A 57,671-nucleotide genomic window follows, 5' to 3' on the forward strand; every position below is an offset into this window, starting at 1 on the left:
GGCAAGCCCCGTGGAGGAGACCGTCAGCGTGTAGCCCGTGCCCGCCTTGCGGAGGGACAGGGTGCTGAAGCGGGCCATGCCGGCCACCGCGTTGGTGGTGAGGGTGCCCTGAAGCGTGTCGTTCGTGGGGTTGGCCGCGAGCGCCACCGCCACCGGGCCGGTGAAGCCCGTCGCCACGTTGCCCTTTGCATCGAGCGCCGTCACCTCCACCTCAGGGGCGATGTTGCTGCCGGCCGTGGTGCTCGCCGGCTGCACGCGGAAGGCAAGCTGCGTGGCCACGCCCGCGACGACGTCGAAGGTGTCGGAGGTGGCGTCCGCCAGCCCGTTGCCAGTGGCGGTCAGCCTGTACGTGCCCACCTTGTCCACGGAGAGACCCGGGAAGGTGGCCACGCCCGCCACGGCCGCCACGGTGACAGTGCCGGACAGCGTGCCGCCGGTGCCGTTGGCGCCGAGCGCGACGGTGATGCTGTCGGTGGCACCGGTGGAGGTGTTGCCGAACGCGTCCACCAGCCGCACCTGCACCGCCGGGGTGATGGCGCTGCCGGCCGCCACGTTCGAGGGCTGTACGCCGAAGGCGAGCCGCGTGGCCGCGCCCGGCACGATGTTGAAGGCGCCGGAGGTGGCGGAGAGGCCCGACGCGGAGACGGACAGCGTGTAGCCAGTCCCCACCCGGTCCACCGCGATACCCGTGAAGGTGGCCACGCCATTGACGGCACTCGCCGTCACCGTGCCGATGAGTGAGGCGCCCGTGGGGTTGTTGGCCAGCGCTAGCTGGAGCGTCGCCGTGCTGGACGTCACCGTGTTGCCGAAGGCATCACGCACCGACACCGCCACCGCCGGGGTGAAGGCGGCGCCCGCCACCGTCTGGGAGGGCTGGGTTTCGAAGGCGAGCGCTTGGGGCTCGCCCGGCGTCACGTCGAAGGACTGCGACGTGGTGGAGGCCAGCCCCGCGGACGAGGCCGTCAGGGTGTAGCCCGTGCCCACCTTGTGGAGCGACAGGTCACTGAAGCGGGCCACCCCGGCCACCGCGTTGGCGGTGAGCGTGCCCTGGAGCGTGTCATTCGTGGGGTTGGCCGCGAGCGCCACGGCCACCGCGCCCGTGAAGCCCGTCGCCACGTTGCCCTTCGCATCGAGCGCCGTCACCTCCACCTCGGGGGTGAGGTTGATGCCCGCCGCCGTGCTCGCGGGCTGCACGCGGAAGGCGAGCTGCGTGGCCGGACCGCCGACGATGTCGAAGGTGCTGGAGGTGGCGCCCTCCAGCGTGTTGCCGGACGCGGTGAGCGTGTACGTGCCCACCTTGTCCACGGAGAGGTCCGAGAAGGTGGCCACACCCGCCACGGCCGCCACGGTGACGGTGCCGGACAACGTGGCGCCGGTTCCGTTGGTGCCGAGCGCCAGGGTGATGCTGTCGGTGGCGCCGATGGCGGCGTTGCCGTGCGCGTCCACCAGCCGCACCTGCACCGCCGGGGCGAGCGTCGCGTCCACGGCCGCCGAGGCGGGCTGCGTGACGAAGGCCAGCGACTTCGCCTTGCCCGGCTTCACGCGGAAGGCGGCGCTGGTGACGGGCCCCACGCCCGGCGCGCTGGCGACGAGGGTGTAGCCCTCACCGGCCTTGTCGAGGGACAGCTCGGAGAAGAGCGCCACGCCGTCCGTGGTGTTGGCGGTGAGCGTGCCGGAGAGGGTGCCGCCCGCGGGGTTGGCGCCCAGCGCCAGCGTGACGGGCACGCTCATGGGCACCGGGTTGCCGGCCGCGTCCCGCACCGTCACGCGCACGCTCGGGGAGAAGGTGCCTCCGGCCTCCAGCTCGCCGGGCTCCTGTGTGAAGGCCAGGTCATGCGCCACCACGGGGGCGGCGGTGACGGTGAAGGGCTGGCTCGTCGCCGACTCCAGGCCCTGGGCCCGCGCGACGAGCGTGTAGCCCTGGCCCGTCTTGTCCAACGCGAGCGTGGAGAAGGTGGCCACGCCCTGGGCCGTCGCTGCCGGCGTGGCGCCGGAGAGGGTGGCGCCCGAGGGGTTGGCCTCCAGCGACAGCGACACCGTCACTTGCGCGCCGGGGACGACAGCCCCCTCCGCGGTGAGGACGGACACCTTCACCGCCGGGGCGATGGAAGCGCCCGCTACGGCCTGCGAGGGCTGCACCGTGAAGGCCAGCTTCTTCGCCACCGGCTGCTCGGGCGGCTTGGAGCCGCCGCAGCCGGTCAGGATGAGGGCGCCGGTGAACAGCACGAGCGCCAGGTTCTTCAGGCTCAAGGGAGACATCTCCAGGAAGGGGGAGTGGGAGGCGCGGCTCACGGGCGGCCTCCGATGCGGTTGAGCAGCTCGGTGAGGTCTTCGGAGTCGGTGCCGTTCACCGTGCCGGTCAGGTCCGTGTTCCAGTCGTAGTAGGGCTGGGCCAGGGTGGACGGGTCCGTGCCCAGGCGGCTGGCGGCGGCCGCGAGGTCCACGAAGTCCAACTGCTGGTCCCGGTTCCAGTCACCGTTGCCGTTGACGCCCTTCTCGGCGGTGGCGGACGGGTAGATTTCCCACAGGCCGCGCCCGAAGGTGGACACGCGCATCATCGAGCCGGTGCGGCTGATGAACATGTCCGTCACCTTCGCGAGCGGGAAGCCCCTGCCGAAGCGCTGCCACGTCTGGCCGGCGTCGGTGGAGCGGTACACGCCCAGCTCGGTGCCCACGTAGAGCGTGTTGTTGGTCAGGTCCGACGGGTCGTACCGCACCACGTCGATGCCCACGTTGGGCAAGTCGAAGCCGGTGCCGTTGCCGTGCAGCGGCGCCCACGTGGTGCCGCGGTCCTGGGTGATGAAGAGGTGGCCCAGGGCGTCCGGCACCACGGAGAGGTTGTCGTTGGTGACGGGCGCCGCGCTCGCCGCCACGTACACGTCGCCCGCGGTCTTCCCCGCCGGTGTGGTGGGCGGGAAGGCCACCTGCGTCGTGTAGATGACCTGCTCGTTGGGGGCGATGGTGCCGTTGCCGTTGACGTCGAAGCCCAGCACGCTGCTCTGCGTCCAGGTGCAGCTGGTGGTGGTGCCCTGGCAGTTGCTGGTGACGTAGAAGCGGCCGCCGCTCACGGACACGCCGTACAGGCCGTCCTGGTTGGCGGACGCGGAGAGCAGGCGGGTGTAGCCGCCGAGGCAGGGGCTGATGGCCTGCCACGCGCCCGTGCCACTCACCCGGTGGACCGCGGTGTCGGTGGCGGTGAGCACCGTGTTGGCGTTGGGGCTGGCCGGCGCGAGCGCGTAGCGCATGATGAACGGCTGGCCATCGGTGAGGGCACAGCCGGAACGGGGAGTGGCGTCCTTCGTGAGCCACGCCGAGCCGGAGTTGCAGTTGCTGTTGGCGGCGGAGGGGATGCAGTACTCGCGCTCGCCGTTGACGCTCGCCCAGTAGATGGTGGCGCCCGTCGCCGCGTCCTTCGAGGCCGCCGCGCCGAAGCCATCACCGCCGATGACCTGGTTGAAGGTGGTGGAGGAGGCACCCGCGGCCGGGTCCCGGAAGCGCGTGCCGTTGTCCTGCAGGCCCGTGTAGGCCACGTACGGGTTGCCCGTGGCCGGGTCACCCGAGGCCACCGAGTAGCTCAGGTGCGTGACGATGCCGCGGTTCTGCCCGTCCCACACCACCAGCGGCGGCGTGGCGTTGAAGAGGTTGCGCGACACGAAGAGGCCACCGTCCGTGCCGGCCATGGCCACGTAGCCCGTGCCGGTGCGGACGATGAGCGCCCGATGCCAGTCCGCGTGCACGTAGTCCAGCGCGCCGCCCGTCACGTTGCCGTAGCCGCTGCTGGGCAGCCAGTGGGACACGTTCTCCCAGGTGGGCGTGGCGGCCAGGCCGTTGGTGGTGCGCAGGCCGCACAGCATGCCGCCCACGAGGACGTTGTTGTCGTTCCCCGGGTCCACCGCCAGCGCGGCGTTGTACCAGGACTGCGCGTCATTCACGTTGACGGTGCCGCAGTCGCGCACGCCGCCCACGGCGTTGGTCCGGTTGGAAATCGTGCCGGTGGCGGCCGTCCAGTTGTCGCCCGAGTTGATGGAGCGCCAGTACCCGACGCCCGCGGGGCCGTTGTACTCGTCCTGGTTGCCGAGCTGCGCGTACACCACCGTCACCGGCGGCGTGGCGCTGGACGGCGTGCCCGCGGCCAGGGTGATGCGGCCCACGGCGGTGGTGGGAATGGTGCCCGCGGCCTTGCGCGAGGCCCACGTCGCGCCCGCGTTGGTGCTCGTCCAGATGTCGCCCGGGTTGCCCGCGGTGCAGTCCACGTTCGTCAGCTGGCCGTAGCCCGCCTCTGGCGGCAGCGAGGCGGCGTCACACGCGTACGTGCCGCTCAGGGCCCAGCGGCTCACGCCGTTGACTGCGCCCGTATAGACAATCGTCCACACGCTCTCCGCGCGCTGGACGGAGCCCGAGTTGGGCAGGTCCACCAGGCTGAAGCTCGCGCCCGCGTCGGTGGAGCGGAACAGGCCCACCTCCGTGCCCACCAGCACGACGTTGGGGTTGGCGGGGTCCACCTTCAGCGCGCGGATGCGCAGCGCCTTGACGGACAGGCCGCCGGAGCCCGCGGGGTACTGGCCGGACAGGCGCACCGGCGCGCTCCACGTGGCGCCACCGTCCTGCGTCTTCACCACGTGGCCGCCCGGCGTGTCCACGAAGTCACCCGCGCCCACGTAGAGCGTCTCGGGGTTCGTCGGGTCCAGGTCCATGGCGCCGATGGCCAGGTTGCCCAGCGTCTCGCTCACCGGGTACCAGGACGGGGTGGCCGCGCCGAAGTTGAACGTCTTCCACAGGCCGCCGCCGCTCGTGGCCAGGTACACCACCTGCGCGTCCACCGGGTGGACGACGATGCCGGAGATGCGGCCCGAGTCGACCTCGTTGTAGTTGGAGCCGTTGTATTCGAAGTTGGCGTTGGTGGGCCCCAGGTTCACCCACGACTGGCCGGACACCACGGCCTTGTCGGCACCCGACGGCGCCGAGAACCAGTCCCACGGTGCGGGCGGGCGGGGCAGCAGCGCGTCCCAGCGCCGCGCCTCCGCATGGGCAACGCGCGCGCGGTGCTCCATCACCTCCGCGGTGGGCACGCCCCACATCATCCGCGCGGCAATCTGGCGGCGCATCGGGTCGTCGCCGTCGGCCTCGCGCTCCTCCGTCTCCGGCTCGCCGCGCGTCGCCGCCAGTTCGCGCAGCACTTCCGGCGTGGCCTCACCCGCGCTCGGGTCGTGGAGGAAGTTGGCGAACGTCGTACGCGCGTTGCGATTCTTCCAGCGCTTGTACGCGCTGGCGCCGGAAGGCACGGCCACGACCGCGACCACCGCGGCCGTGGAGGTCGCGATGAGCCACCGATAACGCTTGAGCAATGAAGGCCTCGTATGGGGAGAACGAGGCCGTACTCTCCGTTGCAGGGGGCCAAAACGTCAACTGGACGGCATTAGTGTGACGTGGCTGTACGAGTTTCCTTGACTCCAGGTGTGTGGGACAGGCCCTGGACGCGCGGAATCCACCCGGCGGAGGCCAGCCGCGGCTGCCGGCCGAGCGTCGCCAGCCGGTCATGGGCGATGACGAGCAGCAGCGCGTAGAAGCCGCACGAGACGAGCACGTGCCACCACGCGTGGAACTGCGGGTTGGGGAAGCCGTGCGCGGGCAGCGTCTCGTTGAGCGTGGGGCAGAACTGGATGTCGCTCAGCCAGAGGACGATGGCGAGCGCATACGCGGCGATGCCGAGCCGGAACAGGCGCTTCACCTTCGCGTCCGGGCTGCGGCGCTGGAGGAAGTACGTGCGGCCGAGCGCGTAGAACTCGAGCGACGCGAAGCTCACCTGGAACAGGAAGAACTGCGCCGTGCCGCGCGTGAAGGCCGTCAGGTACGTCACCAGCACGGCATGCCCCACGAGCAGCAGCGGGAGCCAGTTGCCGAAGCGCCGCTGGGGCCGGTTCTCCAGCAGGATGTAGACGATGACGATGGCCAGGTAGAGCATCGGCAGTTCGTCGAGCATCTGGAACTCGCGCAGCAGCGTCGCGTGGAAGGCGGTGCTGCCCACGCCGACGACGGAGAGCAGCGCGAACGCGAGAAGGAAGCGGCGCTCCAGCACGTGGCGGTGGAGCACGATTCCGAGCAGGCCCACGAGTACGAGCACCAGGCTGGAGGCGGAGTTGAACAGCTCGCCGACGTGGAAGAGGTGCTGGTAGTTCGTCTCGCACCAGTCCACCGTCGAGGTGCTCGGGCCCCAGAAGCCCACCGTGGATGACGACATAGGGCGCGGGACGGTACCTGGGGGCGGTGGGGGCGTCCAGGCTACTCGGGCGGCCGCCGGGGCAGCTCGACGATGAACGTCGCGCCCTCATCCGGCTCGCTCTCCACGCGAATCGTCCCGCCGTGGGCCTCCACGAGCTGCCGGGTGATAAAGAGCCCCAGCCCCAGCCCTCCGTAGTTGCGGGAGGCGGCGCGCTCGAAGCGCTCGAAGATGCGCGCCTGGGACTCGCGCGGAATGCCCACGCCCTGGTCCGCGACGAGCAGCCGCGCCCGTTCTCCCTCGCGCGTCACCTCCACGCGGACGGGCCTGCCCGCGCCGTACCTCATCGCGTTCGTCAGGAGGTTCAGCAGCACCTGCTCCAGCCGGAGCCGGTCCCACCGCCCCACCACCGGCCCACTGGCCACCAGCGTGAGCGCGCAGTCCGTCCGCTGCAGTTGCTCGCGCAGGTGGGCCACCACGCCGCGCGCCAGCTCCCCCAGGTCCAGCTCCTCCAGGCGCAGGGCGATCCGGCTGTCGTCGATGCGGGACACGTCGAGCAGGTGCTCCACCAGGTGCGTCAGCCGCTTCAGCTGCTCGTCGAAGACCTCCAGCATGCCGGAGACCTTGAGGGCCAGCTGCGGGCCGTCATGGGGGCGCGAGAGCGTCCGCTCCATCTGCTGGGCCCGCAGCTTCATGGAGGTCAGCGGCGTCTTCAGCTCGTGCGAGGCGATGGAGAGGAACTCGTCGCGCGTGCGGATGGACTCCTGCGCCTTGGTGTAGAGCTGGGCATTGTCGATGGAGAAGGCCGCCCGGCGTCCCAGCTCCTCCACCAGCGACAGGTCCGGCAGTGCATCCGCGAGGTCCGACTGCGCGGAGACCAGCGACAGCACGCCCAGGATGCGGCCTCGCGCCCGGAGCGGCACGCTGATGGACGGCCGGTCCTGGAGCGGCCGCAGCGCCAGCCAGCGGGGCGCCTCCAGCGCTTCCGGCGACAGCATGCCCCGCGACTCGCGCGACGCCTCCGAGCGGCCGGTGGTCATCACCCACGAGGGGCCACGGGCGGCGGTGGGGTCCGGAGGGTGGAGCTCCAGGAACTCACGCACCTGGAGGGCCAGCTCGGGCGAGCTGTCGGCGATGGCCACGGGCCGCAGCGCCGCGTCCTCGCCGGGCATGAAGACGACACAGAGGTCCGCGAGCGTGGGCACCGCCAGCTCGGCGACGCGCTGGAGCGTGGCGGACACGTCGAGCGACGTCACCAGCTCGCGGCTGGCCTCGGCGAGGAAGCGCTGCGCCACCTCCGCCTGCTTGCGCTCGGTGATGTCGGTGGAGATGCCGCACAGCGCGTACAGGTGTCCCGACGAGTCGATGAGGGGGAACTTCTGCGTGAGGAAGGTGTGGAGCCCATCGTCCTGGGGGATGCGCTCCTCGCGGACCAGCGACTCGCCGGTCTGGATGACGGACTGGTTCGTCTGGTGCAACGGGTCGGCGAGCTCCTTCGGTAGGATGTCGTACGCGCACTTGCCGGCGACCTCCTGCCGCGTGCGGTGGAAGAGGCGCTCCCACTGGCGGTTCACGAAGATGTAGCGCTCGTGAGGGTCGAGGAGGAAGAAGACGGTGGGCGCGTTGTCGAGGATGGCGCGCAGCCGCTTCTCGCTCTCCAGCAGGGCCTCCTCGGCCCGCTTGCGCTCCGTCACGTCGATGAGCACCGCGAGGGAGCGGGTGACATTCCCCTCGGTGTCGCGCTCCGCGATGGCGGACAGGAGGACGTCGACGGGCTCACCGCCCTTCTTCACCATCCGGTACGGGACGTCCTTGCACGCGCCCGTCTTGAAGTACTCGGGCAGGACGACGTCGCGCGCGTACCGGCGGGACTCGGGCGTCATGAACTCCACCGAGGAGCGGCCGATGACCTCCTCCCGCTTGTAGCCGAGCGTGGACAGCCAGTAGTCGCTCACGCTGATGAGCCGGCCCTCGCGGTCGATGGAGTGCATCATCACCGGCGTGCTGCTGTAGAGAGAGCGGTATTGCTCCTCGCCCTTTCGCAGCCGGTCCAGGGCCCGCTTGAAGCGGGTGATGTCGTTGAAGACGGAGACGCCACCCCGGAGCATGCCGGCCCCGTCCCGGACGGGCCGGGCGCTGACGAGCAGCCAGGCACCCGCGGGCCTGGCCGGGCTGCGCATGTAGATTTCCGCCTGGTTGACGTCCTCGCCCCGGATGGCGCGGGCCATGGGCAGCTGGTCGGCGGGGTAGGGCGTCTTCATGTCGGGAAGGTGGAAGCCGTAGATTTCCGGCCAGCGGGGAAGGGGCGCATCCGTCATTCCCGTGCCCAGGATGCTCTCCGCCATCGGATTGAAGAGCTGGAAGTAGCCGCGCTCGTCCGCCACCACCACCCCTTCGCTGATGCTGGCGAAGACGGATTCGAGGACCCGTGCCTGCTTCCGGAAGTCCGCGTCGATGGAGGCCGGGTCCTCGGGAATGTCACGCAGGCGGGCCATGGAGCGGTTGGAGCGGGAGGTCGCCTCCCAGCGTCTACGGTGCGGACGGCCGGGCCCTCCGCCAACCCGGGACGTGCACGCCGCGCGGGGCTCGTTCGGCTGGCGTGTGGGTGGCTTGACATGCAACCCGAAGGTTGCATATTGAAGAGGTGTGGATGAGCAACGACCTGGACCCGGTGTTCAAGGCGCTCGCGGACCCGAGCCGTCGGCGGCTGCTGGATGCGCTGTTCGAGCGCAACGGACAGACGCTGGGGGAGCTGTGCGGGCAGCTGGACATGACGCGGCAGGCGGTGACGAAGCACCTGGTGCTGCTGGAGGAAGCGCAGCTCGTCGCCGTCGTGTGGCGGGGGCGGGAGAAGCTGCACTACCTGAACCCGGTGCCCATCCATGCCATCGCCGAGCGGTGGATTGGCAAGTTCGAGCGCCAGCGCCTCACCGCGCTCGGTGACCTCAAGAAGGCCCTGGAGGAGGACCACGATGCGTAGGCCCAGCTTTGTCTATGTGCTGTACATCGCCACGACGCCGGAGAAGCTCTGGAGCGCCCTCACCGACGGAACGCTCACCCGCGAGTACTGGGGCGGCCGTCAGGTGGAGTCCGACTGGAAGCCCGGCTCTCCGGTGTTGTGGCGCAAGCAGAACGGCCAGCACGACGCGGGGCGGGCCCGGGTGGTGGAGGCGACGCCGCCCCAGACGCTGGTGCTGGACTGGACGACGCAGCCGGAGGCGGGCGCGCCCGTGCCGCCGGCCACGCGCGTCACCTTCAGCATCCAGCCCGCGGGGCCGAAGAACGTGAAGCTCACCGTCATCCATGACGAATACGAGCCGGGGAGCGTCGTCGGGGAGGACGCCCGCCAGGGGTGGTCCGCCATCCTCTCAAGTCTCAAGACGTACCTGGAGACGGGCGAGGCGCTCGACATCTCCAAGCGCTTCGCCGCGGAAGGGCACTGACGCGCTGGCTCTCGTTGGGTTCGTCGGAGTCATGAGGTACACGGAGGCCATGACCTCCAGACTCTCCCGCTTCTTCGCCGTGTCCGTGGGGCTTCCCGCCCTGCTCAGCTGTGGGGCCCCTCCTTCCGGTGGTGAGCCCACCGCCTCCTCGCTGGTGTCGTCCCAGGCGCAGGCGCTGGCCGACAGCACGCCCGCCGCGACGGGCGTGCTGGCGTTCCTCAATGACAACTCCACCACGCTCAGCGTGCTGGACAACGATGTGCCGCTGAACGCGCTCGCCGCGCAGGGGCTGATTGCCTGGCGCGCGGGCCCCGACGGCATCGAGCACACCGGGGATGACCGCCGCTTCATCTCCATCGCCCAGGTGGACGCGGTGCCAAACGTGGGCCCGGCCGCGCTCGCGGACCTGGAGTGGTACGCCAAGGGCACCGGCCGCGTGACGGGATTGCCGCTGGATGCGCTGGTGGGCAACTTCGACGGCCATGACTTCACCGTGGCCGAGGCCCGCCGCGCGCTGAAGGCGGCCAACACCGAGAGCGGCCCCACCCTGGCCACCTACGGCATTCCGGCGCTCGCGGTGCAGGACATCCTGGCCGCGCGTCCGCTCTTCAATATGGTGAAGCTGTCGCGGTTGACTCACGTGGACTTCACCGCGCTCCAGCAGCTCAAGGCGGCGACGGCGCTGGCCCCCGAGGGAGACCCCTGCACCGGCGCGGGCACCTGCCAGCCCGGGCTCGTCTGCGAGGGCCGGCCGAATGACGGCTCCAGCAACTTCGGCCGCTGCATCAACACCGCGCCCATCCCCGGGGACGGTGACACCTGCTCCGTCTTCGCGCCGTGCCAGGCAAAGCTCGCCTGCCATGCCGTCCCGTCCGGCTATCCCGAAGGCTGGTGCCGGCCTGCATGGATGACGGGGGAGTTCACCCGCTACGCGGACGTGTCGCTGCCGTCCACCACCACGCCGGTGGAGTCCACCGTCGCCGTGGTGGGGCTGGCCACGGTGCCCGAGGACATCCTCGTGGAGCTGGACCTGGTGCACACCGCGCCCCACCGGCTGGTGCTGACGCTGGTGGACCCGGGCGGTGACTCCGCGCTGCTGTGGAACGGGCCGGCCGAGGGCACGCCCCCGTCGCTCATCTCCGTGACGCGGGGCATCTCTCGCGACGCCTCCATCAATGGGCGCTGGCTGCTGCGCGTCACCAACCCCTCGGGCGTGGGCAGCGGCACGCTGCGCTCGTGGAAGGTGAAGCTCAACAGCCGCTGGGACTGATTCGCGTCTCGGGAAGACACGGCACGGTGCCCCGCGTCGGGCGGCGGGCTCGTGGAATGAACATTCCTTCCACGCCCGTCCCCGCTGGGCGGGGCGGCCCGTCGCTTCCGTGCAGGGGCATCCACATCCTGGATGAGGTGGGTTCGCCGGTCCGGCTCCTGTGTGGGCCGGACCGGCGGCTCATGCAGGGAACAGCCTCCGGCCGAGCAAGAAGAAGAAGGCGATCCCGACGAGGACGATGGGGACGACGGTGAGAAGGGCTCTGCCGAGGCGGGCCCAGGTGAGCACCTGCTCGCGGAATGCGCGGCGCAACAGGGTGGCCGTCACCGGCAGGATGCAGAGCAGCGCGGTACCGAGCCCCGGCGCGTAACGTCCGAGCGCCAGCGTGGCGAGAAGGTGGGGGAAGACGACGTTGAGGAGCATCACCGCCGAGGCGGCGAAGAACGCGTCCAGCCAGCGTCCTCCGCGCCGGAGCGCCCTCCCCGTCAGCCAGTAGCCCGCGGCGGTGAGGACGACGAGGGTGAGGCGGAACTCCGCGGCTCCCACGGGAGGATGGAAGCCGCCCGCGTTCGCGGACCATCCGGGCAGCCAGATTGCCTCCTCCAGGTTGTGGAGGGTCAGGGCGACCGGGAAGAGCCAGAGGGCGCGGGAGGTGGAACTGCGTGGGGCGCTCTTCATGGGAACCCGTGGGCGACGTGAGGAAGGCAGTGTAGGGCCTCCCGCATCCCGGACCTGAATGCAGTCCACTTCACCGGCAACCCCGCCGTCATTTCGCCAGGCGAACCGGGCGGAGGTCGACCGGGTGTCGTTTCCCATATCTCGCCGGCCCGGCCCGGGTATCGCGCTGTAGATTGCGCTGGCAACCGGTTCAGGAGGACGCGATGGGCTGCTGCCACTACCACCCCGTTGGCGAGGGCTGCGACGGCGCCTTCACCGTGGACACGTCCCGGGTCACCTTCGGGCGCGGCTGTCTCGCGGAGCTCGGCGACCGAGCCCGGGCGCTGGGGATGAAGCGCGTGGCGCTGTTCTCCGACGCGCGCGTGGCGCGGCTGCCCTTCTTCGAGAAGGCCCGCCAGTCGCTGCTCGCCGCCGGGCTGGACGTGGTTGTCTTCACCGACGTGCACGTCGAGCCCACGGACAAGTCCTTCCTGGACGCGGCGCGCTTCGCGGCGGAGGTGAAGCCGGACGGCTACGTGTCGCTGGGCGGCGGCTCGGTCATCGACACGTGCAAGGCCGCCAACCTCTACGCCACGCACCCGGCGGATCTGCTCACGTACGTCAACGCGCCCGTGGGTGCGGGCAAGCCGGTGCCCGGCCCGCTCAAGCCGCACATCGCGTGCCCCACCACGTCGGGCACGGGCAGCGAGGTGACGGGCATCACCATCTTCGATCTGCTCTCCCTGGCCGCGAAGACGGGCATCGCGTCGCCCGCGCTGCGGCCCACGGAGGCGCTCATCGACCCGGACTGCACCGCGAGCCTGCCCGGTGAAGTCGTCGCCGCCAGCGGGCTGGACGTGCTCTCCCACGCGCTGGAGTCCTATACCGCGAGGCCCTACGTGCGCCGGCCCGCTCCCGCGCGGCCAAGCCTGCGGCCCATGAGCCAGGGCGCCAACCCGTGGAGCGACCTGGGCTGCCGCGAGGCGCTGCGCCTGATGGGCCTGTACCTGGAGCGCGCGGTGAAGGACGCCTCCGACGCCGAGGCCCGCGAGCAGACGATGTGGGCCGCGACGCTCGCTGGCATCGCCTTCGGCAACGCGGGCGTCCATGCGCCGCACGGCATGGCCTACGCGGTGGCCGGGCTGGTGCGTGACTTCCGTCCCTCCGGCTACCCCGACGACGAGCCCCTGGTGCCGCATGGCATGGCCGTCATCGTGAATGCGCCGTCCGTGTTCCGCTTCACGGCGGAGGTCAGCCCCGAGCGGCACCTGGAGGCCGCGCAGGGCCTGGGCGCGGACACGCGGGACGCCCGGCCGGAGGACGCGGGCGAGGTTCTCGCCCGGGAAATCATCCGCATCATGCGCGCGGTGGGCATGCCGAACGGGCTGGGCGGGGTCGGCTACACCGAGGCGGACGTCGCGGCCCTCACGGAGGGCGCCTTCCCCCAGCAGCGCCTGCTGCAGAATGCGCCGCGCGAGATGAGCCGGTCGGTGCTCACGGACCTGTTCCGGCAGGCGATGCGCTACTGGTAACCCACCGGGAGGAGGCCCCCGCCGTGTCCGAGGTCGAGTCCGACGAGCGCTACCGTTACTTCCTGCCCATCACCACGCGGTGGATGGACAACGACGTCTACGGCCACATCAACAACGTGACGTACTACAGCTACTTCGACACGGTCGCGAACCACTACCTCATCCACGAGGGTGGCCTGGACATCCACACCGCGTCCATCATCGGCCTGGTGGTGGAGTCGAAGTGCTCCTACCGCGCGCCGCTCGCGTACCCGGACCGGCTCCGCGCGGGGCTGCGCGTGGACAAGCTCGGCAACCGCTCCGTCACCTACGGCATCGGCATCTTCAAGGAGGGCGAGTCGCAGGCCGCCGCGCACGGGTACTTCGTGCACGTCTTCGTGGACCGTCAGACGCGCAAGGCGGTGGCCATGCCGGAGCGCCTGCGTGAGGCGCTCGCGCGCATCACCGTGGCCTAGGCAATCGACGTCCCGCGCGTCCCGCACTACAACCCAGCGGATGATGCGAACCGTCCTGTGTGTCTCCTGGCTCATCGCGGCGACCGCCTCCGCGCAAGGCGCTCCCGACGCGGGCTCGCGTGTGCCGCTCCAAGCCGTGGTGGACTCCCTGGTCCAGGAGGCCGCGCGCCTGTCGCCCGGCACCGATGTGGCCATCGCCGTGAAGGACCTGCGCACCGGGGAGTACGCGGGCGCGCACGACACGGTGCCGCACGTCTCCGCCAGCTCGGCCAAGGTGTTCTGGGTGGCCGCCGCGCTGAAGAAGGTCGACATGGCGAAGGTCGCCCCGCTCGCGGAGAAGGTCTTCCGCACCTCCGACAACGAGGCCACGGGGCTCGTCATCGACGCGGTGGGCGGGCCGGACGCCGTCAATGACTACCTGCGCTCGCTGGGCCTGCTGAACACCGCAATCACGAAGTGGAACTACGGCCGCCCCCGTCGCGCCACCAACTCGCCCCGGGCGCTCGACAATGACAACTACTTCTGCGCGGCCGACGCCGTGTCCTTCCTTCAGCGCCTGGACGGCGGCGAATTGCTGAAGCCGGGCCCTACCTCGCGGCTCCTCGGGTGGATGGAGTTGCCCCGGCGCGAAGGCTGCGGCGGGTGGCTCGGCACGCGGCTGCCGGCCCCGGTGAAGGCGACGCTGCGGCACAAGGCGGGCTGGCTGCCTCCGGGGTGCTGCTCGGATGACGCGCGCTACAACGTCCTCAACGAGGTCGGCCTCGTGCGGCTTCCGGACGGAGGCCGCTACGCCGTGGCGCTGCTCGCGGCGCACGGCCCGGACTGGCCGAAGCAGGCGTTCTTCATCGAGCGCGCCTCGTGTGTCCTCTACCGCGCCCTCTCCGGCGAGGCGTCACTGGACTGCGGCGAGGCGCTGGCGAAGCAGGGCGGGCCAGCGCCCGTCCCCGTGCCGGATGGGGGCACGTCACCCAACTACGACTGCGACTGAGCGGCCCAGGCCCAGGACGGGCAGGTGCTCCCAACGCGAGCACCCGCCCGAACCGACGAGGCGCTTCAGGCCGCCGTGACGTGCACCGGAGGACGGCGGGCCGCCCACGGGCGGGCCTCCTCCAACTGTCCGGCGAGGCGGAACAGCGTGGCCTCATCCGCGAAGCGGCCGGCGAACTGCACGCCGATGGGCAGGCCCTCCGCGTTCCAGTACAGCGGCACCGACATGGCCGGCTGGCCGGTGACGTTGAACACCGCGGAGAAGGGGCACAGGCTGAAGACGTACGCGTACCAGTCCTCGGGCGCCCGCGGCTCCATCGCGTTCATCACGCCGAGCTTGAACGGCGGCACCGCCACCGTGGGCGTCAGCAGCACGTCATGCTCCACGAAGAACGCGCCCACCGTGCGGGACACGACGTTGAACGTGGCGAGCGCCGCCTGGAGGTCCGACACCTTGAGGCCCGCGCCGAACCGTGCCACCTCCCACGTGGTGGTCTCCAGGTTCTCCGGCCCCGGCGTACGCCCCAGCATCGCCCCGAGCCCCTGCACCCAGTTGGCCAGCGCCGCCGCCCACACCGTCGTCATCGCGGAGTTCAGCAGCCGCGCGTCGTAGGTGGGGCCCGCCTCCACCACCTCATGGCCCAGCTCCACGCACAGTCGCGCCGCGTCCTCGACGGCGGCGACACAGTCGGCGCTCACCGGCACTCCCGAGACGGCTTTGCGTGACAGCGCGATGCGCAGGCGGCGCGGCTTGTGCTTCACCTCGTCCAGGAACGGCCGCTCCGGCGGGGGCGCGTAGTAGGGGTCGCCTGGCTCCGGCGCGCAGGTGGCGTCCATCATCGCCGCGCTGTCGCGCACGCTGCGCGACACCACGTGCTCCACGCCCATGCCGTTGAGGGCTTCGGCCACGTCCGGGCCGATGGAGATGCGGCCGCGCGTGGGCTTCATTCCGAAGAGGCCGCACAGGGACGCGGGGATGCGCAGCGAGCCGCCGCCGTCGTTGCCGTGCGCCACCGGGACGATGCCCGCCGCCACCGCCGCCGCGGAGCCGCCGCTGGAGCCACCCGGGCTGCGCTCCAGGTTCCACGGGTTGCGCGTGGGCCCGTGGAGGACGGGCTCGGTGGTGGCGTTGTTGCCGAACTCCGGCGTGTTGGTGCGGCCCACAGTCACCAGGCCCGCCCGCTTGAAGCGCGCCGCCAGCGCGCTGTCGTGGGGGAAGACCACGCCCTTGGCCAGCCGGCTGCCCAGGTCCGTGGGCACGCCCGCGGCATGGAGGACCAGGTCCTTGATGAGGAAGGGCACCCCGCGGAAGGGCCCCTCCGGCAGGCCCTGCTTCAGGAGGTTGCGCGCCTCGGCCTCTCGCACGTCGATGACCGCATTGAGGCGCGGGTTGACGCGCGCGATGGCGGCCAGCGCTGCCTGCAACAGCTCTTCGGGCGTTACTTCCTTGCGGCGAACCAGCTCCGCCAGGCCCACCGCGTCAAAGCGACTGTAGTCGTCCAGGTGCATGCGTCCTCGCAGGCGCGCCGGGGAAGGGGGCGCTCCGGAGCGCGAACACGAGGATACTCCTGGTTCTACCAGGCATGCGCCGCGGCCCCCGAACGACCTCCCGGAGGGCGAGCCGTCAGCCAGTGCACCGATTCGCGCGCGGCCTGCCGAATGCCGACCAGCCGCGTCCCCGGGGTTGTTAGACGAGAGTCCCCGCCCTTCATCCAGCGCATACCAGGAGCACGTCGGGGCCCATGAAGAACGACTCGGTCCAGGACATCTTCGCGGTGGGCGGCGAGATGGGGGCGCTGATGCGCTCCGTCGACTGGTCCCGCACCTCGCTCGGGGCGGTGGAGACGTGGCCCTCCAGCCTGCGCACCGCGCTGGGCCTGGTGCTCGGCGGCCGCTTCCCCATGCTCCTCTGGTGGGGCGACGAGCTCATCCAGCTCTACAACGACGCCTACCGTCCCATCCTGGGAGACAAGCATCCGCGTGCGCTGGGGGCGCCGGGCGCGCGGGTGTGGGCGGAAATCTGGCACATCATCGGGCCCCAGGCGGAGGGCATCCGCGCGGGGGGCCCGGCCACCTGGAACGAGCACCTGCTGCTGCCCATGCAGCGCAAGGGCTACGTGGAGGAGACGTACTTCACCTTCTCCTACAGCCCCGTGCCGGACGAGTCGGGCCAGGTGGGCGGCGTCCTCGTGACGTGCCAGGAGACGACGGCCCAGGTCCAGGACGAGCGCCAGCTGCGCGTCCTGCGGGATTTGGGGACCGCGCTCGCGGAGACGCGCTCCGCGGAGGAGGCCTGCGCGGTGGCCGCGCGCATCCTGGGCGGCAACACCGCGGACGTGCCCTTCTGCCGCCTGCTGCTCGCGGAGAAGGGCGGCACGGAGGCCCGGCAGGTGGCCGCCTCGGGCGTCTCCGGGGCTGACGACCCGGGCGCGCCCGAGCGTGTCTCCCTGTCGGAGGAAGGGCCGGGCAACGGGCCCTGGCCGCTCGCCGAGGTGGCGCGCACCGGGCAGCCCCTCGTCGTCCGGGGGCTCGCGCCGGCTCCGGAGCCGGAAGGTGGTCTCGCGCCGCACTCGGCCGTCTGCCTCCCGCTGTCGCGCCCGGGGCAGCCCCACGTGGATGGCTTCCTCGTGTGTGGCGCCAACCCGCGGCGTGGGCTCGACGAGCGCTACCTGGGCTTCTTCCGGCTCGCGGCCGACCAGGTGGTGACAGCCATCGCCAACGCGCGCGCGTGGCAGGAGGAGCGCCAGCGCGCCGAGGCCCTCGCCGAGGCGGACCGCGCGAAGACGCTCTTCTTCAGCAACGTCTCCCACGAGTTCCGCACGCCGCTGACGCTCATGCTGGGGCCGCTGGATGACAGCCTCGAGGACACGCGGCACCCGCTGCCCGCGCCACAGCGCGAGCGCATGGAGTTGGTCCGCCGCAACGGCCTTCGCCTGCAGAAGCTGGTCAACAGCCTGCTCGACTTCGCGCGAATCGAGGCGGGGCGGGCCCAGGCCACCTTCGTCCCGACGGACCTCTCCGTGCTCACCGCGGACCTGGCCAGCTCGTTCCGCTCGGCCATGGAAGTGGCGGGGCTGGAGTTCGTCGTGGACTGCCCGCCGCTGCCGGAGCCCGTCCACGTCGACCCTTCCGCCTGGGAGAAGGTCGTCCTCAACCTCCTCTCCAACGCCTTCAAGCACACGCTGGAGGGCATGGTCCGCGTGTGCCTGCGGTGGCTGGGAGACCGGGTGGAGCTGGCCGTGCAGGACACCGGCACCGGCATCCCCGCCGAGGAGCTGCCGCGCGTCTTCGAGCGCTTCCACCGGGTGCGGGGCGCGCTGGGGCGCAGCCACGAGGGCTCCGGCATCGGCCTGGCGCTGGTGCAGGAGTTGGTGAAGCTGCATGGCGGCACCGTGGGCGTGCGCAGCACCCTGGGCCAGGGCACCACCTTCACGGTGGTGCTGCCCGCGGGCACCGCGCACCTGCCCACGGCGGAGCACGCGGAAGGGGCGCGTCCCTTCGTCTCCACCGGCGCCGCGGCCTTCCTCGTGGAGGCCACCCAGTGGAGCAGCATCCCCGCGCCCGCCGCCGCGCAGGACGGTGCGCCCGGAGACGGGGTGCCGTCGGCGCTCCAGTCGGGTGCGCGCATCCTGGTGGCGGACGACAACGCGGACATGCGCGGCTACCTCGTGCGGCTGCTCTCCGCGCACTGGCACGTGGAGGCCGTGGGGGACGGCGTGCAGGCCCTGGCCGCGGCGCGCGCGCGTCCGCCCGACCTGGTCCTCTCCGACGTGATGATGCCGAGGCTCGATGGGCTGGGCCTCTTGCGCGAGTTGCGCGCGGACGAGCGCACCCGCACCACGCCGGTGGTGCTCCTGTCCGCCCGGGCCGGCGAGGAGGCGACGGTGGACGCGCTGACGTCCGGCGCGGACGACTACCTCGTCAAGCCGTTCTCCGCCAACGAGCTGCTCGCCCGCGTCAACGGGCAGCTCGCCCTGGCCCGCCAGCGCCAGGAGGCGCTCGCCGCCGAGCGCGCGCACGTGGAGGAGGCGACCCGGCTGCTCCGCGAGGCGGAGCGTGCCACGCGCTCGCGCGAGGAGATGCTCGCCGTCGTCAGTCATGACCTGCGCACGCCCCTCACCTCCGTCTTCGCGGCGGTGGAGTTGCTGGAGCGCGCGCACGGACATGACGGGCGCGACTCGCCGGTGCGCAAGCACGCCGCCGCCATCCGGCGCGCGGCCGGGCGCATGCGCCGGCTCATCGGCGACCTGCTGGACCTGGCGAGCATCGACTCCGGGACGCTGTCGTTGGACCGGCAGCCGCACTCGCCCGAGGACCTGGTGCGCGAGGCTCGCGAGGCCTTCGAGCCGCTGGCATTGGAGAGGGGGCTCGTCTTCACCACCAGCGTGGAGCCCCGGCTGTCGGCGCTGACGTGTGACAGGGAGCGCGTCTTCCAGGCGCTCTCCAACCTGCTGGCCAACGCCTTCAAGTTCACCCCCGAGGGCGGCCGCGTGGCGCTGCGGGTCTCCGCGGACGGGGAGGGCGGGGTGTGCTTCGTGGTGGAGGACACCGGCGCGGGCATTCCCGCCGACCTGCTGCCCCGCGTCTTCGAGCGCCACTGGCACACGACACAGAAGGGACGCGAGGGCCATGGCCTCGGTCTGCCCATTGCCCAGGGCATCGTCGAGGCGCATGGCGGACGCATCCGGGTGGAGAGCACGCCGGGGCAGGGGAGCCGCTTCTTCTTCCGGCTCCCGGCGGCGGCGCAACCGGAGCGCCTCCAGCAGCGGCGGGCCGCGGGCGCCGGTGTTCCGCGGCTGTCGGGCGAGGAGTTCCTGCAAGGCGGCGGCGAGGTCGGCGAGCTGATGCGCTCCACCGACTGGGGAAGGACGGCGTCGGGGCCCGTGTCCTCCTGGCCCCAGAGCCTCCGGACCGCCCTCAGCATGATGCTCCCGTCGCGGTTCGCGATGGTCGTCGCGTGGGGGCCGGAGTTCCGCTTCTTCTACAACGACCACTACCGGCCCATCATCGGCAACAAGCACCCGGCCGCGCTGGGCGCGCCGGCCCGGGATGTCTTCCCCGAGTCGTGGGCCGTCGTGGGTCCCCTGTTCGAGCGGACGCGGCGGGGCGAGTCCGTCGGCCTGGAGGACCTGCTCATTCCGCTGGACCGGAACGGCTACCTCGAGAACTGCTGGTTCACGATTGCGTACAGCCCCATCCGCGACGAGTCCGGTGGCGTCGGGGGCATGCTCGCGGTGGTGGCCGAGACGACGGAGCGCGTGGAGGCGGAGCGGCGGCTCGCGACGCTGCGCGCGCTGGCGCGGCAGGTGTCCGACGCGCGGACCGTGGATGGGGCGCTCGAGGTCGCCGCGGCCATCTGCTCCAAGAATCCCACCGACGTCCCGTTCGCGCTGCTGTACCTCAACGAGGCGGACGGGCGGAGCGCGCGGCTCGCCGCCTGTGCCGGACTCTCTCCGGGACAGTCAGGCGCCCCCACCGAGGTCGACCTGAGGGAGCCCGGCGAGGAGACGGGCTGGCCGCTCGCGCGGGCGCTGCGGACGCGGCAACTGCAGGTCGTGACGGACGTGCTCCCTCGCTTCGGCACGCTGCCGGGCGGCACGTGCCCCGAGCCCGCGCAGTCCGCCGTGGTGCTGCCGCTGGTGAAGGCGGGAACGGACACGGCCCACGGCTTCCTGGTGGCCGGCGTCAGCCCGAGGCGGGCGCTCGACGAGCGGTACCGCGCCTTCTTCGAGCTGGTGAGCGAGCACGTGACGGCGGCCATCGCGAACGCGACGGCGTACGAAGACGAGCGTCGCCGGGCCTCGGCGCTGGCGGAGCTGGACCGGGCGAAGACGGCCTTCTTCTCCAACCTCAGCCACGAGTTCCGCACGCCGCTGACGCTGCTGCTGGGGCCGGTGGAGGATGCGCGCACGGACGCGTCGAAGCCGCTCACGGGCGAGCGGCTGGAGATGATTTGGCGCAACGTCCTGCGCCTGTCGAAGATGGTGAACAGCCTGCTCGACTTCTCCCGCCTGGAGGCGGGACGCGCGCAGGCGATGCTCGTCCCCACCGACCTGGCCGCCTTCACCGCGAGCCTGGCGGGCGCCTTCCTGCCGGCCGCGGAGCACGCCGGACTGCGGCTGCGCATGGACTGCCCGCCGCTGCCCGAGCCCGTCCCGGTGGACCCGGAGATGTGGGAGAAGGTCGTGTTCAACCTGCTCTCCAACGCGGTGAAGTACACGCATCAGGGAGAGATTCACGTGTCGCTGCGCTGGGAGGACGCGCACGCCGTGCTCGCCGTGAGGGACACCGGCGTGGGCATCCCCGAGGATGCGCTCCCGCGCCTCTTCGAGCGCTTCTACCGGGTGCGCACCACGCGCGGGCGCAGCCACGAGGGCACGGGCATCGGCCTGTCGCTGGTGCGCGAGTTGGTGAAGCTGCACGGCGGCACCGTGACGGTGGCGAGCCGGATGGGCGAGGGCAGCACCTTCACCGTGCGCCTCCCCGTCACCCAGGTGCAACGGTCCGGCGAGCGCGTCGCGTCCGCGGTGCTGCTCCCCGTCGCCGCCGAGGCCGCGCCCTTCGTCGAGGAGGCGAGGCACTGGTCGCTGTCCACCGGGGTGACGTCCGACGTGTCGCCGACGGCTCACGAGGTTCTATCCGGGGAGCGCTCGGTGCTGGCGGGCGCGCGCATCCTGGTGGCGGACGACAACGCGGACCTGCGCACGTACGTCACCGGGTTGCTGCGGCAGGATGGCTCATGGGTGGAGGCGGTGGGGGACGGGAGCGCGGCGCTGGCGCGGGCGCGCGAGTGGCGGCCGGACCTCATCCTCTCCGACGTGATGATGCCGGGGCTGGACGGGCTGGCGCTGGTGCGCGAGCTGCGGGCGGAGGCGCGCACGCGGACGCTGCCCATCATCCTGCTGTCCGCGCGCGTGGGCGAGGACGCGACGGTGGAGGGGCTGGAGGCGGGGGCGGACGACTACCTGGTGAAGCCCTTCAGCGCGCGGGAGCTGCGGGCCAGGGTGCGCTCCGCGCTGGAGTTGTCGCGGGTGCGACAGGAGGTGGCGGCCCACGAGGCGCTGGAGGCGTCCCTCCGGGAGGCGGTGCGGGCCCGGGACGAGTTCCTCTCCGCCGCGAGCCATGAGTTGAAGACGCCGTTGGCTGCGTTCCGGTTGAACCTGGAGCTCATCGACAAGGGGCTCAGCCCGGAGTCGCGCGCGCACGTCGCGGAGAAGCTGGTGGCCGCGGGCCGCCAGGTGCGGCGGCTGCACGTGCTGCTGGAGCGGATGCTCGACGTGACGCTCATCACCACCGGCCGGTTCCAGTTGTCCCTGGGCGAGACGGACCTGGGGGCGCTGGTGCTGGACACGGTGGCGCACGTTCGCGACGAGCTGAAGCGCGCGGGGATACCGCTGGAGGTCCAGGCGGAGCGCGGGCTGCTCGGCCACGTGGACCCGGCGCGGTTGGGGCAGGTGCTCACGGGGCTCCTGCAGAACGCGGCGGCTTACGGGCAGGGCAGGGCCGTGGAGGTGCACCTCGACAGGCACGGGGACACGGCGCGACTGGGCGTCGTGGACCACGGCATGGGCATCCGGCCCGAAGACCGCGCGCGCATCTTCGAGCGCTTCGAGCGGGCCGTGTCCACGCGGCATCACAGTGGACTGGGATTGGGATTGTGGACGGCCCGGATCATCGTGGAGGCGCACGGCGGCACCATCTCCGTGGAGGACACTCCGGGCGGTGGGGCGACGTTCATCGTGGAGCTGCCGCTCCGGGTGGCAACTGCAGACATCCTGGCGGCGAGAGCGCACACCTCGGGATGACGGCCCGTCGCCCTGGCGGCCTCGATGGCGAGCGTCAAGGCGCGGTCCGTCTCACGGGCCGCGAGATTCTGCCGTGCCAGCACCCACGCTCGCTCCGCGTCGGCGCCGGGGCCCAGGTAGAACTCCGCGGCGTGGTCGGCGAATGCCAGCGGATGACGGGCCAGCAGCGACTCGTAGTGCTGGCGTGCCCGCGAAATCTCGCGCCGGCCGCGCTCCAGCTCGCCCGTCCTGACGTACAACTCCCCGAGGAGCGCGAGCGCCTCGGGCTCGCGGCTCGAGGCGACGACGCCTTCGAGCCGCGCCATCGCGGACGACAGGTCACCACGTGCGGCTTCTAGCTCGGCGAGGTGGATGTTCGCCGTGGCGAACTCGGGGAGGTGGGACAGCGCCCGTGCATACATCGCCTCGCCACGCGCCGGGTCTCCCCCCTGCTCGGCCCACATGGTGCCGCGCGCGAAGTAGACCCAGGCGTACGGAAACGGTGACGTGGTGTCGAGGCCGGCGAGCGCTGCGTCATACAGGCGGTCCGCCTCGGCGAAGCGGCCGAGCGCCGCGTAGGCGCCCGCGAGCGCGCTGCGCGAAGCGAAGCCCGGATGGCGGGCCACCTCGGCCTCGAGCTGCGCCACCACCTCGCCCGCGTGTCCGGTCGCGACGAGAACCGAGGCACGCAGGGCCCGGCTCTCCTCGACGGAGGCACCGGCGCGCTCGGCCGCGGCGACGTCGGCGAGCGCCTCCGCGAACCGGTGCGCCGCCGAGCGTACCCGCGCGCGCTGCAAGAGCTCGCGGCCCGTCCCGAATCGTCCTTCCGCGAGGGCGCTCGCGCGGTCCAACGCTTCGTAGTCACCCAGGAAGCGCGCTCGGACCAGCAGCAACTCCTCGACTCCTGCCTCGTCACGTTGCGAGGCAATCCGGCCATCGAGGTTCGCGACCGCGACCGCACTCCTCGTCGTGATGTATTGGGGCGCCGCGACCTTCACGGGGCTCGCACCGCTGCATGCCATGAGCATGGCCGCGCACACGGCTGCCCATGCTTCGTGCCGTCTCATGGGGCCGCCAGGAACGGGAACTCGGCCGTCGAGTGGACGTGGTCGTCCTCGCTGACGCCGTCGTCGACACCGGAGGTCCTGCCCAGCGTCAGCAGCGACCTGAACACGTCGTTCGCGTCTTGAAGGGGCGTCCTGCCGCCGCAGTCGCCGCCCGGAGCGCCCGGAGTCTCCAGTGCGGTGAGCTCGACAGCCAGGAACCGCGTGCACACAGTCGACCGGCTGTCGACCCAGAGCCTGTCGTCGGCAAGCACCTTCGCGAGGGGCTGATACCTCATGGCGGGCGCAGCCTGAGGATTGGCGAGCCACTGGTTCCCACACTGCCGGTCGAGCCCGTCGTAGAGCCCGAGGGTGAGCTGGATATCAGCCGTGAACCGAGGCCAATCCGAAGGGGGCGCGTGGTTGTATTCCTCCTTTCGCCGGTCACTCACGTCGTCGGGGGCGAGCGGACCTATCAGCGCGTTCGCCGTCAACGGCCGGCCGATGCGGTCGACGGGGGCCCCGAGCCGTGGACGCGGCGGGAGTCCTTCCCGCGGGCCCGGGTTGTGTGCCGCACACCCAGACAGCATGGAGAAGAGAGACATCGCGAGAATCGAACAGGCGCGCGTGTGCATGGGCTGTCTCATGGCTTGTAGATGGCTCCCCACACCGCGAGCAGCCTGCCGCCCGTGTCGACGACGTCGAGGTCGACCGAGACCACGAGGGACGCCGACTGCCAGCCCACCAGGAAGTTCTTCGCCGGGCCGCCAGCGGTGTGTCGCCAACGGTCGAAGATGGCCTGCGAAGTCGCTTCGTCGAATTGGGGGCAACCCGCCGCATCCACGGCCGCTCCGCCCTGGAGCGCGGCCGCCGCGACGTTCAGGGCCTCCCGGGTCCCCTTGACGTTGTTGAAGAAGGGGTCGTCACGCAGCCCGGCGAACACCCGGAACCGCCGGTTGCGTCCTTCGAGACCGGCCGCCTTGCTTGCATCGCCGCGCGCATGGTCGGCGTCACCGGCCCAGCACTCGGCCGTGTTCGCGGCGTCGAAGTGGCACACGATTTCCGTGGTGGCGGTGGTCTCGCCGAAGCGCGAGCCGCTGCCGACGTGGAAGACGTATTGCAGGCGATCCGAGAACTGATGGGCGACGACCGTCATCGCCAGATTCAGGCGCTGCCCGTCGGGTGACATCCACGCGAACAGGTCGGCGATGTCGGCCGCGGGGTCCGCGATGACGGTGGGGGTGTCGAGGTGGTCCGACGCATGGGCCGCGCCGGTTGCCAGGGTGAACACAAGGCCGGCGGCGGCCCGCATGGCGCGCCGCCGGTTTTCGAGTCGAAGTCGCTGCACTCAGGGTCTCCAGTCGTCGCGGTCTCGCCGCGAAGTGGAATGACCGTAGGACCCGAGGGCACCGAGCGACTTGGTAGATATTGCTGCGAACCCGGACGGCGTGACTACTTCCGCAGCCGCATCTTCAGCAGTGGCACAATTTCGAATAAAACGTGCTGGCCTCCAGTGACTCGGGGAGCGTGGTGTTCGGCCGGAGTCTTCGCGGCCCGCCCTCTTCGCCCTCACCTCTTCAGCTGTCAGTGTGGAGCCGGGTGGTAGGGTTTGCCGCTCATGCGAACCCTTCGTGCGCTCTGGCTCCTGGTGTTTGCCGTGTTGTGGCAGGGCTGCTCCACCGTCCAGCCTTCCATGCAGCGGGCCTGGGACGAGGCGGAGGTGGAGTGCCACGCGCCCGATGACGACCAGTGCGTCACGCTGCTGTGCCTGGGTGCTGCCTGTGGCTTCTACCGCTGCGGGGACCTACCCGGTGAGGTCGAGCTGGCGCGGTTCCCGCCTTCGCGCCCACCAGCGGCGGCTGCGGCTCCGGGCATGGGGCCCCAGAGAAACTGGGGAGGTGCGCAGAACCTGCCCAAGGGCGCCGTCATGGTGTTCCCCAACTGGAACGGCGCTCAGGACCGGGTCATCCCTCCTTCACGCCAGCTCACGCCGGGACGCTGGGAGAAGCACCACATCTTTCCCCAGGCTGACGAGCTCGCGAGGTGGTTCGTGCAGCGGGGCGTCAAGATTCACGACTACACCATGCCCATCCCGCGCGAGCTTCACAGGCGGATTCACGACGGCGCACGTGGAGGTCCGTGGAACAGCGCATGGCGACAGTTCAAGAGGCAGAATGAACTCGCGACCCCCATGGAGATCTACAAGCACGCGGGGGAGCTGATTCACCGCTTCGAGCTTATCGGTGGTCCCATCCAGCCCTATTATTCCCGCCCGGGAACGTGAGGACCGATGGCTCGGTTTTTTGAGTTGCTACAGGACGAAGCAGTGGTTCGAGAGCGCTATAGCGGGGAGTTCGACGCTGCGCACAAGTGGGGGTTGCCCGGAGCGAACTGCCACACCTGCGGAGCCATATGGGGAGTTGCCGGGCACCAGTATCCCGCCGTGGACCTGTCGCAACTGCCGGAGCGAAAGGAGTTCGAGGAAGCAAGGCCCGAGCCCTTCTCCGAGTTCGCGCGACTGCGAGAGCTGGTGCGCCCTCTTGCGCCCCCCAATTCCTGGCTGCCTCCGGGGACGACTTTTGGCCCGCTGGTGGGCCGTGCCTTCGGGAAGTTCGGTCCGTTCACGTCACAGGGAAACATCACGTGGCTCGTGCTTCGGGAGGCGCTGGAACGCCTCCAGGCGGAAGGCGTGCGTGGGCTGGTGGGCTGCCGGACGGAGCTGAGATTCCGGACGAAGACCCCGCCAGACGTGTTGGAGCTGCAGATCGAGCCATGGGGCCGGCTCCACCCGGACTGCATTCCCCCGGATGTTCCTCCACCGTGCCCCACCTGTGGTCGTCACGGCTTCCGGCTGCCAGATGAACCCATCCTGGACACGGCATCCCTCCCCACGGAGCTGGACCTGTTCCGGGTGGGCAACTTCTCCACGGTGATTGTCGGCACCGAGCGGTTCATGGAGACGGTGCGCCGCCTGGAGCTGGACGGCATCACCTTCCGCGAGCTGCCGACGCGTTAGTCGGCGGCCCGCCACCCATGAACGAAGCGGCGGGCCCGAAAAGCGACTACTTCCGCAGCCGCACCTTCAGCAGCGGCCGCAGCGACGGGCGCTCCGTGCCGTCCACGGCGATGGGGGTAATCGAGATCTCCCCCTGCTCCAGCGCGGTGGTATCCGCGCCCGCTTCCGTCTCCGCGGCGCACGCGGTGGAGAGCCCGCAGATGGGCCCCTGCGAGACATAGGTGTCCACCGTGTTCGGAATGGGCAGGTACGTCGGGCGCACCACCTCCGCGTGGCCGACGAACGTCACGCTCGGCCCGTCCACCTGCGACGCGTCGAACTTGCCCTCCTCGTTCAACACCACCGGGTAGTTCACGTTGAGGGCAATCCGGTCCGGCAGCAGGCGCCCGTCCCGGTCCGCCGTGTCACGAAGCTGCTCGGCCAGGTCCTTCACATACGCCGCCACCGTCGGCGCCGCCGCCAGCGTCTGGGAGAACCCCGTCCCCGAGTCCGCCAGGTTGAGCCCGATGCTCACCGCGATGGACGGAACCCCTTCCTCCGCCCCCGCCACCGCCGCGCCCACCGTGCCCGAGTGATTCACCGCGCGGCCCACGTTCTGCCCGTAGTTGATGCCCGAAATCACCAGGTCTGGCTTCTGCGCGGCGAACACCACGGACAGCCCGAAGAGCACCGAGTCCGCCGGCGTCCCCGTCAGCGCCCACGATGTCCCCGTCCCCGTTCCACAGGGGAACGTCCCGCGCGTCGTCCGCATCACCACGTTGAGCGTGAGCGCGCCGCTGCTGCCACTGCGGTCCGCCGACGGTGCCACCACCGTCACCTCATGGCCCGCGGCACACAGCGTGTCCCGCAGGATGCGCATCCCCGCGCCGTTGATGCCGTCGTCCGTCGTCAGGAGGATGCGCAGCGGGCGGCCCGGAGCGGGCGCCTTCTCCGTGTCATGGGCTTCGGAAGCGGCCTGGGCCTGCGTGCCCAGCCCGAGCACTGCCGCGGTGAGGAGCGAGAAGAATCGGTGGTTGTGCATGTGTCCCTCGTGCGAGCGCGACGAGGCCCCACGCAGGGCCCTCCCATGGGCCCTGAGTTCCCCCGTCAACGCTTCAACAAGAGAACGAGCCGAGCCGCGCCACGTCGCAGCCCGATGCACGGAAACATCAAAATTGTTCCATTGAACTGCACGCGTTTTACGGGCCTGGCGTGTCTTTCCATGCGCATTCCACTAAGAGGGTGGGTTCCGTTCGTCTCTCGGAGTGAGAAGGGAGTCTCGTCATGCCCGTGAAACACCGCCTGGCCAGCCATGGAGTGCTGGCCGCCCTGTCCTTCACCCTCGGCCTGGGCTGCGGCCCGGTGGAGGAGGAATCGTCCCTCCCCGTCGCCGCCCCGGAGCCCACCGCTGCCGCCACCCAGGCGCTCGCCGTCCCCGGCTTTGCGGAGCTGCACCACCACATGTTCGCGGAGGAGGCCTTCGGCGGCGGCTGGTTCCACGGCAGCCACCTGGGGACGCTCGCAAGCTGTGACGGCGGACTTCCGGAGAGCGACCACGCGCGGGTCCGCATGGACCTGAGCAACATGCTGGATTTGTGTCCCAACTCCGGCAGCGTGGACCTGAGCGGCGTGCCCATCCTCTCCGCGTTCTTCGGCATCGGCGGCGCGGTGGCCTCCGAGTACATCGGCAAGATTGAAGGCACCGAGGGCGACACCGGCATCCACCTGGGCCGCGCCACGGTGAACACGCAGTGGCCGCGCTGGGACACGATTGCGCATCAACAGTCGTGGCAGGGCTGGCTCAAGCAGGCGTACCAGGGCGGCATGTCCCTGGTGATGGTGTCGCTGGTCAGCAACGAGTTCCTCTGCAAGGCGCTGCCGTACGACAACATCAAGCGCCCGTGCGACGAGATGGCGGACGTGGAGCTGCAGCTCCAGATGGCGCGCACCTTCGACGCCAACAACGACTGGGTGGAGATTGCCCTGTCGCCCGCGCACGCGCGCACCATCATCAACTCCGGCCGGCTGGCGATGGTGCTCTCCATCGAGGCGAGCAAGCTGTTCGGCACGAAGGACTGGCGCACGGAGCTGGACCGCTTCTACGCGCTGGGCGTCCGCTCGCTCCAGCCGGTGCACCAGCTGGACAACCGCTTCGGCGGCGCGGCGCTGCACAACCCCATCTTCCAGGCGGCGCAGTTCCTGGAGAACTGCCACATCGACTACGACTGCGGCGTGACGACGGACACCTTCACGCTCGGCTTCGACGTGTACCGGGACGCCGCCGGCAACTGCCGCAACACCCGTGGCCTCACCGCGGACGGCAAGGCGCTGCTCCAGGCGATGATGTCCAAGGGCATGATCATCGACGTGGCGCACGTGTCCGAGAAGGGCCTGCAGGACGCCTATGCCGTGTCTCAGGCGAACGCGTACTACCCGCTGGTCATCTCTCACGGCCACTTCCGCGAGGTGATGAACCCCAAGCTGGCGGACGACGAGAAGACGACGCCCGCGTGGGCGGTGCGCTACGTGCGGCAGACGGGCGGCATGTTCGGCCTGCGCACCGCGCATGACGAGACGCGCGCGTACACGAAGTCCGGCGTGGCCAACAACTGCCAGGGCTCCACGCGCTCGCTGGCGCAGGCGTACGAGTTCGGCCGCCAGGGCCTCAAGGTCCCCATGGCCTTCGGCGCGGACCTCAACGGCTTCATCCAGCAGACGCGGCCGCGCTTCGGTGACAACGGCGCGTGCTCGGCGGGCTTCAAGGCGGAGGCGGACGCGCAGTCCCGTCAGCAGACGCTGGGCGGCCCGGCGCGCCTGGGCACCGGCTTCGACGAGTTCGGCCTCGCGCACGTGGGCATGCTGCCGGACCTCCTGAAGGACCTGGGCCGCGTGGGCGCCAACACCACCGCGCTGTCCGGTTCGTCGGAGTCCTTCCTGCGCACCTGGGAGCGCGCGTCCGGCACGCGCACCGGCATGGCGGACGCGGCGGCGGACATCGACACCACCGGCGTCGCCCCGTACGTGGACAAGGCCACCCGCGAGGCGGCGTACCCCGTGCTGTGCGGTGAGCACTACTCGCCGCAGTCCAAGGACCTGGGCCAGGCGTGCCGCTTCGACCAGGAGTGCGTCAACAACACCTGTAGCTCCGGCGACTGTGGCTCCGTCGGCATCTGCACCTGCAACAACGACGCGGAATGCGGCACCGGCCGGTACTGCGGCTACGCCCTCAACGAGGGGAAGTGCCAGAACAAGAAGGCGAAGGGCGCCTCCTGTCTGTACGGCCGGGAGTGCCTGTCCGGCTCGTGCAGCTGGCTGTCCTGCCGCTGAAGCTCCGCGCTCGAACCCTGGCCGGCCCACGAGGCCGGCCAGGGCCTCTCGCGCAGGCGACGCGCCGCGCTGTGTTCGCGGGGCGCCTGTCCGGCGTCGGGGCGTCCTGATGGTCGTTGCGCGGCGCAGTCATGGGGGGTAGGGAAACCACGCCCCATGTCAGCGACTGCTCAACTGCTGGAAGCCGTCCGGAAGGAAGCAAAGCCGGGCATCTGGTCCAATGGCGTCAACCTCGCGCGCTCGGGAGCCGTGGTGCTCCAGTCGCAGAAGGCGGGCGAGCTGGAGTTGAGGGTGCGGGCGAAGGGCCGCCCCGTTGCCCTCACGGTGGTCCTCTACCCGAACGACGACGCCTGGGAGTGTGACTGCCCCAGCCTGGTGGACCCGTGCGAGCACGTCGTCGCGGCGGCCATCTCCATCCAGCAGGCGGAGAAGCAGGAGACGCCGCTGGAGACGGCGGCGGCCCGCTGGTCGCGCGTCGTGTACCACTTCACCCGCGCGGACGGCGGGCTGGAGCTGCGCCGGGCGCTCGCGCACGCGGACGGACGTGAGGAGCCCCTGGAGGGGAGCCTGACATCGCTGGTGGCTCAGCCCGCGAAGGCGGCGACGCTGCAGGTGGAAAACGCGGACCTGCTCGCAGACCGCATCCTGGAGGCGCGCCGCACGCGCGGCACGCTGGCCCCGGAGACGCTGGAGGCCATCCTCAAGGTGCTGGAGAACGCGCGCAACGTGCTGCTCGACGGGCGCCCGGTGGCCGTGTCCGACGAGCCCGTCCTGCCCCGGGCCGTGGTGGAGGACCGGGCCCAGCAGATTGCCGTGACGGTGACGAAGGACCCGCGCGTGACGGAAGTCGTCAGCCCCGGCGTGGCGCTGTTCGGCGACGCGCTGGCCCGCCTGGGGGAGACGCAGATGACGGGCGCGTGGCTCCAGTCGCTGCCCATCGTCCGCACGTACTCGGTGGAGCAGGTGGGAGAGCTGACCGCGAAGATTCTCCCGGAACTGGGCCGCCGCATCCCCGTGGACATGCGCAGCCGGCGCCTGCCTCGGCTGGACCGCGAGCTTCGGCCGCGCGTCCTGCTGGAGCTGAACCAGCTGGAATCGGGCCTGTCCGTGCTGCCCACGCTCGTGTACGGCGCGCCGCCCGCGGTGCGCATCGACAACGGGCGCATGGTGTACCTGCGCGGCGCGGTGCCGCTGCGCGACGAGGCCGCGGAGCAGCGCCTCATCCACCAGCTTCGCGACGAGCTGAACCTGGTGCCGGGGCGCCGGCTGACGGTGCAGGGCCCGGAGATGGTGCGCTGGGCGGACAAGCTCCGCCGGTGGCGCGGAGACCTGGCCGGCGACGCGGCGGGACTGGTGAGCCCGAACGTGAAGCTCCGCCCGCAGCTCCAGGTGCAGTCCGGCGTCACCGGGCAGGGCGTCCCCGACGTGAGCTTCACGCTGGAGTTCCAGGTGGAGGGCGCGAAGGGAGAAGTCAAAGCCGTGGACGCGGCCGCCGTCATCCGCGCGTGGACGGAGGGACTGGGGCTGGTGCCGCTGGACGGTGGTGGCTGGGCGCCGCTGCCCCGGGCGTGGCTGGACAAGCACGGCCAGCGCGTGGCGGACCTGCTGGCCGCGCGACAGACGGACGGCAAGGTGTCCAACCATGCGCTGCCGGAGCTGACCGCGCTGTGCGAGACGCTGGAGCAGCCGCCTCCGCCGGGACTGGACAGGCTGGCGCCGCTCGTCTCCGGCTTCGAGAAGCTGCCGGCCCCGGTGCTGCCGCCGGAGCTCAACGCGACGCTGCGTCCCTATCAGCTCCAGGGCGTGAGCTGGCTGGGCTTCCTGCGCGGCGCGGGGCTGGGCGGCATCCTCGCGGACGACATGGGCCTCGGAAAGACGCTGCAGACGATTTGCGCGTTGGGGCCGGGCTCGCTCGTGGTGTGCCCCACCAGCGTGCTGCCGAACTGGGCCGCGGAGCTGAAGCGCTTCCGCCCGTCGCTCAAGGTCTGCGTGTACCACGGGCCCGGCCGCGCGCTGGACGCGGCCGCGGACATCACGCTCACCACGTACTCCATCATGCGCCTGGACGCGGCCGTGCTGGGCGCGCGCACCTGGGACTCGCTGGTGCTGGACGAGGCGCAGGCCATCAAGAACCCGGAGAGCCAGGTGGCGCGCGCGGCCTTCGGCCTCAAGGCGAACTTCCGGCTCGCGCTCAGCGGAACCCCGCTGGAGAACCGGCTGGAGGAGTTGTGGAGCCTGATGCACTTCACCAACCCGGGCCTGCTCGGAGGGCGGAGGCACTTCCAGGACAAGGTGTCGCAGCCCATCTCGGAAGGGCGCACCGACGCCGCGGAGGGCTTGCGCCGGAAGATTCGTCCCTTCGTCCTGCGGCGCCTCAAGCGCGACGTGGCGCCCGAGCTGCCGCCGCGCATCGAGTCGGTGATGCACGTGCAGCTGGATGAGCGCGAGCGCGCCGTCTACGACGCCATCATGGCCGCCACGCGCAAGGAAGTCGTGGCGCTGCTCAACGAGGGCGGCAGCGTGCTGAAGGCGCTGGAGGCGCTGCTCCGGCTGCGCCAGGCGGCCTGCCACCCGGCGCTCGTGCCGGGGCAGCGGGCCACTACGTCATCGAAGGTGGAGACGTTGGTGGACGCGCTCGAGACCGCGGTGTCGGAGGGCCACAAGGCGCTCGTCTTCTCGCAGTGGACGTCGATGCTGGACCTCATCGAGCCGCAGCTCAAGGCGACGGGCATCACCTTCGAGCGGCTGGACGGCTCGACGCCCAACCGCGGTGAAATCACCACACGCTTCCAGTCCGACGGCGGCGCGCCGGTGCTGCTGATGTCGCTCAAGGCCGGTGGCACGGGCCTCAACCTCACGGCGGCGGACCACGTGTTCCTGGTGGACCCGTGGTGGAACCCGGCGGTGGAGGCCCAGGCGGCGGACCGCGCGCACCGCATCGGCCAGGAGCGGACGGTGATGGTGTACCGGCTCGTCTCACAGGGAACGGTGGAGGAGCGAATCCTGGGACTCCAGGAGAAGAAGCGCGCCATCTTCGAGGCGGCCCTGAGCGAGGCCTCCGCTGCGACGGCCATCACCCGTGAAGACCTGCTCGAGCTGTTCTCCTGAGGAGCGCCGATGCTGACACTGCGCAGGACGCACGTCCGGCTGGGACAGAGTGCCACGGGCAAGACGGAGGCGATTCGCCTCGTCGGGCAGACGCTGGTGGACGAGGGCTTCGTCGAGCCCGGCTACATCGACAGCATGCTCCGCCGCGAGAAGGTCTCCGCGACGTACCTGGGGCACGGCATCGCCATCCCCCACGGCACGCCCGACGCGCGGGAGCTGGTGAAGCAGACCGGTGTCGTCGTCGTGCAGTTCCCGCGCGGTGTGGACTGGGGCGGGGACGGGCACGCGCGCATCGTCGTCGGCATCGCCGCGCGCTCGGATGAGCACCTCCAGGTGCTGGCCAACCTCACCGGCGTGCTCGGTGACGCGGCGAAGGCGGAGGAGCTGGCCCGGACGACCGACGTGGCCATCGTCGTCGCCACCCTCAACGGCGCTGGCGCTCCCGCGGAGACCGCGCCCACGCCGCTGGCCGGTGGGGGCTGCTTCATCGAGGTGACCTCGCCTGTGCCGCATGGAATGCACGCGCGACCGTCCACCATGCTCGTGGAAGTGGCGAAGCGCTTCCGCAGCGACATCTCCGTCCGGTACGAGGGGAGGGCGGCCAACGCGAAGAGCCTGGTGACGCTGCTGTCGCTCGGCGCCACGGGCGGTGCCACGCTGACCATCAGCGCCGTGGGCGAGGACGCGCCGACGGCGCTGGCCGCCATCCGCGAGGCCTTCGACGAGGGGCTCGGCGAGGAGGTGGCCGCACCCCGGCCCGGCGCGCCGGAGCCCGTGGCGCTTCCCACCGCGCGGCTCGACTACGAGGGGACGATGGTGGCCGGCATCTCCGCGTCGCCGGGCATCGCCGCCGGGCCGGTGTGGGCCTTCCAGCACGAGCGCCTGGAGGTGGCGGAGCGGGCGCCGGACTCGGTGGCCGAGCGCCGCCGGTTGGAGAAGGCCCTGGCCGGCGCGACGGCGGACCTCCAGAACCTGTACCAGGAGTTCCTCAAGAAGGCCGGCGCGCCCCGGGCCGCCATCTTCAAGGCCCACCAGGAGCTGCTGGACGACCCGGACATGGTGTCCGAGGCGCACGGCCATATCGACGCGGGGGCGAGCGCCGGCTGGGCGTGGCGCAGCGTCTACGAGGCCCGGGCCGGGGTGCTCGGCCGGCTCGCGGATCCGCTGCTCGCCGCGCGCGCGGGTGATTTGCGCGACGTGGGTCGCCGGGTGCTGCGCCTGCTGGCGGACGTGGTGGAGGGCGTGGCGACGCTGCCGGACCACCCCGTGGTGCTCTTGGCCGAGGACCTGGCCCCGTCGGACACCGCGAAGCTGGACCCGGCGATGGTGCTGGGCCTGTGCACCGTCGGAGGCGGGGCCACCTCGCACACGGCCATCATCGCCCGCTCGCTGGACATCCCCGCGGTGGTCGCCGCCGGGCCGGGGGTGATGGACCTGGCCAACGGGCAGGAGTGCATCCTCGACGGCAACGCTGGCGTCCTCGTCGTCAAGCCGTCCGCGAAGGACCGTGAGCGCGCGGCCACGCAGCGCGAGCGGGTGAAGGAGCAGCGCGAGGCCGAGAAGCTGGACCGCTACAAGCCCGCCATCACCCGTGACGGGCGCCGCGTGGAAGTGGCCGCGAACATCGGCTCCGCGAAGGACGCGGAGAAGGCCGTGAATGCCGGCGGCGAGGGCGTGGGGCTGATGCGCACGGAGTTCCTCTTCCTCCAGCGCGACGACCCGCCCGGCGAGGACGAGCAATACGAGGCCTACCGCACCATGGTGCGGGCCCTGAACGGGCTGCCCATCATCCTGCGCACGCTGGACATCGGCGGCGACAAGCAGGTGCCCTACCTGTCGCTGCCCGCGGAGGCCAACCCGTTCCTCGGCGTGCGCGGCATCCGCCTGTGCTTCGAGCGGGAGGACCTGTTCCGCACGCAGTTGCGCGCCATCATGCGCGCGTCCATGGAAGGGCCGGTGCGCATCATGTTCCCCATGGTGGCCACCCTCGGCGAGTTGCGCCGGGCGAAGGCCATCACCGAGGACGTGCGGCGCGAGGTGGGCGCGGCGCCCGTGGAGACGGGCATCATGATTGAGGTCCCCTCGGCGGTGATTCTCGCGGACCAGTTGGCGAAGGAGGTGTCCTTCTTCTCCATCGGCACCAACGACCTGACGCAGTACGTGCTGGCGATGGACCGCGAGCACCCCGTCCTCGCGTCGCAGGCGGACGGCGTCCACCCGGCGGTGCTCCGCATGGTCGACCTCACCGTGAAGGCCGCGCGCGCGGCCGGCATCTGGGTGGGCGCGTGTGGCGGCGTCGCCGGAGACCCGGCGGGAGCGATGACGCTGGCCGGGCTCGGAGTCACCGAGCTGAGCGTCGCCATCCCCACCATCCCCGCCATCAAGGCGCTGCTGCGCAGCGTGTCCATGGCGGATTTGGAGACGCTCGCGAGAAGGGCGCTCGCCTGTGACAACGCGGCGGACGTGCGGGCGCTGGTGCAGGGCCTGCTGGCCCGGACGGGGGTGGCCGCATGACGCCGACGAAGCCCGGCATCGTCACGGTGAGCCTCAACTCCGCCATCGACCAGACGCTCGACTGTCCCGGCTTCACCGCGGGCGCCGTCAACCGCGTGGCCTCCGAGACGCGCACGGCCGGTGGCAAGGCCATCAACGTCGCCGCCTTCCTCGCGGGAGGGCCCACGCCCGTCACCGCCACGGGCTTCCTGGGCACGGACAACGTCCAGGTCTTCGAGGCGCTGTTCCGCGAGCGCGGCATCCAGGACCGCTGCATGCGGCTGCCGGGCTCCAGCCGCGTCAACATCAAGGTGGTGGACCGCGCGGGCGGCACCGTCACCGACCTCAACCTGCCGGGGCTGAGTGTCCCCAACGGCGCACTGGGCATGTTGACGGAGAAGTTGGAAGCGCTCGCTGCGGACAACGGCTGCTTCGTGCTCGCGGGCAGCCTGCCGGCCGGCGTGCCGGAGGACACCTACGCCACGCTGACGGCGCGGCTCCGGGCCCGGGGCGCGCTGGTGGTGGTGGACACCAGCGGCGCGCCGCTGAAGCACGCGGTGGCGGCGCGGCCGGACTTCGTGAAGCCGAACGCGCACGAGCTGTCCGAGCTGCTCGGCCGCTCGCTCCCGGACAGGGACGAGGTGGTGCGCGCGGCGCGGCAGCTCCAGGCGACGGGCATCTCGCTGGTGGTGGTGTCGCTGGGTGCGGACGGCGCCATCTTCGTGGGCCCGGAGGGAGCGCTGCTGGCGGTGCCTCCCAAGGTGGAGGTCGCCAGCACGGTGGGGGCAGGGGACTCCATGGTGGCCGGTGTGCTGGCCGCGCGCCTCGCCGGGCGCAACCTGGAGGACTGTGCGCGGTACGGCACCGCCTTCGCCGCCGGCAAGCTGGTCCGTGTCGGTCCGGTGCCGCCGTCACCGGCGCGGGTGGAAGCGTTGATGCCCTACGTGGTCATTCATCCCCTGGCCAGTGCCTGAGCAGCGAGAGACGAGGAACGGACGACCATGGCGAAACTGGTAGCCATCACCGCCTGCCCGACGGGAATCGCCCACACGGTCATGGCGGCCGAGGCGCTGCGCCGGGTGGCGGCGCTCAAGGGACATCACATCAGCGTCGAGACGCTGGGCTCCGAGGGAGCCCGCACGCCGCTCGACGCGGCGGCCATCGCTGAGGCGGACGCGGTCATCGTCGCGTCCGACATCACCGTCGACGAGACGCGCTTCCAGGGCAAGCGCATCATCCGGACCTCGACGGCGCTGGCCATCCGGGAGACGGAGCACATCATCGACGAGGCGGTGGCACGGCCGTCGGGCTCGGCCCTCTCCACGGTGCCAGCAGCGCCCCCGGTGCCGGTGTCACCACCCGTCACGGTGGTGACGGCCACCCCCATGACCACGCCCACCGCTGGGGGCTCCGGCCGGCTGGTGGCCATCACCGCCTGTCCCACGGGAATCGCCCACACCTTCATGGCGGCGGAGGCGCTGACGCGCGCCGCGAAGGCGAAGGGCTACACCATCAAGGTGGAGACACAGGGCTCGGTGGGCGCGAAGAACCTCCTGACGCCAGAGGAAATCGCCGCGGCGGACGCGGTCATCATTGGCGCGGACACCCACGTCTCCACCGAGCGCTTCGCGGGCAAGCGGCTGTTGAAGACCTCGGTGGGCGAGGCGCTGAAGCAGGCGGACTCGGTGATTGAGCGGGCGCTGGCGCTGCCCGTGGTGGCGCCCGGCACTCCCGCCGCCGCGGCTCCCGCGCAGGCGGTGGCGCGCGCGAAGGGGGAGCCGGCGGGGCCCTACAAGCACCTGCTGACGGGCGTGTCGTTCATGCTCCCGTTCGTCGTGGCGGGCGGGCTCGTCATGGCGCTGTCGTTCGTCTTCGGCATCGACGCCTTCAAGCAGGAGGGCACGCTGCCCGCCGCGCTGATGCAGATTGGCCAGGCGGCCTTCGCGCTGATGGTGCCGGCGCTGGCGGGCTACATCGCCTATTCCATCGCGGACCGGCCGGGACTGGCGCCGGGCTTCATCGGCGGCATGCTGGCGAGCCGCATCGAAGCCGGCTTCCTGGGCGGCATCGCCGCGGGCTTTCTCGCGGGCTACGTGGCGCGGTGGTTCAGGGACCACATCCGCCTGCCGGCCAACCTCGAGGGGCTGAAGCCCGTCCTCATCCTCCCGCTGCTGTCGTCGCTCGTCGTCGGCCTGTTGATGGTCTACGTGATTGGCGCGCCGGTGGCGGCCATCATGCACGGGCTGACGGACTTCCTGTCGGGGATGAGCGGCACCAATGCCATCCTGCTGGGGCTGCTGCTCGGGGCCATGATGGCCATCGACACGGGTGGGCCCATCAACAAGGCGGCCTATGCCTTCGCGGTGGGGCTGCTGGGCTCCAGCACCTTCACGCCGATGGCGGCGGTGATGGCCGCGGGCATGACGCCGCCGCTGGGCCTGGCGCTGGCGACGGTGGTGGCCCGCAACCGCTTCACGCTCCAGGAGCGCGAGGCCGGCAAGGCCGCCGCGGTGCTGGGCCTGGCGTTCATCTCCGAGGGCGCCATTCCCTTCGCCGCCAAGGACCCGCTGCGCGTCATCCCCTCCATCATGTTCGGCTCCGCGGTGACGGGGGCCCTGTCCATGTGGTTCGGGTGCGAGCTGCGCGCACCGCACGGCGGCGTGTTCGTGCTCGCCATTCCCAACGCGGTGCAGCCGGTGGGGCTGTATCTCGTCTCCATCGTCGCGGGTACGCTGGCCACCACGCTGGCGCTCGTCGTCCTCAAGCGCCCGCTCCCGGAGGAGCCGGTGCTCCCCGCGCCCGAGGGCACGCCCTCCCTCCGCTAGAGAGGCGGTTCGATGTTCCGTGCAGTCCTGCTCGTTGTCATGGGGTCCATCGCGATGCTGCCTGTCACCGCCGAAGCCGAGAAGCGGGATGCCACCGCCACCGCGCTGCACGCGCTCATCCAGCGCGAGTGGCAATACCAACTGGAGCACAGCCCGACGTACGCGTCGGTGTCGGGAGACCGCCGGTGGAACGACCGCTGGGATGACCTGAGCCTGAAGGCCATCGAGGCGGACCACCAGCACAACCTCCAGGTCGTCGCGCAGGTGAAGAAGCTGGACCGCAAGAAGCTCTCCGCCGCGGACCAGCTCAACCACGATTTGTTCCTCCATGACCATGAGCTGTGGGTGGAGGAACACCGGTTCAAGACGTACCTGATGCCGTCCAACCACATGGGCGGCCTCCCGGAGGGAATCAAGCAGCCGCCGGGCGTCCAGACGGCCTACCAGCTCGCGGACACGCTGCGCTTCGACACAATCCAGGACTACGAGGAGTGGGTGACGCGGCTCCAGCGCTTCGGCACCTACGTGGACCAGGTGATGGCGCTGATGCGCGAGGGCCTGCGCGAGGGGCGCGTGCACCCCCAGGTCGTCCTGAAGCGCATGCCGCCGCAGGTGGAGAAGCAGCTCGTGGACGCGCCCGAGAAGAGCGCCTTCCACGGCCCCTTCACGCGCTTCCCCGCCAGCATCCCCGCCGCCGAGCAGCAGCGGCTGACCGCCGCGGGCCGCGCCGCCATTGCCCAGGGCGTGCTGCCCGCGCTCAAGCGCTACCACCAGTTCCTCACGGAGGAGTACCTCCCGAAGGGCACGGAGCAGGTGGGCATCTGGCAGCTCCCGGAGGGCGAGGCGCTGTATGCGCTGCTGGCCCGCAGGTTCACGACGACGTCGCTGACGCCGGACGAAATCCACGCGCTGGGCCTGTCCGAGGTGAAACGCATCCGCGCGGAGATGGAGGCGGTGAAGGCGAAGGCAGGCTTCAAGGGCCCGCTGGAAGACTTCTTCCGCTTCCTGCTGACGGACTCGCGCTTCTACTACCGCACGGGGGACGAGCTGCTGACGCGCTACCGCAGCCTCTCCAAGCGCATCGACCCGCTGCTGGTGAAGCTGTTCAAGACGCTGCCGCGCCAGCCGTATGGCGTGGAGCCCACCCCGGAGACCATGGCTCCGGATGCGACGACGGGCTTCTACTACCCCGGTGCAACAGACGGCTCGCGCGCGGGCACGTACCTGGTCAACCTGTACCGTCCGGAGACGCGACCGCGCTGGGAGATGGTGCCCCTCACGCTGCACGAGGCGGTGCCCGGACACCACCTCCAGACGTCGCTGTCCGCCGAGCAGACCGGCATCCCCGACTTCCGCCGCTTCGGGTACCACGTCGCCTACGGCGAGGGCTGGGCGCTGTACTGCGAGACGCTGGGCGACGAGCTGGGCCTCTACGAAGACCCGTACGACAAGTTCGGCCAGCTCACGTACGACATGTGGCGCGCCGTCCGGCTCGTCGTGGACACCGGCATGCACGTGAAGCGCTGGACGCGGCAGCAGGCGCTGGACTTCTTCATGGCGAACTCGCCGCGCCAGGAGCTGGACGTCACCAACGAGATTGACCGCTACATCGCCTGGCCGGCGCAGGCGCTGGCGTACAAGGTGGGGCAGCTCAAGATTCGCGAGCTGCGCACGCGCGCCGAGAAGGAGCTCGGCCCCCGCTTCGACGTGCGCGAGTTCCACGACGTGGTGCTGCTCGACGGCTCCCTGCCGCTGGACGTGTTGGAGGCGAAGGTCCAGGGGTGGGTGGCCGCGCGGAAGGCGGCGAAGTAGCGCCGCCTACGGTTTGCGTCCGCCGGGCGCCGCCTTCCGGGGCGCCTGGGCTGGCGCGGAGGTCAGCCGTCCGTACTTGCGCATGGCCTTCACGAGCCTGTCGTGGGGCAGGGCGAAGACACGGATGCCCTCCGCGCCCGTCATCGTGTCCGCGGCGAGCATGGCGTTGAGGATGGACTCCTGCGTGGCCTGCACCGTGGCCTCGAAGAGCGGGTTCATGCGCTCGTTGTCGAGCACCGACACGCTGGCGATGGGCGCGTCCCCGGGCGCCTTCAGGTGCTGCGTGGAGAAGGCGAGGAAGATGTCGCCCGACGCGTTCTCCCCGAGGCCGCCCATCTTCGCGATGCCCAGGGGGACACGCCGCGCCAGCCGTGCGAGCTGGTGGGGCAGCAGGGGCGCGTCCGTCGCGACTGCGACGATGATGGAGCCCGAGCCCTCCTTCATGGTGGGCTTCGTGACGCCGCCCGAGGCGGAGCAGGGCAGCACCTTCCCGAACATCTCATTGGCCGGCTTCTGGGTCCCCTCGTAGCAGGTGCGCAGGTCGGTGACTTCCTCGCCCACGGGCACGCCCTCCACGGAGAGGAGCCGGCGTGCGCCGTAGTTGCACTGCACCAGCACGCCCACGGTGTAGCCGCCTTCCGCGTCCGGCAGCTTGCGCGACGCCGTGCCGATGCCGCCCTTGAAGCCGTGGCAGACCATGCCCGTGCCTCCGCCCACCGAGCCCTCCGCGACGGGCCCTCCACGAGCGGTGTCCAGCGCCTGCCAGGCGTGCGGGGCCTTCACGTGGAAGCCCTGGATGTCGTTCAGCGTGCCGTCCCAGGTCTCCGCCACCACGGGCAGGCCCAACTCCCACGCGAGCCCGCGCTTCATGGCCCAGGCAATCACCGCGTCGCGCACGGCGCCCACGTCGTTGGTGTTGGTGATCATCAATGGACCGGCGAGCTGGCCCGACTCGTTGAGCCAGTGGGTGCCCGTCATCTCCCCGTTGCCGTTGAGGGCGAACACGGCGGCGAAGACTTCCTCGGACACACCGTCGCGTCCCCGGGGGAGCACCGCCGTGACACCGGTGCGCACCGGGCCCTTGCCCGGCTCCCCCTGGCCGTCGCCCGAGATGAGCGTGACGTGACCAACCTCCACGCCTGCCACGTCGGTGATGGCGTTGTTCGGCCCGGGTTGCCCGCCGAAGGTGATGCCCAGGTTTCTCGCGCGAGGCTTCGCGGAGACGGCCTGGGCAAGGCCCGTGCGGGGCGGCAACGTCAGACAGAGCAGGACGCAGGGGAGCAGGTATCGCCAGGGCGCGCGCATGGCGACTTCCTACACCTCACGGTGATGGGGAGATAGCTCCGAGCCGAACGGACGATGTTAGGGTTTGCCCGCCCCCCCTGGCACGCCGACCGTTTGCGAGACTTCTCGATGCGCTTCTTTCCCTCTGTGGCCCGTGCGGCCATGGTGCTCCTGCTGGCCACCGCGTGTGGCGACTCCTCCAATCCTTCCAACCCACCTGACGCGGGGGCCAACGACGCGGGCCTCCCGGATGCGGGCCTGCCTGACGCGGGCCTCCCGGATGCGGGCCTTCCCGATTCGGGGACGCCGGATGCGGGGGACGATGACGCGGGGACGCCGGACGCGGGCCCCCGGGAGACGGTCCTCCTCTTCGACCCGCGTGGCGAGCAGCCCGTCATTCCCGAGCCCAACGACCTGCACATCGACCCGGGCACCGGGCTGGTGCGCCTCGTGGTGAGGCCCGAGGACACTGCCGCCCAGCAGGAGTTCACGCGTGACTACCTCAACACGCTGGACGGTTTCCTCGCGTCGAGCCTCCCCTTCGTGCAGGCGTCGGGGCAGCTCGACGCACTCACCGTCAATGGCAGCACGGTCCTGGTACAGCGGGCCGATGGGTCCGCGGTGGGTATGGAGTTCTACGTCGCAATCAACGACGACTGGCGGGGCATCCACGTCCTCCCCCACCCCCAGACGGGCTGGAGTCGCGGCACGCAGTACGTCGTGGCGGTGCTCGGGGGCAGCTCGGGCGTGAAGGATGTGGAGGGCCGCCCCGTCGTCGGCAGCCCGGTCTGGCAATGGGTTCGTTCCGCCACGCCGCTGGTGGATGACTCCGGCCGAAGCACCGTTCCGGGCCTCCCGGATGCGGATGCCCCTGCCATGGAGCGCTTGCGCCTGCGCTACGAGCCCCACCTGTCCCGGCTCGCGGCCGGGGGAACGCGTCGCGAGGACGTGGCGGCGCTCTGGACCTTCACCACGGCGAGCCGCCCGCAGGTGACCTTTGCTCCCGAGCGCGCCGTCGTGCCCTTTCCCAGCAACTACTACATGGTCGCCGGGGAGAGCCGGGTGAACCTGCCCGCGCCTCCGGGTGGCTCGGGGCCCATGCTGTCGCAGCTCATCAACGGCCTCAACGGGCAGGATGGCTTCTCCACCACGGGGGTCATCGTCTCGGAGAACAGCCCGACGGAAGGGGCTCTCGACAAGGGGCTCGTGGCCCCGGACTCGGTCGCGGCCGGCACCCGGTTCTTCCGACTGAGCGGCACGGGCGCCGAGCCCTTCGTTCAGGCCTGCCTCGACTGCATGTCCAGCCTGCGTCCCGATGGCACCCCACCGTCCTCACCGCAGCAGCTCCAGTTCGTCCCACGCGTTCCCCTCGAGGAGGGCACCCGGTACGCGGCCGTCGTCACCACCTCGCTGCGGGACACGGCGGGCCACTCGGTAACCGCCACGCCCGCCTGGGCGCTGATGCGCCTCGCGGCACCGCTCGTCGATGACCAGGGCAAAAGTCAGGTGTCGGGCGTGCCGGACCTGCTCGCCCGGGGCCTGGAGCCAGCGCGTCAGTACTTCAAGCTCCACCTGGACGCGCTGGAGACACAGGGCCTTCCGCGCTCGCAGGTGGCGCTGGCCTTCACGGTGCGCACGCAGTCCACGCTGAGCTGGCTCCGCGCGTTCGCGCAGCTGGCTCGGACGCAGCCCACCTCGCCGCTGCATGTGCTCGACGTGTCCGCGCAGTTGCCGGCGCTGGGCGTGCCCTATGACCAGCTCGGCGGGCTCTACGAGGTCTGGGCCCCCGTCCTCGACTTCCTCCACGGCCCCGGCGGCGTCTTCGACCTCGAGCAGCCCCGGCAGGAGCAGGCCCGGGTGATGCTGACCGTGCCGAGCTCCCCCATGCCGGCGACCGGCTGGCCCGTGGTTCTCTTCGCCCACGACCTGGGAGGAGACCGCACGAACCTGCTCTACGTCGCGAACGAGCTGGCGCGCGCGGGCTTCGCCGCCATCGCCATGGACTCGGTCCACCACGGCGAGCGGAGCACCTGCGTGGGAAGCAGGTTCCAGGGTGGCGGAGACGACAACGCCTGCGCGGACCCGGCCACCCAGCGCTGCGAGAACGACACGGATGAGGCGCCTCCGGAGAGTTACGGCCGCTGCGTGGCGCGCAACCGCGCCAGTCGCGTGGACTGCACGCAGCCGGCGGGAGGCGTGGCGGGGGACGTGTTCTGCGCCCAGCTCTCGCTCGGCCGCTGCGTGCCGTCGCTGGCGGGGGACGGGCGGAACGTGTGCGAGGGTGGCACGTTCCGGACGTCGGGCAGCACGTCGCGCGTGCCCGTCATCTCCGGCTGGAACATGCTCAATCCCAGGGCGCCCTTCGCCACGCGCGACAACTTCCGGCAGGCGGCCATCGACCTGGAGCAACTGGTCCGCGTGGTGCGGAGCGACGCGCTGGCCTCGGCGCTCGGGGCCGTGAAGCTGGACGGCACGCGGCTGCACTTCGTGGGCGTGGGCGTGGGCGCGCAGGTGGGCTCGCTCTTCCTCGCGGTGAACGGTGACGTCCAGCGCGCGGTGCTCAACGTGCCAGCGGCCGACCCGGTGGGGATGCTGCTGACGTCGCCGGCCGTCAGCTCGCAGCGGGCCGCCTTCCTCGCGGCGCTCGCGGCGGAGGGCATCGTCACGGGCACGCCCGGGTTCGACACCTTCATCCAGTACCTGCGTCAGGCGCTCGACCCGGCCGACCCGGCGAATGCGGCCCGGGTCGTGAAGGACCACGCGGGCGCTCCGGCGGGGCGCGGGGTGTTCATCCAATACATCGCCGGGGACGGGTTCATGCCCACGCCGCTCACCGAGAAGTTCATCGCCGCGGCCAACGCGGGGGACGCGAACCGCTGCCCGGTGTCCCGCTGGGACCCGGCCGGCTATCCGGACTCGGTCCGCCATTCGTTCCTGCTCTTCCGCGTGGGAGACGGCGCGGTGACCGACGCGGCCCAGCGCCAGGCCGCCACGTTCCTGCAAGAGGGCACGGTGACGGCACCGCCCGCGAGCCTGCGCTAGCGGCGACGTGAGCAGCACTCGACGCTCACGGACGATATGCGCCGCACGGGGTGGAGCCTCGGGGCGGAGGAGGGCTAGCCTCCGTCCGCCTCGACGTCTCCACCCCGGGAGCGCTTCATGAACCGCGGTATCCGCACCGTCGTCATGTCGTTGGGTCTCACCTTGCTGCTGTCGTCCTCCGTGGCCCGGGCCGATGGTCTGTCCACCATCCCCTACGGTGACAACTGCTGGGGCAGCGGCACGGACGCGGACCGGGACGGGCTCAACGACGACTGCGAGTACCAGCTCGCGTTGGCGTTCATGCCGAAGTTCTGGTTCGACACCGGCGAGAGCGGCTATGGCCGGCGGCCCTACTACGCGGTGAAGAGCGAGGCCTTTGCCACCCGCACGCTGCGCATCTTCTACCTGGACACCTTCTTCGAGGACACCGGCGTCACCACCGGCCACGACGGCGACCCCGAGTTCCAGCTCTTCGAGGTGCACTACTCCGGAGGCCGCTGGTACCTCGACTGGGTCTACCTGTCCGCGCACCGCAAGAGCGTGTGTGACTCGTCGGCCTGGTACTCGTACGACCAGCTCGAGTACGACACGAGCGACTCGCGCAATGCCTACCGTGGCTGGCCCACGCTCTACGTCGCCGAGGACAAGCACGCGACGTACAACAACCTGTCCACCTGTGACAGCGGCTGCCTCGCCCAGGACTTCTGCAGCAAGTATGCGTCCCAGTTCCTCGACACGAGCAGCAAGCTCGTCTCGCGCAACGTGGGCTCCACCGCGGTGCCGTTGATCAACCAGGTGGTCCTCAACGGCAAGACGGAGCGGTTGCTCGACGACGTCGAGTTCAAGGGCTGGGATGACCAGTGGTACCGGCCCAACTCCGAGGGCTACCGCCGGCACCTCGTCGACTTCGGCTTCTAGTCCGCGCGCGCCCATGTCCCCTGGCGTTCCTGAAAGCCGTCGCGGCGGAGCCCGTGTCCGCAACCGCCTGGTCCTCGTGGCGGGCGGCGCCCTGGTCCTCGTCGGCGTGGCGCTCACGCTTCCCGAGGGCGGCGAGGCGCCGTTGCGGCCCACCACCCTCGGTACGGTGGTAGTGAAGCCGTCGCGAGCCGTGGAAGCGCCCTCCGCACCCACGGCCCCGGCGCGGCCGCTGCCACCTGCTTCAGCGTCCATTCCCGAAGCGGCGACGGGGGAGGCGCTCGCCCTGGCGTTGAACGAGGAGCGGGTGGTGCTCACCTCTACCGTCGTCATCGAGGGCATCGACGCCGACCGCCCGTGGGTGTGCGCGGGCGAGCCGATGATGCTGTCCGCTCGCGTGGGCGGTCAGCCGGAGCCGGGCGACGTCCAGCGCTGGGTGTGGCCGGGCTCGGAGACGGGCGCGGAGCTGCAACCCGGCTCACGGCTCCAGTGGCGCGCGCCGAAGAGTGCGGGCCGGTACTTCGTGCGCTTCCAGGTGTGCAGGGACCTGGGCGGCCGGCGCGTCGGGGTGCTGGCCGAGCAGGTGGTGGGCATCGACGTGCGCGAGTGCAACGCGTCGAAGGATGCGGAGTCGTTGAGGCTGGAAGTCAACCAGCGCGGGGCGGGTGACTTCGTCTTCCGGGCCGTGACTCCGGACGCGGCACCGCTCACCACGTATCAGTGGGACTTCGGTGACGGAGTCTCCACGGTGACTCAGGAGCCCACGGCATCGCATGGCTACGCCACGCAAGGATTGGGAGCGCAAGAGCTGCGCGCCTTCACGGTGCGGCTCTCCGCCCGTGACGGAGCGGGAGCGGTGCGCAGCGCCACCGCCTTCGTGCAGCTCCGCGGGCAGCCGCCTCCGGACGCACCACCCCTGGCGACGCTGGAGCTTGCGCGCGAGCCTCGCGGTGAGGAGGGCTGGCGGAGCAGGGTGACGATCCGCGTGCCCGAGGGCGGCGACGTCACCTGGGAGCGCGTCGAGCGCCTCACCGTGAGCTGGGACGACCAGGTGGAGTCCAGCACGCGCCCCTGGCGCGAGGTCATCACCGTGGAGCAGGACCTGGAGCGTGGCGGCTTCCGCGGCCACGTCACGGTGCGCCCGTCGGACGTGCGGCCCGACGTCAAGCAGGTGGTGGACTTCCTCCACGGGCGCGACGCGTCGGGCCGGGAGGTGGCGCTGTCCTGGGCCTCCTACAAGAGCGAGGCCCGGCCACCTCCCCGGTAGACAGCGGGCGCTAGAACTCCGTCCCGTCCGCGCGACGGCCGGGCGAGGTGCCGAGGCCGGAGGGCAGGGTGTTGTGCAGGACGAAGCTCCCGGCCGGGTCCGCGTCCGGCGAGCGATTCGCCGACACGTTCTGCGTGGCGGACGTGTAGTTGTACTGGTCCACCACGCCGCCGTCCGGCAGCCGGAGCCGCACGGAGTCATTGCTGTTGCTCAGGCCGAGCGTGTTCTGGTTGCTGGAGGCCGCCGCCGCGTTCGTCAGGCCCGCCGGAATCCCCGCGTTACCGCCGAAGACGACGTAGCCCTTGCCCGCGCCCAGCTTCATGCCCGCTGGGAAGACATGGCGCGCGGCACCGTTGGTGGAGTCCCACACGCTCCAGCCGGAGACGTCCACCGGGAAGGGGCTCGCGTTGACGAGCTCCACGAACTCATAGGCCTGGTTGAGCGAGCCGTTGATGGTGGGCTCGAAGGCGAGCACCTCGTTGATGAACACGCGCCCCGGGCCCTTGACGAGCGTCAGCGCCGCGTCGCTCGTGTCGGTGCGCGCCGGGTTGGACACGTCCACCACGCGCACGCGCACGGTGCTGGAGTCGATATCCGGCAGAGTCCACAGGTAGCTGCCCTGCGCGGCCGGCACGGATGCGGCGAGCACGCTCCACTGCGTGCCGTTGTCGATGGAGGCCTCGACGCGCACCTCGCCCACGGACCACGCCGTCCAGGTGATGGCGAGCACGCTGCCCGCCTGGTACGTGCCGCCCTGCGGCGCCTTGAGCCGGAGGAAGGGGCCCGTCTCCGCGCTGAAGGCGTACGCGCTGGTGACGGGGCGGTGGTCGCTCAGCGTGTTCAGGTAGTCCGGCACCCAATTGTCCGCGTAGATGACGCGGGCCGAGCCGGACACGTAGCGGGAGGCCACCTCGTTGCTGGCCAGCGTGTGGTCGACCACGTTCTCGAAGCCGATGGAGGTGTCATCCCCCGCGAGCGACAGGGCCCGGGTGATGAACGTGTAGCGCTCCGGGTCCGAGACGAAGTCTTGGTACGGCGTGGGCAGCGGCGAGCCGGAGGTGGGGTCCAGGGTGATGGACTCGTCCACGTCGTCGTTCCAGTCGCCGAGCACGATGACGTGCTGCGTGGGCAGGTTCGTGTCCAGGTACTCCTTCAGCGCGGCGCTCGCGCGCTGGCGCGACTCGCGGGGACCCGTGGGGTCTGAGCTCTCGGCGCGCATGTGGACGACGATGACCGTGAGAGGCGTCTCCACGCCCTGGATTTCCGTCGTGAAGTCCACACGCAGGGGCGGGCGGCTGCTGAAGTCGGGCAGGTGCGTGGCGTCGTTCAGGATGAGCTGTGAGCTCTGGAAGGTGAGGGCGCTGTCGTAGAGCACTCCGAGCTTCTGGCTGCTGGTGCCGTAGGGAGACGTACCGCCGGAGACGAAGGCGGCGTTGTTGGACAGGAAGCCGCTGAAGCCGGGGAGCTGGGACTTGAGGACGTCGAAGTCGCTCGCCTCCACCATCTCCACCATGCCCCACACGTTGGCGCCCGCGTCGCGCATGACGTCGCGCGCGTAGGCAATCTGCAGGTCGTCGGACGTGCCGCCGTCGGAAGTGGAGTGCTCGGGCCCGCGCGTGTTGTCGCCGAAATAGGTGATGTTGAACTGGCCCACGGTGAACACGGGCGCGCCCGGGTCCCTCGCGACGAGCGAGAGCTCCCGCGCGTCCGTCTGCCCGTCCGCGTCCTGCACGGTGACGGTGAAGGTCGAGGTCCCCGCCGAGGTCGGCGTCCCGGAGAGGACGCCCGCGGAGGACAGGGTGAGGCCGGTGGGCAGGGCGCCGGCGGTGATGCTCCAGGTCAGGGGGGCGCGGCCGGACGACGCGGTGAGCGTGAAGGTGTACGGCTCGCCGCGCGTGCCCTGGGGCAGTGCGCCGGTGGTGATGGCGAAGCGCTCGAGGACGGTGAACGTCACGGTGCGCGTGGCCGTCACGCCATTCGCGTCCGTAGCGGTGAGGTCGAAGGGGAAGGTACCGGCCTGGCTGAGCGTGCCCTGGAGGACGCCGCTCGCCAGCGTCAGTCCCGGGGGCAGCGTGTTGGAGGTGAAGGTGTAGGGCGCCTTGCCACCGGTGACGGTGAGCGTCTGCGTGACGGTGTCGCCCACCTTGCGCGTCGGGGCGGGGACCTCGGCGAGAGCGGGGGCCCCATAGGTCGTGACCAAGAGCGCCGCCTGGACGGAGACCCCGGCCGCGTCGCGCACGCTGAGCGTGAACGAGACCTCTCCGGCCGCCCCTGGGGTGCCGGACAGCACGCCTTCGTCCGAGAGGGACAGGCCCACGGGCAGCACGCCGCTGAAACGCGACCACACATAGGGCGCCACGCCGCCGGACGCCACCAGGGTGGCCGAGTACGCGCGGCCCACGTAGGCCTCCGGCAGGACCTCGGTGTTGATGGTCAGGGGCGTCTCGGTGCCAGAATCCGTGCCGGAGTCGGTGCCAGAATCCGTGCCGGAGTCGGTGCCGGAATCTGTGCCGGAATCGGTGCCGGAGTCCGTGGTGACGCCGCTGTCCACCGGCCCGGGTGTGGGCTCGGGGTCGGAGCACGCGGACAGCAAGATGAGGACGCACAGCGGCGCGAGGGCGCGGGGGAACGTCATGGGCTACTCCGGGCGAAGAACGAAGCTCGAGGGGGCCGTACTTTAACTGGTTCGACTGGGGCACGCTCGACACCTCGCGGGCGCGAAGGCAACCCGATGGCATCCGATACCTGCTTACAGCTGGGCCCGTGCCATTGGCACTCCACGAGGGACAGGGGAGGATGCGCGCATGTCGGGTGTCCGTGACTTCCGCCGGGTGACGCGCTGATGGTGGACCCGGCCAGGGATGTCTACCGCGTACGGCTGGAGGGGCGCGCGGAGCTGCTGGAGGCCGCGCTGCCGCGCTACCGGGAGCTGCTGGACGTCCTGCGCTCGCCGCACTGGGAAGAGCGCGTACGCGGCCGGGTGGAACTGCTGCGCACGTCGGGCGCGGAGCTGGAGCGCGTGGACGCGGCGCTCGCCATGGCGCTCCGCCGGGCGCGCGTGGAGGGCTGGCCGGAACAGTCGCCCACCGTTCGCATGCTCCGCGAAGTGTCGGCTCTGCGCGACGCCTTCTTCCGCACCGCCGCCGAGCGACTCGGCATGGCGGGAGGGAAGGAAGTCCCTCCGCTGGAGAGGCCCGCGCCCGGAGGTGCGAATCCCTCTCCGAAAGAAGGTGGCGAGACCAGCCGCCAGCAACCCCACGTGGGTGGCGCGGGGCGGCCAGACGCCGAGGGGTTCATCGCAGCGTCACCCGTGCGAAGCGGAAGTCCCCCTGACTGGATGTGGGCCCTGGAAGAGCACGCGCGCTGCGCACCGCGCGTGGTGCCTCCCGCGCGGCGCCAGGCCGTGGCCTGCGAGGTGCTTCCCGGCGACCTGCCCCTCCTACGAGACGTCGCCACCTTCGGCGCGCTGCTGCGAAGAACCCTCGCCGAGCCCTTCGACCCGGCCAGGCCGCTGCCATTCCGCGAGGAAGACCTCTCGGCGCTGCGGCAGCGGTGGTCGGAAGGAGAGGCCGCGCTCGCCGCGTGCTGGGCGCGGCTCACGGGAGTGGACGGCTCGGGCGGCGTCGTCGGAGAGGTGCGCAAGCGCGCCGGACGGGAGCCGCACCTCGCGCCGCACGACGGACCCGAGCAGCTCGCGCAGGCGGAGTTCTGGCTCCAGACGGCCCGGGACCGACTGGACGGCATCCTCCGCGAGCGCCTGCCGTCCCTCCAGCCAACGTCCGCCGAGTGGCCCGAGGTGGTGTTCTGGCTCTGCGAGCACGACCGCGATCCGGAGGCACGACTGGAAGCCTCGGCCCGGGTGCGCGAGGCGCGTGCCGGACTCTTCGGACTGGCGCACGAGCTGTGGGAGCCGCTCCATGCCGAACATCCCGAAGAGCGGCGCTGGCCGGAGCGCAGATGGGAGCGCATGGTGGAACACGCTCGCCGCGCGGAGCCCGAGGCCCGGAGTCCGGAGGCCATGCGGGTGCGCGAGGCGCTGCGTACCCGCATCCTCGCCCGCTCCGTGGGGACGCAGCTCCTGCGCGGATGGCGGGAGCACGGCTCGCTGGAGGCGTGGGTGCAACACGCGCGCGAACTCTCCCGCGAGGGATAGCCGCGTGAAGTTCCCGGCGTGGGACAGGTGCCGCTGGGACTCGAACAGGATGCGCCGGAGCCTGAGCCCCTCCGCGTCGCGTGCTAAGCAGGCGCGATGCGAACCGCGCTCTCCATTCCCATCCTGCTCGCCCTCGCCACGGGCTGTGCCACCACCTCGAAGACAGAGGCCGCCCCCGCCGCCGAGGCGCCTCGGGCCACCGCGCCGGAGAAGAAGTTCTCCATGCGCACCTACTACATGGCCTTCCTGCGCCGGGGACCGGCGTGGACGAAGGAGCGCACGCCCGAGGCCGTCGAGGCGGGCAAGGGGCACATGGCCAACATCGAGCGGCTGGCGAAGTGCGGGAAGCTGGTCATCGCCGGCCCCTTCGACGTGCCGGCCGACGCGCCGCCGGATGCGCTGGCCGGCATCTTCATCTTCGACGTCGCCACCCGCGAGGAGGCCCTGGCCCTCTCGCAGCAGGACCCGGCCGTGAAGGCCGGACGCTTCGCCATCGAGGTGCTGCCCTGGTACGGCCCCACCGGCCTCACCTACGAAGGCCACGTGCCGCCCGAGCCCGGCGCGTCCTGCACGCCGTAGCCGCACCGCTCAGTGGATGCCGGGGGCCACTTCCTCGGTGTCCGCGTACTTCGTGCCCGCTTCCTCGCGCCGCGCGTATTGGGACATGCCCTCGAAGTCCACCATGACGCAGGGCTCGTTGCCGACGACCCAGGCATCATGCCCGGGCGGGATGATGGCGATGTCTCCCGGACCCAGCTCCGCCTGCGTGCCGTCATCCATGGCGACAACCATCCGGCCGGAGATGACGTAGCCGGCGTGGGAGGCCTGGCAGCTGTCCGTGCCCGCGATGGGCTTCACGTCCTGGGACCACTTCCATCCCGGCTCGAAGACGCCCCGCCCGACGATGCTCCCGCCCCCGAAGTCGAAGGCGTCCACATGGCCGTGCGCCACGAAGGGCCGACGCTCGTCCGGTGTCCCGGAGTGTTTGATGGTGAGCTCACTCATGGCGCATGCCTCCGCGCCCCGTGGTGGCGGCACGCTCCGCGCCACCGCCCACGCGGCGCCCTGTGTTGTCTCCTTGAAGCTAGGGGCGCGCCGCGACTCCGGCACCACTCAGGCGAGGAACTCCAGGTGCATGGACAGGCCGGCCTCGAACTCCGGGGCCTGACGCAGCTGCTCCAGCACCACCTGCGTACAGTGCAGCGTCACCTGCGGCAGGGTGCCCGGCTCGCTGATCCACCGCACCGCGCTCATCAGGTGGCGCGCATGGAGAAAGCCCAGCACCGCGTCGCGGAAGCGCCGACCCTCTTCACACCCGGCGGCGTAGAGACGAGAACGGTCTGGAGCAGGCGAGGAAGCAGCCGCCCGTGTTCCCCGCCCGCGCTGCGACAGCGAGCGTGACACTCGGGGACTCTCCCGGGGCATGACGATGGCTTCGATCCACATCGCGTCATCCTCCGCGCGGCGCCGCTACAGCCGGCTTAGAAGATTATCGGACAGGTCGCGTCCCAGTTTCTTGGAGTCTTCGTCGCCCTGGAGGGTGGGGCTGATGGACCCCGCTGGCACGGGTGGGCCGCAGGGCCCCTGGTCGCCGCCCCGGAAGGTCGGCTGACGACCTGGCGCCTGTCCGCCTGCCTGCTGTCCCCCCAGCCGCGTGCAACGCCGGGAGTCCCGGGCACTTGGGGGAGGTCCACACGAGCGCACCCCATGGGAGCGCCTGCCGTGCGGCCCACCACTTCCTACCTTGAGGGGCATGAAGGCCTCGCGTCGCCAGCTCCCGGTCTATGTGCCCCCGCGCACGGTGTGGGCCGTGGGGCTTCAGGTCCTGCTGCTCGTCTTGTGTTGGGTCATCATCCGTCAGCTCTACCCGGTGCTCACGCTGCTGGCCGTGGTGCTGCTGCTCTCCATCGCCCTGGACCCGCTGGTGCGGCGCCTGGAGCGGTGGGGGCTGAAGCGCGGACTGGGCGTGGCCGTGGTGGCGCTGATGCTGCTCGGGGTGATGGGCGTGCTGGTGGGCACGCTGGTGCCCATGCTGGTGCAGCAGCTCCAGGGCTTCGTGCAGACCATGCCCGAGCGCCTCGAGCAGCTCTCGCAGTCGGCATGGGTGCAGGACCTCAGCCGGAAGTACGGCGTCCAGGTGAAGCCGGAGGACCTGGTCCACTTCGAGCCCGCGGACCTCGCGGGCCGGGCCATCGACGTCCTCTCCTCCACGCTGGGGTTGGTGGCGGCGGGCATCACCGTGGTGGCGCTCACCGTCTTCAGTCTGCTGTTCGGCGCGGACCTCTACGAGAGCATCCTCCAGTGGGTGTCCCCGCGCCGCCGCCCGCGCGTGCGGCAATTGGTGGGGCGGATGCGCGAGGCGGTGGGCAACTACCTCGCGGGCACGCTGCTGGTGATGACCATTGGCGGCACGGTGGCCGCCACCGTGGCCCTCATCCAGGGCGTGCCGTACTTCCTCGCGCTGGGCCTGGTGGTGATGCTGCTGGGAGTCATTCCCTTCCTCGGCAGCGTCATCAGCGCGGTGCTGGTGGCGCTCCTCACGTTCGCCACGGTGGGGCTCAAGCAGGCCCTCATCGCGCTGGCGGTGTTCATGGTGTACCAGCAGCTCGAAGCCAACGTGCTCGGGCCCGTCATCCAGCGGCGGGCCATCAAGATGAACCCGCTGCTCATCTCCATCGTCGCGCTCTGCGGCGGCGCGCTGTCGGGCCTGGCCGGCGTGGTGCTCGCCGTGCCGCTGGCCGCTGCGGCGCAGGTGCTCGTGCAGGAGATTCTCAGGGACCGCCACGACGGCTGGAAGCAGGCGCACCGGCGCGAGCTGGCGCAGCGCGAGACGGGCCGAGGCGCGGTGGAGGAGGGGCTCCTGTTCGCCGGCCCCATGGAGGAAGCGCGGCGCTCCCCGCCGCACGAGCCGGAGCACGCCGACACGCCGGACTCGCACGGCCGTCATTGAGCCGCGAGCGCTCATGCGAAAAAGCGAAGGGCCCCCGGAGTACTTCCCGGGAGCCCTTCATTCAGTCAGTCAGCGAAGAGCGGGACTTCAGCGGTCCGCCGGAGTGGCGCGGCCCTGCGTGGTGCTCTTCTTGCCCGACGGGCCGGCGGCCACCGTGGTGCCGACGCCGAACACCAGGTCGTCACGGTCGTTGTAGCTGCCGGAGACGCAGGCGCTGCTGGCCGTGCCGCCGTAGCGGAACTGCGCGCGGATGGCGTGCGTGCCCGCCGTCGCGCCCAGGTTGAACGTGTGCGTGAAGACACGCGCCACGCCGCCCGCGGTGCAGGCCTGGTTGGTGGTCAGCGTCGTCCAGGCCGGAGTCCCGGCGTTGGTCGTGTAGTACAGGTCCAGCGCATCCGTGGTGCCCCAGCACCAGGCCGTCACTTCCACCGTCACCTGCTTGCCGACGGCGAACGCGCCCTGGTCCACCGTCTTGATGACCACCCGGTCGATGCTCTCGTCGGAGTGGTACGTGCCGGTGCTGCCGTCCGCGCACGAGTCGGCGATGGTGTTGGGCTGGTTGGGCTCGGCGCCGCCGGACAGCGTGCCGCGGCCGTTGACCAGCGTGGTGCCCGTGTCGCAGCCGCACACCGTGCCGCAGGTCGGAGCCTGGCGGGCGGTGTCGAAGGCGGCGGCGACCGGCGTGCACACGTTGGTGGTGGTGAAGCTGTTCGTGGCGCTGTAGGCGCTCGTGCCGCAGCTGTCCCCCGCGCGGGCCCGCCAGTAGTACACGGTGGAGCTGGAGAGGGCCGGCGTCACCGTCCAGTTGCTGGACGACAGCGCGGTGTTGGAGCGCACCACGTTGGTGAACGCGGAGTCGGTGGCGACCTGCACCTCATAGCGGGAGGCACCCGTCACGTCGCTCCAGTCGAGCGCCGCGGAGGTGGCGACGCCCGTGGCCCCGTTGGCCGGGGTGGACAGCGTGGGCGCGGCCAGGGCGACGCAGCCGCGCGTGGTGAACGAGAACGTCGAGGACCAGGCCCCGACGCCGCCGCACGAGTTCTTCGCGCGGGCGCGCCAGTAGTACGTGGTGGTGGTGTTGAGCGCGGGCGACACCGTCCAGGTGCTCGTCGCCAGCGTGGTGGCGGTGGCCACGACGTTGGTGAAGGCGGAGTCGGTGGCGACCTGCACCTCGTAGTTGGCGGCACCCGACACGTCCGCCCAGTCCAGGACCGCGAGGGGCTCGACGCCGGTGGCGCCGTTGGCGGGCGTGGACAGCGTGGCGGCGCCCGGCGCGGTGCAGGCCGGCGTGGCGCAGCTGCACGTGCTGGCGCGGCCGTAGCACGCGTTCGAGGAGGCCGGGACGACGGAGTAGCAGTACTGCCGGCCGTTGGCGACCTCACCGTCGACGTAGCTGGTGCCGGTGACGGTGGCGATCTTCGCCTTGCCGAAGTCACAGCCGGCGAAGCCCTCCGTCTTCATCACCCAGTACTCGGAGGCGCCCGCGGAGGCCGTCCAGTTGAGGGACACCTGGCCGTCGCCCGCCGTCGCGGTGTGCGTGGGGGCGGTGGTGGGGCCGGCGGAGCAGCCGCCGTTGGTCACGGCCGGCGTGGTGCAGGCGATGTTGTGGCGGTTGTACGCGGCGTAGATGGCCGTCATGTGCGGCGTGCCGTCGGCCAGGTTGCCGTTGTCGTCGTCCGCGGCCAGCCACTGCATGTAGCCGTTGGTGGCGCCACAGCCGTCGGAGGTGCCGGCGGTGCAGTTGCAGCCGTGCCACGTGCCGATGTTGCCGCTGCCCTGGTAGAAGATCTTGTTCGCGGTGATGAACGCCGTGTTGGAGTCCATGTTGAAGGGCGCCGCCGTCAAGTCACGCGTGACGAGGTCCCAGGCAGCCTGGCGCGCGGGGGACGCGGCGCAGTGCACCTGACGGCCGCAGGGGCCGGTGCTGGCGCTGCACATGGGGCACACGAAGTTCTGCGGGGTGGCCGGGACGTTGTTCACGCTGGCCGCCCAGTCCGCGTCGCGCACGCCGGAACACTTCGTGTTGCACCACGACTGGCCGCTAACTTGCGACTCCTGCTGGTTGTAGCCGGAGCCGTCCGGCGTCTGGCCGCAGCCGCGGTCGCTGGTCTGGAAGAAGCCGTAGCCCACGCAGGAGGTCTGCAGGCGGTAGATGGCCGCGATGTCCGCGTAGCCCTCGGAGGAGTTGGACAGGGTGCCGTTGGCATCGAAGTTGTCCATGCCGTGGCCCCACTCGTGGTCGAACACGGCGCCAATCTCGCCCGTGTTCCGGCAGCCACCGCCGCTGCGGTAGAAGTTGACCGTCGAGCCGTTCCAGAAGGCGTTGCAGGTGCTGGCGATGTTGACGTTGGACGTCAGCTGCCCCTGCAGCCAGGTGTTGGCGGGGAGCCAGCCGCGGGCCTGCTCCTTCAGCTTGCCCAGCTCGTAGAAGCTGGAGCGCGACGCGGCCGTGTTGCCCGCGGAGGTGCCGGCGGGCACGGTGCAGTCGTGGTCGTTGTTGACGCCGCCCAGGTTGAGGTTGCCCGTGCTGGTGCTGACGCTCACCGCGCCGCAGCTGTCGCTCACGCGGACGTACTTGCCGGCCAGCGTGGTGGTGGTGGTGCCGGAGCTGTAGTTGTAGATGCCCGCGCCGTCCGTGAAGTTGTTGGGCGAGGCCAGGCCCGTGTTGGCCCAGGGCATGGGCGTGTTCGCCTGCAGGGTGCCGCACACGGTGTTGTTGGCGCAGGTGCCGATGTTGGTGGAGGGGTAGACGCCGCCGGTGTACTGCGCGTCGAAGTAGTGGTTGTCGTCCTCGATGGCGATGACCTCGCCGGTGAGCGCGTCCACCGTCACCTTCCAGCGCTGCTGGGCGTTGGGGTCCTGGAAGCCGTAGGCGTAGACGAGCTGGTGCTCGTAGCCGGTGCCGACGGCGCCGCTGAAGGCCTCACCCTGGCGGGCGACGGGGGCGACCTCGAGCACGGGCTGCTGCCACAGGTCCTGCACGGCGGGGGCGAAGCCGACGAAGCTGGCGCCGGCGGACAGCGCGTCCGCGGGGCCGAAGGCGGCCTTCGTGTCGATGCCCACGTTGGCCCAGGCTTCAGTCCCCAGGAGGATGAGGTTGCCGTGGCTGATGGTGGCGGCCACGCGGCCGTGGCGCACGGCGATGCCGTTCACCTGCTGGGGAATGTGCACCTGCCACAGGTGCTCGCTGACCTGCATCACCTTCGGCTGACCCAGCTGCATCAGGTCGATGTTGAAGGCGGCCTGGTTGTCCGCGATGAACTTGAGGACCAGGTCCTCGACGACGCTGGCGTCCACGTCCGCGACGGAGCGGCCAATGGACTCGCGCACCGCGTCCAGCGTCACCTTGTTGTTGAAGCCGTTACCCGGGATGAGGGGGATGGAGCCCTGCACGGCCGTGGGCGAGCCGGTGCGCGGGTCGATGTAGACGTTGAAGTCCTTGCCATTCTTCGCGAAGAACGTGTCCCACGCGTCCTCCGTGGTCGCGCTCATGTTGCGGCGCGCCGTGTCCAGCGGGACGTTCTGGATGGGCAGGTACAGGTCGGGTTTGAAGAAGGCCTTGCCGGCGATGGCACTCTGCCCGCTCTGCGGGGGCTGGAGTGCCCAGCTCGCTGCTCCCAGGAGCAGGACGAGACATGCTGCTGACACCTTGGTGTGGCGCATGCGTTTCTCCTCTGCGGGGTCTGTGGGGTTACGGACCCGAGCAGGCTCCACGGACGGAGCCCGGAGAACGCCTTAGCGGCCCTGAAACAAAAACTGAATCCGGGGAATTCCCAGGCATGCGGACAAAAGCCGCAGGCCAAGGAAATCAAGGGGTAGGAGTGTTAAGTGGCGAACGGTTCCGCAGACGGATTGTGAAAATGACCCTGCCCTGGAGCATGAATCGGTATCGTGCGGATGGATTTTTATTGACGGGCTGATTCTCGCCGCTAGCGCGGCCAGATGCGCACCCAGTCGTCCTGGATGAGCTTGCCGCTCGCGCTATCGGTGCTGCCGCTGGCCATGAAGCCGCGCGGCGCGCCGAGCGCGAGGGCACCGGCCTCCACCCACAACAGCAGCAGCGCGGCGGCGGCGAAGGCGGGCAGCCGCGGAGCCAGCGCTGGCCTGCGCGC

The 57,671-nt window shown here is 70.9% G+C and carries 36 protein-coding genes and 1 pseudogene (2 of these 37 only partly in view); 21 read left to right on the forward strand and 16 right to left on the reverse strand.

Annotated elements, in window-relative coordinates; genetic code table 11:
* The 4 genes from G4D86_RS27955 to G4D86_RS27970 all read right to left on the reverse strand — a co-directional run.
* Window positions 1–2,250 carry the start of a beta strand repeat-containing protein gene (locus G4D86_RS27955; protein ID WP_163997107.1) on the reverse strand. Its footprint begins 2,430 nt before the window's first position, so only the first 2,250 of its 4,680 coding nucleotides appear in the window; the start codon lies at window positions 2,248–2,250; its stop codon lies off the left edge, out of view.
* A gap of 38 nt (window positions 2,251–2,288) precedes the next feature.
* Window positions 2,289–5,345 carry a WD40/YVTN/BNR-like repeat-containing protein gene (locus tag G4D86_RS27960; protein WP_163997108.1) on the reverse strand — a complete coding sequence of 1,019 codons (3,057 nt, stop codon included), beginning with the start codon at window positions 5,343–5,345 and terminating at the stop codon, window positions 2,289–2,291.
* Between the two features lie 71 nt (window positions 5,346–5,416).
* On the reverse strand, window positions 5,417–6,238 hold the full coding sequence (locus tag G4D86_RS27965; protein ID WP_163997109.1) for a ceramidase: 822 nt from the start codon (window positions 6,236–6,238) through the stop codon (window positions 5,417–5,419).
* Between the two features lie 41 nt (window positions 6,239–6,279).
* Window positions 6,280–8,712 (reverse strand): PAS domain S-box protein, encoded by a 2,433-nt coding sequence (locus tag G4D86_RS27970; protein ID WP_163997110.1) that lies wholly within the window; start codon window positions 8,710–8,712, stop codon window positions 6,280–6,282.
* A 155-nt stretch (window positions 8,713–8,867) separates the two neighbouring features.
* Here G4D86_RS27970 and G4D86_RS27975 point away from each other — a divergent pair, with 155 nt between their 5' ends.
* From G4D86_RS27975 to G4D86_RS27985, 3 genes are read left to right on the forward strand one after another with little or no spacing between them, the layout of a single operon-like run.
* Entirely contained in the window at window positions 8,868–9,197 is a 330-nt protein-coding gene (locus tag G4D86_RS27975) for an ArsR/SmtB family transcription factor (RefSeq protein ID WP_163997111.1), read from the forward strand.
* Window positions 9,190–9,660, forward strand: coding sequence for an SRPBCC family protein (locus G4D86_RS27980; protein ID WP_163997112.1), 471 nt, complete (start codon window positions 9,190–9,192; stop codon window positions 9,658–9,660). The genes G4D86_RS27975 and G4D86_RS27980 overlap by 8 nt, the downstream gene beginning before the upstream one ends.
* Window positions 9,661–9,709: 49 nt before the next feature.
* The gene (locus G4D86_RS27985; RefSeq protein WP_163997113.1) at window positions 9,710–10,930 is read left to right on the forward strand and encodes a proprotein convertase P-domain-containing protein; all 1,221 of its coding nucleotides are present in this window, start codon (window positions 9,710–9,712) and stop codon (window positions 10,928–10,930) included.
* Window positions 10,931–11,110: 180 nt separating this feature from the next.
* Here the strand turns inward: G4D86_RS27985 and G4D86_RS27990 are convergent, their stop codons facing one another.
* The gene (locus G4D86_RS27990; protein WP_163997114.1) at window positions 11,111–11,608 is read right to left on the reverse strand and encodes an HXXEE domain-containing protein; all 498 of its coding nucleotides are present in this window, start codon (window positions 11,606–11,608) and stop codon (window positions 11,111–11,113) included.
* A gap of 203 nt (window positions 11,609–11,811) precedes the next feature.
* Between G4D86_RS27990 and G4D86_RS27995 the strand changes: the two genes are divergently transcribed.
* From G4D86_RS27995 to G4D86_RS28005, 3 genes are read left to right on the forward strand one after another with little or no spacing between them, the layout of a single operon-like run.
* Window positions 11,812–13,119 (forward strand): hydroxyacid-oxoacid transhydrogenase, encoded by a 1,308-nt coding sequence (locus tag G4D86_RS27995; RefSeq protein WP_163997115.1) that lies wholly within the window; start codon window positions 11,812–11,814, stop codon window positions 13,117–13,119.
* A gap of 23 nt (window positions 13,120–13,142) precedes the next feature.
* On the forward strand, window positions 13,143–13,574 hold the full coding sequence (locus G4D86_RS28000; protein WP_205519773.1) for an acyl-CoA thioesterase: 432 nt from the start codon (window positions 13,143–13,145) through the stop codon (window positions 13,572–13,574).
* A 40-nt stretch (window positions 13,575–13,614) separates the two neighbouring features.
* Window positions 13,615–14,562 carry a serine hydrolase gene (locus G4D86_RS28005; RefSeq protein ID WP_240360515.1) on the forward strand — a complete coding sequence of 316 codons (948 nt, stop codon included), beginning with the start codon at window positions 13,615–13,617 and terminating at the stop codon, window positions 14,560–14,562.
* 65 nt (window positions 14,563–14,627) lie between these two features.
* Here the strand turns inward: G4D86_RS28005 and G4D86_RS28010 are convergent, their stop codons facing one another.
* The gene (locus tag G4D86_RS28010; protein WP_163997116.1) at window positions 14,628–16,070 is read right to left on the reverse strand and encodes an amidase; all 1,443 of its coding nucleotides are present in this window, start codon (window positions 16,068–16,070) and stop codon (window positions 14,628–14,630) included.
* A 233-nt stretch (window positions 16,071–16,303) separates the two neighbouring features.
* On the opposite strand from G4D86_RS28010, the gene G4D86_RS28015 reads away from it, so the two are divergent.
* On the forward strand, window positions 16,304–22,366 hold the full coding sequence (locus G4D86_RS28015) for an ATP-binding protein (protein WP_240360516.1): 6,063 nt from the start codon (window positions 16,304–16,306) through the stop codon (window positions 22,364–22,366).
* A 251-nt stretch (window positions 22,367–22,617) separates the two neighbouring features.
* Here the strand turns inward: G4D86_RS28015 and G4D86_RS54170 are convergent.
* The 3 genes and pseudogenes from G4D86_RS54170 to G4D86_RS28025 all read right to left on the reverse strand — a co-directional run.
* Window positions 22,618–23,412: pseudogene (locus G4D86_RS54170) on the reverse strand (tetratricopeptide repeat protein); the annotation flags it as partial.
* Complete coding sequence (locus G4D86_RS28020; protein ID WP_163997117.1) at window positions 23,409–24,023, reverse strand: hypothetical protein; 615 nt, start codon at window positions 24,021–24,023, stop codon at window positions 23,409–23,411. The pseudogene G4D86_RS54170 and the gene G4D86_RS28020, both read right to left, overlap by 4 nt.
* 8 nt (window positions 24,024–24,031) lie before the next feature.
* A complete protein-coding gene (locus tag G4D86_RS28025) occupies window positions 24,032–24,736 on the reverse strand; it encodes a DUF4331 domain-containing protein (protein WP_163997118.1) in 705 nt (234 codons plus the stop codon).
* A 270-nt stretch (window positions 24,737–25,006) separates the two neighbouring features.
* Here G4D86_RS28025 and sitA6 point away from each other — a divergent pair, with 270 nt between their 5' ends.
* Both sitA6 and sitI6 read left to right on the forward strand, forming a co-directional pair.
* Window positions 25,007–25,672: a SitA6 family polymorphic toxin lipoprotein gene (gene sitA6, locus G4D86_RS28030; RefSeq protein ID WP_163997119.1), complete on the forward strand. Its 666-nt coding sequence runs from the start codon at window positions 25,007–25,009 to the stop codon at window positions 25,670–25,672.
* 6 nt (window positions 25,673–25,678) lie between these two features.
* Window positions 25,679–26,404 carry a SitI6 family double-CXXCG motif immunity protein gene (gene sitI6, locus G4D86_RS28035; protein ID WP_163997120.1) on the forward strand — a complete coding sequence of 242 codons (726 nt, stop codon included), beginning with the start codon at window positions 25,679–25,681 and terminating at the stop codon, window positions 26,402–26,404.
* A gap of 46 nt (window positions 26,405–26,450) precedes the next feature.
* On the opposite strand, the gene surE is transcribed toward sitI6, so the two are convergent.
* Window positions 26,451–27,425, reverse strand: coding sequence for a 5'/3'-nucleotidase SurE (gene surE, locus G4D86_RS28040; protein WP_163997121.1), 975 nt, complete (start codon window positions 27,423–27,425; stop codon window positions 26,451–26,453).
* Window positions 27,426–27,667: 242 nt separating this feature from the next.
* Here surE and G4D86_RS28045 point away from each other — a divergent pair, with 242 nt between their 5' ends.
* The 6 genes from G4D86_RS28045 to G4D86_RS28070 all read left to right on the forward strand — a co-directional run bounded on the left by G4D86_RS28045 (window position 27,668) and on the right by G4D86_RS28070 (window position 39,948).
* Window positions 27,668–29,710, forward strand: a complete 2,043-nt coding sequence (locus G4D86_RS28045) for a membrane dipeptidase (protein ID WP_163997122.1) — start codon at window positions 27,668–27,670, stop codon at window positions 29,708–29,710.
* Between the two features lie 156 nt (window positions 29,711–29,866).
* Complete coding sequence (locus G4D86_RS28050) at window positions 29,867–32,818, forward strand: DEAD/DEAH box helicase (protein WP_163997123.1); 2,952 nt, start codon at window positions 29,867–29,869, stop codon at window positions 32,816–32,818.
* Between the two features lie 9 nt (window positions 32,819–32,827).
* The gene (gene ptsP, locus G4D86_RS28055; RefSeq protein WP_163997124.1) at window positions 32,828–35,332 is read left to right on the forward strand and encodes a phosphoenolpyruvate--protein phosphotransferase; all 2,505 of its coding nucleotides are present in this window, start codon (window positions 32,828–32,830) and stop codon (window positions 35,330–35,332) included.
* A complete protein-coding gene (pfkB, locus tag G4D86_RS28060) occupies window positions 35,329–36,285 on the forward strand; it encodes a 1-phosphofructokinase (protein WP_163997125.1) in 957 nt (318 codons plus the stop codon). The genes ptsP and pfkB overlap by 4 nt, the downstream gene beginning before the upstream one ends.
* A gap of 27 nt (window positions 36,286–36,312) precedes the next feature.
* A complete protein-coding gene (locus G4D86_RS28065) occupies window positions 36,313–38,136 on the forward strand; it encodes a PTS fructose-like transporter subunit IIB (RefSeq protein ID WP_163997126.1) in 1,824 nt (607 codons plus the stop codon).
* 12 nt (window positions 38,137–38,148) lie between these two features.
* Window positions 38,149–39,948, forward strand: a complete 1,800-nt coding sequence (locus G4D86_RS28070; RefSeq protein WP_163997127.1) for a DUF885 domain-containing protein — start codon at window positions 38,149–38,151, stop codon at window positions 39,946–39,948.
* A gap of 6 nt (window positions 39,949–39,954) precedes the next feature.
* Here G4D86_RS28070 and G4D86_RS28075 read toward each other — a convergent pair whose 3' ends face one another.
* Entirely contained in the window at window positions 39,955–41,253 is a 1,299-nt protein-coding gene (locus G4D86_RS28075) for a DmpA family aminopeptidase (protein ID WP_163997128.1), read from the reverse strand.
* A 108-nt stretch (window positions 41,254–41,361) separates the two neighbouring features.
* Between G4D86_RS28075 and G4D86_RS28080 the strand changes: the two genes are divergently transcribed.
* From G4D86_RS28080 to G4D86_RS28090, 3 genes are all read left to right on the forward strand, one after another.
* The gene (locus G4D86_RS28080; protein ID WP_163997064.1) at window positions 41,362–44,274 is read left to right on the forward strand and encodes a hypothetical protein; all 2,913 of its coding nucleotides are present in this window, start codon (window positions 41,362–41,364) and stop codon (window positions 44,272–44,274) included.
* Window positions 44,275–44,391: 117 nt separating this feature from the next.
* A complete protein-coding gene (locus G4D86_RS28085; RefSeq protein WP_163997129.1) occupies window positions 44,392–45,192 on the forward strand; it encodes a hypothetical protein in 801 nt (266 codons plus the stop codon).
* 13 nt (window positions 45,193–45,205) lie between these two features.
* Entirely contained in the window at window positions 45,206–46,456 is a 1,251-nt protein-coding gene (locus G4D86_RS28090) for a PKD domain-containing protein (protein ID WP_240360517.1), read from the forward strand.
* Between the two features lie 10 nt (window positions 46,457–46,466).
* Here the strand turns inward: G4D86_RS28090 and G4D86_RS28095 are convergent, their stop codons facing one another.
* Complete coding sequence (locus G4D86_RS28095; RefSeq protein WP_163997130.1) at window positions 46,467–49,091, reverse strand: putative Ig domain-containing protein; 2,625 nt, start codon at window positions 49,089–49,091, stop codon at window positions 46,467–46,469.
* Window positions 49,092–49,298: 207 nt separating this feature from the next.
* Here G4D86_RS28095 and G4D86_RS28100 point away from each other — a divergent pair, with 207 nt between their 5' ends.
* Together G4D86_RS28100 and G4D86_RS28105 are read left to right on the forward strand one after the other, a co-directional pair.
* Window positions 49,299–50,609, forward strand: coding sequence for a hypothetical protein (locus G4D86_RS28100; RefSeq protein ID WP_163997131.1), 1,311 nt, complete (start codon window positions 49,299–49,301; stop codon window positions 50,607–50,609).
* 96 nt (window positions 50,610–50,705) lie between these two features.
* A complete protein-coding gene (locus tag G4D86_RS28105; protein WP_163997132.1) occupies window positions 50,706–51,188 on the forward strand; it encodes a YciI family protein in 483 nt (160 codons plus the stop codon).
* Between the two features lie 9 nt (window positions 51,189–51,197).
* Here the strand turns inward: G4D86_RS28105 and G4D86_RS28110 are convergent, their stop codons facing one another.
* Together G4D86_RS28110 and G4D86_RS28115 are read right to left on the reverse strand one after the other, a co-directional pair.
* A complete protein-coding gene (locus G4D86_RS28110) occupies window positions 51,198–51,614 on the reverse strand; it encodes a cupin domain-containing protein (RefSeq protein ID WP_163997133.1) in 417 nt (138 codons plus the stop codon).
* Window positions 51,615–51,722: 108 nt separating this feature from the next.
* The gene (locus G4D86_RS28115; protein WP_163997134.1) at window positions 51,723–52,055 is read right to left on the reverse strand and encodes a hypothetical protein; all 333 of its coding nucleotides are present in this window, start codon (window positions 52,053–52,055) and stop codon (window positions 51,723–51,725) included.
* Window positions 52,056–52,362: 307 nt separating this feature from the next.
* Between G4D86_RS28115 and G4D86_RS28120 the strand changes: the two genes are divergently transcribed.
* The gene (locus G4D86_RS28120; protein ID WP_163997135.1) at window positions 52,363–53,559 is read left to right on the forward strand and encodes an AI-2E family transporter; all 1,197 of its coding nucleotides are present in this window, start codon (window positions 52,363–52,365) and stop codon (window positions 53,557–53,559) included.
* Between the two features lie 87 nt (window positions 53,560–53,646).
* Here G4D86_RS28120 and G4D86_RS28125 read toward each other — a convergent pair whose 3' ends face one another.
* A complete protein-coding gene (locus G4D86_RS28125) occupies window positions 53,647–57,222 on the reverse strand; it encodes an endopeptidase (protein WP_163997136.1) in 3,576 nt (1,191 codons plus the stop codon).
* Between the two features lie 266 nt (window positions 57,223–57,488).
* Window positions 57,489–57,671, reverse strand: the 3' end of a protein-coding gene (locus G4D86_RS28130) for an ArnT family glycosyltransferase (protein ID WP_163997137.1). Its footprint extends 1,314 nt past the window's final position; only the last 183 of its 1,497 coding nucleotides appear in the window; its start codon lies off the right edge, out of view; it ends in the stop codon at window positions 57,489–57,491.

It is taken from the genome of Pyxidicoccus caerfyrddinensis, assembly GCF_010894405.1.
Lineage (GTDB): Bacteria > Myxococcota > Myxococcia > Myxococcales > Myxococcaceae > Myxococcus > Myxococcus caerfyrddinensis.

Bases quoted from the DNA above. Each gene is read 5' to 3' on its own strand.
- G4D86_RS27965 (WP_163997109.1), bottom strand. From the start codon at position 6,238: ATGTCGTCATCCACGGTGGGCTTCTGGGGCCCGAGCACCTCGACGGTG.
- G4D86_RS27970 (WP_163997110.1), bottom strand. From the start codon at position 8,712: ATGGCCCGCCTGCGTGACATTCCCGAGGACCCGGCCTCCATCGACGCG.
- G4D86_RS27975 (WP_163997111.1), top strand. From the start codon at position 8,868: ATGAGCAACGACCTGGACCCGGTGTTCAAGGCGCTCGCGGACCCGAGC.
- G4D86_RS27980 (WP_163997112.1), top strand. From the start codon at position 9,190: ATGCGTAGGCCCAGCTTTGTCTATGTGCTGTACATCGCCACGACGCCG.
- G4D86_RS27985 (WP_163997113.1), top strand. From the start codon at position 9,710: ATGACCTCCAGACTCTCCCGCTTCTTCGCCGTGTCCGTGGGGCTTCCC.
- G4D86_RS27990 (WP_163997114.1), bottom strand. From the start codon at position 11,608: ATGAAGAGCGCCCCACGCAGTTCCACCTCCCGCGCCCTCTGGCTCTTC.
- G4D86_RS27995 (WP_163997115.1), top strand. From the start codon at position 11,812: ATGGGCTGCTGCCACTACCACCCCGTTGGCGAGGGCTGCGACGGCGCC.
- G4D86_RS28005 (WP_240360515.1), top strand. From the start codon at position 13,615: ATGATGCGAACCGTCCTGTGTGTCTCCTGGCTCATCGCGGCGACCGCC.
- G4D86_RS28010 (WP_163997116.1), bottom strand. From the start codon at position 16,070: ATGCACCTGGACGACTACAGTCGCTTTGACGCGGTGGGCCTGGCGGAG.
- G4D86_RS28015 (WP_240360516.1), top strand. From the start codon at position 16,304: ATGAAGAACGACTCGGTCCAGGACATCTTCGCGGTGGGCGGCGAGATG.
- G4D86_RS28020 (WP_163997117.1), bottom strand. From the start codon at position 24,023: ATGCACACGCGCGCCTGTTCGATTCTCGCGATGTCTCTCTTCTCCATG.
- sitA6 (WP_163997119.1), top strand. From the start codon at position 25,007: ATGCGAACCCTTCGTGCGCTCTGGCTCCTGGTGTTTGCCGTGTTGTGG.
- sitI6 (WP_163997120.1), top strand. From the start codon at position 25,679: ATGGCTCGGTTTTTTGAGTTGCTACAGGACGAAGCAGTGGTTCGAGAG.
- surE (WP_163997121.1), bottom strand. From the start codon at position 27,425: ATGCACAACCACCGATTCTTCTCGCTCCTCACCGCGGCAGTGCTCGGG.
- G4D86_RS28045 (WP_163997122.1), top strand. From the start codon at position 27,668: ATGCCCGTGAAACACCGCCTGGCCAGCCATGGAGTGCTGGCCGCCCTG.
- G4D86_RS28050 (WP_163997123.1), top strand. From the start codon at position 29,867: ATGTCAGCGACTGCTCAACTGCTGGAAGCCGTCCGGAAGGAAGCAAAG.
- ptsP (WP_163997124.1), top strand. From the start codon at position 32,828: ATGCTGACACTGCGCAGGACGCACGTCCGGCTGGGACAGAGTGCCACG.
- pfkB (WP_163997125.1), top strand. From the start codon at position 35,329: ATGACGCCGACGAAGCCCGGCATCGTCACGGTGAGCCTCAACTCCGCC.
- G4D86_RS28065 (WP_163997126.1), top strand. From the start codon at position 36,313: ATGGCGAAACTGGTAGCCATCACCGCCTGCCCGACGGGAATCGCCCAC.
- G4D86_RS28070 (WP_163997127.1), top strand. From the start codon at position 38,149: ATGTTCCGTGCAGTCCTGCTCGTTGTCATGGGGTCCATCGCGATGCTG.
- G4D86_RS28075 (WP_163997128.1), bottom strand. From the start codon at position 41,253: ATGCGCGCGCCCTGGCGATACCTGCTCCCCTGCGTCCTGCTCTGTCTG.
- G4D86_RS28080 (WP_163997064.1), top strand. From the start codon at position 41,362: ATGCGCTTCTTTCCCTCTGTGGCCCGTGCGGCCATGGTGCTCCTGCTG.
- G4D86_RS28085 (WP_163997129.1), top strand. From the start codon at position 44,392: ATGAACCGCGGTATCCGCACCGTCGTCATGTCGTTGGGTCTCACCTTG.
- G4D86_RS28090 (WP_240360517.1), top strand. From the start codon at position 45,206: ATGTCCCCTGGCGTTCCTGAAAGCCGTCGCGGCGGAGCCCGTGTCCGC.
- G4D86_RS28095 (WP_163997130.1), bottom strand. From the start codon at position 49,091: ATGACGTTCCCCCGCGCCCTCGCGCCGCTGTGCGTCCTCATCTTGCTG.
- G4D86_RS28100 (WP_163997131.1), top strand. From the start codon at position 49,299: ATGGTGGACCCGGCCAGGGATGTCTACCGCGTACGGCTGGAGGGGCGC.
- G4D86_RS28105 (WP_163997132.1), top strand. From the start codon at position 50,706: ATGCGAACCGCGCTCTCCATTCCCATCCTGCTCGCCCTCGCCACGGGC.
- G4D86_RS28110 (WP_163997133.1), bottom strand. From the start codon at position 51,614: ATGAGTGAGCTCACCATCAAACACTCCGGGACACCGGACGAGCGTCGG.
- G4D86_RS28115 (WP_163997134.1), bottom strand. From the start codon at position 52,055: ATGTGGATCGAAGCCATCGTCATGCCCCGGGAGAGTCCCCGAGTGTCA.
- G4D86_RS28120 (WP_163997135.1), top strand. From the start codon at position 52,363: ATGAAGGCCTCGCGTCGCCAGCTCCCGGTCTATGTGCCCCCGCGCACG.
- G4D86_RS28125 (WP_163997136.1), bottom strand. From the start codon at position 57,222: ATGCGCCACACCAAGGTGTCAGCAGCATGTCTCGTCCTGCTCCTGGGA.